This is a genomic window from Amycolatopsis sp. NPDC031561 (assembly GCF_055580625.1).
This window is the reverse complement of sequence record NZ_JBVILA010000017.1, coordinates 149,844-203,540: the sequence shown is the minus strand read 5'-3', so window position 1 is coordinate 203,540 and position 53,697 is coordinate 149,844. Positions and strand designations below refer to the sequence as shown.

Genomic DNA, 53,697 nt, shown 5'->3' with positions numbered 1-53,697 from the left:
GATGAGGTTGCCCAGGTCGAGGCTCCCTTCGGCGAGCACGGCCGGGATGTGGGCCAGCTTCTCGGCCTCCCGCAGGACCACGCCTTCGTCCAAAAAGGACCCTTGGCTCCAGTAGTGCGTGACCAGCCTGGCGAAGGCGAGCCGGAACTTCGGCGTCTCGAAGCTCTTGTACGGCGGGGAAGTCGGGATGATCGCGTCCTCCCAGGCACACCATGCGGCCGCCGCCTTCTCGTGCACCGCCGGGTCCGGGTCCATGAGCAACTCGAGGTACGCCGCCGCCAGATCGCCGTCGCGGTCGGCCTCGGGGACACCGTCACGGAACGTGGCCCACGCCTCGGGGAAGACGCCACCGAGACCGCGGGTGAGCAGGTCGGTCTCGCTGCGGCGCCCGGTGGCCAGGCCCATCAGGACCATCTCCGAGACATGGTCCGGATACCGCTCGGCGTAGACCAGCGCGAGCACGGAACCCCAGGACCCGCCGAAGATCAGCCACTTCTCGATGCCGAGATGCTCACGCAGTTTCTCCATGTCGGCGAGCAGGTGATCGGTGGTGTTGGCGGAAAGATCGGCCTCGGGCTCGCCCGCGTGCGGCGTGCTCCGGCCGCAACCCCGCTGGTCGAACAGCACGACGCGGTACCTGGCCGGGTCGAAGTAGCGGCGCAGGCCGGCGCTGCAGCCGGTTCCCGGACCGCCGTGCAGCGTGACGGCCGGTTTGCCGTCGGGATTCCCGCAGACCTCCCAGTACACGAGGTGCCCGTCGCCGACGTCGAGCATCCCGTGGTCGTACGGTTCGATCTCCGGATACAGCCGTGTCATGTCCTCGTCCTCCCAGACCCGCCAGAAATACAACAGCGCTGTCACAATAGCCCGGAACGAAGACTCGATGCGCACGGCTTTTCTTGGCCCAAGTACGTGAAGGCCCTCTTCACTGCGCTAGACGCAATGAAGAGGGCCTTCACGTACTTGTCTGTCGCTAGCCGCCCAGAGTGCCGGAAACGTGCCGAAGCGCGTCTGCCAGCTCCGGAGGTCCGGCGGGTCCGATGTGGACCACCGCGTCGTTGCCGTGCCCGGTCGTGTAGCTGAGGTACCGGCCCCAGTCGGTGTCGGCGAAGTGGAGCGGATCCTCGACCGCCACATGCCTGCCGACTTCGTCCCGCTTGCCGACGTAGAGCTCACCGCTCCCCTCGACCGGCCGCTGCACGAGGCTGACGATGTCCGCGATCACCGGCGGCAGGGAATGCGTGTCCGGGCCACGCCGCGCCGCCTCTTCGAGCTCGTACGCCCGGACCGTGCGAAGCCTGCCGCCGCCCGCGGGAACGGGCGGCAACTGTTCGATCAGCGTTTCGGGCAGCCGTCGCCGGTCGATCTCCTGCAGCCCGACCCAGTCACCGGACGCCACCGCCAGCACCGCCTGCATGCCCAGCGACGCGGCGAGGACGCCGTAGGTCTGGCCGCCGGCGTTCACCCAGCCGTAGTACTCGATGGCCGGTTTCGTGAGCACCGGAAGCCAGTCCAGGAAGTCGACCGACGCGCGGCCGCTCGAGTCCAGCAGCCCGGCCTGAGCCAAAGCGGCTTCCACTCGCTTGTCCGCCTCCGCGCGGGCCGTCCTGGACAGCCAGCGCGGTTCGGGACGCAGCGTGATGTGCAGGTCGCCGACGCGTTCGCGTTCGGCGAGCACCGCCAAGGCTTCGACCGGGACGTCCACCCGGCCTGTTCTGACGGTCATCCGCTACTCGCCAATGACCGGCGGGCTGGTCCGCTGGTCGGTGCCGAAGATGGCGTCGGGGTCGGCCTCGATCAGGTAGTCGGGACGCTGGTGCTCGTCGTCCTCATCGCCTTCCGCACGCCTGCCGCCCGCGCCCATCGGTCCCATCTGACCGCCGCCGCGGCCCGCTCCTCCACGGCCACCCGCCAGGTCGGCGCCGCCCATTCCGCCGCCGAGGCCGCCCATACCGGAGCCCCTGCCCGAGCCGAGGCCACCGGAACCGGGTCCACCCGGCCCACCGGGACCGCCCGCGCGGCCACCGGTGCCGCCTTCGCCACCGAGAAGCCTGCCCGCGGCCGTGCTGGGCCCGGGAACGTTGCGTCCACCGCCGGTTCCGGGCTGGTTGGGCCCGCCACCACCGGGGCCGTAGTTCTGGTTGAGCCCGTTGGTGAGTCCGAGGACGTCTTCCGGGTCGCCGGTGCCGCGCCCGGGATTCCGGCCCGGGATCTCCGTGGTCCCGCCACCGGGCTTGCCCTTGCCACCGCCGGACGGGAGCGTCGTGTCCCCGGGACCGGGCTTCCGGGTCGGCGTGGTGATGTCCGGACCCGGCCGGTCCTTCGATCCTCCAGGACGGTCTTCGCCGGTGCCCGGCTTGTTCTGGTTCTGATTCTGGTTCTGGTCGTTGCCGCCGGTGCCGTTCCGGTCGGTGCCGGTGCTGTCCGTGCCGCTGGTGTCGGTGCCGTCGTTCTCGTCGCCACCGCCGCGCTTCGTGGGACGCTTCGGCGGGATGTAGGGCGGCGGATCGATCGGGCCGGGCCCGTCGCCGACCTTCACACTGACGTTCGCGCCGTCGTTCTTCAGCACGCCGTAGTCGGTCGGCAGGCTGGAGCTCGTGCTGCTGGTGACCGAGTCGTACTGGTCCATCACGCGGACGTTGTTCTGGTTCGCCGCCTCGTGCTTCGCGACGCCCTCTTGGTAGTTCTTGATGTCGTTGTTGACCATGAACGGCCCGGCGATCGGGATCGCGCCCTTGAGGCCGGTGGTCCAGGGGTTCGGCTTGTCCGGCTTCGGCGGAACGGGGACGACCGTCTGCCCGGAGTCGTCGAAGCTGTCGGCCTGCGTCATGACCGAGGCCTTGGTGGTGAACAGCGGGTCCGCGGTCTCCTTGAAGGCCTGCTCAAGAGGCCCGGCACCGGCGTTGGCCGCGTCGGCGGCCGAACCCGTCCAGGACGCCGACATCCGCGACTGCAGCGATTTGATGGCCATGCCGCGCTCGACGTAGGCGTCCGAGAGTTCCGCGACGCGGTCGGCCGCGCTGCGCAGATTGCGGGTGTCGCCCTGGGTGAAGTTCTCGTAGATCTGTTTGCCGTCCACCCTCATGCCCCCTTGAGTGTCTTGATCACGGCCGACGCGAGTTTCTGCGCCTTCCCACACGAATCCTGTTCGTTGTCGTAGCCCTTGGCGAGGGTGCTGATCGACAGATCGTCGGCGACTCCCACCGCGAGGTCGCAGTTTCCGCCCGCTCGCCGGTCCTGGATTCCGTAGTAGACGGTCGGATAGCCGTCGACGTCCGGACCCGGCTCCAGGAACCTCAACTGCCCGGCTTTCTTGGCCTTGTGCAAGCCTGCCAGACCACCCATGCCCTTTTCACGGTTCCCGCTGCCGAGGATGATCAGCAGGCTGTCGGCCTTGCCGCGAATCTGCCAGCTGCAACCGGGATTGCTGCCTTCGCCCTTCGATTCACCTGGCGCGGTGAACCCCAGTTCCGCGGCCGCGGCAGGCGGGAGCAGCTTGCAGACGTCACCGACGTACGCCGAAGCGTCCAGCGGAATCGCCACCTTCGGCACGTCCGGGTTCTCCGGCGCGGCAGACGACCCCGACGACGGAGAGGTTCCCGGAGTCGGCGTAGCCGTACCGGGAGTCTCACCGGTGCAGCCGGCGACCACGACGGAAACGAGCACGAGCGCCGCCACCGCGGCGCGATTCCTCAACACGTTCGGCATCCTCAGGTCGTGCGCAGGGTGTTGGCCTGGTCGGTGGCCATGATCTTCGTCCGGGCGATCTCGAGCTTCGCGATGTAACCCTCGATGTAGGCCCTCATCGACTCGTTCTGCTTCTGCAGGCCGAGTAAGGATTCGACACCGGAGTCGACGTAGCTGGAGCTGGCCTCGTCCTGCCCCGGCGGCATCAGGTCACCGACGATGAGGTCGATCTTGTCACCGTCGTCGACGACCTTCTTCAGCTCGTCTTCCCACAGCCCGATGACGGTCTTCAGCTCCTCGGGGCTCATCTCGAACCCACCGCCCCCGCCGCCCCCACCGCCGTAAACGGTCGGTTCCTTCGGCGTGGTCAGGTCACCCCAGACGGCCTTGATCGCGCTCGCGGCGTCGCCGATGATGTTCACGCCCGCACCTTCCCCTCAGCACTCACTCACCGTGATGGACAAAGAGTAGCCAAGTGGCCGACGGCGTGTCAGCCGATCCGGCCGAGTGATCGGACGTGTTTCGCGGCCGCAAGGTTCCCGGACGGACCAATCATCCCGCGAACTGGTCACAGTACGTACGTACGGATTGCATTAACCGGGTTCCCGGTGACAGGATTCCAGGATGCCACGGGTCAGCCAGGATCACCTCGACGCACGCCGGCGCCAGATCCTCGACGGCTCCCGCGTGTGCTTCGCACGTTACGGCTACGAGGGTGCCACTGTACGGCGGCTCGAGGAGGCCACCGGCCTTTCCCGCGGCGCGATCTTCCACCACTTCCGCGACAAAGAGTCCCTCTTCCTGGCCTTGGCCGAGGACGACGCGGTCCGCATGGCCGACGTCGTCGCCGAGCAGGGCCTCGTCCAGGTGATGCGCGACCTGCTGTCGAACCGCAGCGAGCACCCCGCCGACTGGCTCGGCACGCGCCTGGAGGTCTCCCGGCGGCTGCGCACCGATCCCGAGTTCCGGGCCCGCTGGGCCGAGCGCTCCCAGCAGCTGACCGCCGCGACCCGCCGCCGCCTGCTGCGCCAGCGCGACGCCGGGATCCTCCGAGACGACGTCGATGTCGACGTCCTGACCGCGTACCTCGAACTCGTCCTCGAAGGGCTCGTCTCGCACCTCGCGATGGGCCAGCCCGGCGACGATCTCGGCCCCGTCCTCGACCTGGTCGAGGAGAGCGTGCGGCGGCACCGCGCCCGCGCGGCCGGGGGAACGCGTTAAGATTGTCCTGTCGCCGCAGTACAGCGGCGGTGTCTGTTGATCCCGATTGAGGAGTGACTCTTTTCGTGCGCGACGCGCAGTCACCTGGTGACAGTATCGAGCCGGGTGGCACACCCGGCTGTTCCAAGGACCTTCCTGCCGACCCCGTCCCCGCCGGCAGGAAATGATGGAAATCCTGTTCGCCGTTCTCGGCATTCTCCTGTTCCTCCTGCTGACCGTCGGCACCGGCCTCGCCGTCGCCGCCGAGTTCTCCCTCACCGCGCTCGAGCGCAGCACGGTCGACGCGAACGTCCGCCAGGTCGGCGACAAACGCGCACACACCGTGCAGAAGGCGCACCGCACACTCTCGTTCCAGCTTTCCGGCGCGCAGGTGGCGATCACCATCACCACCCTGATCACCGGTTACCTCGCGGAACCGGTGATCGGTGACCTGCTGCACCCGCTGTTCACCGCCATCGGGTTCTCCGAGGGCGTCGCGAACGGCGTGTCGCTGGCGGTCGCGCTGATCCTGGCGACGTCGCTGTCGATGATCCTCGGCGAGATGATGCCGAAGAACCTCGCGATCGCCCGGCCACTGCAGACCGCGCGCGCCGTCGCGGGGTACCACTCGCGGTTCTCGTCGCTCTTCCGCTGGCTCATCACGCTGATGAACAACAGCGCCAACTTCCTGGTCCGCAAGTTCGGTGTCGAACCGCAGGAGGAACTGCGTTCGGCCCGGTCGCCGCAGGAACTCGGCTCGATCGTGCGTTCCAGCGCCGAAAGCGGCACGCTCGACACGTCGACGGCCGAACTGCTGGACAAGTCGCTGCGCTTCGGCGAGCGGACGGCCGACGAGCTGATGACGCCGCGCGTCCAGTTCGAATCGCTGACCGTGGACGACACGATCTCCGACCTCATCGAGATCTCGCGCCGCACCGGCTTTTCGCGTTTCCCGGTCTACACCGAGGATCTCGACGACGTGCAGGGCGCGGTGCACATCAAGCAGGCGTTCACCGTCCCGGCCGCGCAACGCGCCACGGTGCGGATCGGCTCGGTCATGCGGCCGATCCCGACCGTGCCCGAATCACTGCCGGGTGACTCACTGCTCAACCGGCTGCGCGATTCCCGGTTCCAGCTCGCGATCGTCGTCGACGAGTACGGCGGCACCGCGGGACTGGTGACGCTGGAGGACGTCGTCGAGGAGATCATCGGTGACGTCCGTGACGAGCACGACGACCTCGAAGCGCCCTCCTCCCAGCAGGTCGGTGCCGACAACTGGCTCGTGTCCGGGCAGCTGCGCGCCGACGAAGTCACCGACGAGACCGGCTTCCGGATGCCCGACGGCGACTACGAGACCATCGCCGGGCTGATCCTCGAGCGGCTCGGGCGGATCCCCTCCCCCGGCGACGCCACCGATCTCGACGCCTGGCGGCTCACGGTGACCAAAATGGACCGTCTCCGCATCGCCGAGGTCGAAGTCCGCCGGGTCAGCGAGACCGCCACTTCCGCCGAGCAGGAGCCCGCCCGATGAGCGACTGGTTCAACATCTTCCTCGTCGTGGTCCTGTTGCTGGCCAACGCGTTCTTCGTCGGCGCCGAGTTCGCGCTGATCTCGTCGCGGCGCGACAGGCTGGAAGCCTTGCTGGAGCAGGGAAAGACCCGCGCCAAGATCGTGATCAACGCGAGCAAGAACGTCTCACTGATGCTCGCGGGCGCGCAGCTCGGCATCACGATCTGTTCGCTGCTGCTGGGACGGCTGGGCGAGCCCGCCATCGCGCATCAGCTGGCCGGCTTCTTCGAGCTGCTCGGGATCCCCGAGGTCCTGCTGCACCCGATCTCGTTCGCGATCGCGCTGGCGTTCATCACCATCCTGCACGTCCTCATCGGCGAGATGGTGCCGAAGAACCTCGCGATCGCCGAGCCGGAGCGGCTGGCCCTGTGGCTGGTCCCGGTGCACGTGGCCTGGGTGAAGATCGCCAACCCGTTCATCTGGCTGCTGAACTTCGTGGCGAACTCCCTGCTGCGGTTGTTCAAGGTGGAGCCGAAGGACGAGCTCGAGACCGCCTACACCTCCGACGAGCTCGCCGAACTGCTCAGCGAGTCGCGGCGCGAGGGGCTGCTGGAGCACTCCGAGCACCAGCGGCTCAGCAAGACGCTGTCGTCGGTGGAGAAGACGGTGGCCGACGTCCTGGTCCCGACGGCGCAGCTCACCACACTGCCCTGCTCGCCCACGCTGGGCGACGTCGAGCGCGCGGTGTCCTCGACCGGGTTCTCGCGCTTCCCGGTGTGCACCGACGACGGGACGCTGACCGGTTACATCCACGTCAAGGACATCCTCGACCTCGTGGGCGAGGACCCGACGACCGTGGTCCCGTCGGACAAGACGCGTGCGCTGACCGAACTGCACGCCGACGCCCGGCTGGACGAAGCGTTGTCGGCGATGCGCAAGGAAGGCAGTCACCTGGCGCGGGCGCTGAGCCCGGCGGGAGCGGCCGTCGGCGTCGTCGCGCTGGAGGACCTCGTCGAGGAATACGTGGGAACTGTCCGCGACGGTACCCACGTCATGTCATGACCGGCCTGATCGTCCTTCCCGAGTCCGTCTGGCGGGCTCGGGAGGACGACCACGTCACCCGGATGCGGCGCTGGACGACACCGCACCAGCGCCGCCGCTCGCGGGGCGAGAAGCATCCGGTGCTCGACTTCCTCTTCAGCTACTACTCGCACCGTCCCGGGCACGTCGAACGCTGGCAGCCGGGGCCGGGCGTCGCGCTCGAAGGCCGGTCCGCGCACCGGTTCCTGGAGCGGAAGGGCTACGTCGAGACGCCGGACGGTGTCGTGCTCGATCCGGCGGGTTTCACCGAGGGCCGGGCCAAGACCGCCGAATTCGTCCTCGGCCTGCTTTCCGCGACCGCGTCCCGTGCGCCGAGGCTCAGTTGTTTCGGCCTTCATGAATGGGCAATGGTTTACCGGGAATCGGCGAATGAGGTTCGTCACTCACAACTTCCGCTCCGGCTCGGTTCGGCCGGAACGGACGGCGTCGTCGAGTCGCTGGAGATCCGGTGCGGGCATTTCGACGCTTTCCGGTTCTTCACCGAGCCCGCCCGGCCGCGCAACACGCTGCGGCCGGAGCGGGAGAACCAGATCGAGTTCGAGCAGCCAGGCTGCCTCCACGCCAACATGGACCTCTTCAAGTGGGCCTACAAACTCGACCCGTTCGTCCCCGCCGAGCTGGTCGGGGACTGCTTCGAGCTGGCGGCGGACATCCGGGAGCTGGACATGCGGGCGAGCCCCTACGACCTCGCGTCGTTCGGGTACTCGCCAGTGCCGATCGAGAGCCCGGAAGGCCGGGCCGAGTACGCTCGCGCCCAGGCCGGTTTCGCCCGCCGGGCCGCGCCGCTGCGTGAGCACCTGATAGCGCATTGCCAACGTCTCCTCACCGAGCTAAAGAAGGCGCCCGCGACACGCGGAAAACAACTGTGAGTCGTCGCATTCCCCGTAACATCCTCCCCTGTTAGAGTGATAACGGTTTGATTGCATACGCAGCGCGAGCGCGCACGTTTCGAAAGGACAACGATGGGGCGACACAGCGTGGCCGAGGAGCCGGTGCCGCACCCCCTCGACCCGCCGAAGCGGCTCGAGGGACGCGGCGAGGCGACCGGTTCGCACCGGATCGTCGGGAAAAAGGCCCCGCGACGCCGCATCGCCAAGTGGCCCATCGCCTGCCTGGTCCTCCTGGTCCTGGTCGCGATCGGCGTGTTCGGCTGGAACTGGGCGGACGGTGAGCTCAACACCCGTGCCGAAGCCCAGGCCAAGGCCTGCAGCGCCGGTGACACCCCGATGCGGGTCGTCGTCACCCCCAGCATCGAGAAGCCGCTCCGGGCGGCGGCCGAGCGATGGAACAACGCCGCGACCGTGGTCCGCGACCACTGCGTGATCATCCAGATCGACGCGCTGTCCTCCGCTTCCGTCCTCGACGGCCTCGTCGGACGGACGAACCTGGACTCCATCGGCGGTCTCCCCGCCGCCTGGATCCCCGAGTCCTCGTACTGGGTGACCGAGCTGAACACCGCCAAGCCCGAACTGGTCGGTTCACCCGCCCAGTCGGTCGCGACCGCTCGGTCCGCCGACTACCCGCTCGTCGGGCTCGCGGGCAAGAACATCGACGAGGTCCAGATGCGCGCCTCGCAGACCTTCCGGCAGTTCCTGCAGCAGCCTGCCCAGCAGGCCGACTTCGCCGCCGCGGGCATCAAGGCGACCTGAGTTCCGGGAGTACGGAAAAGGCCCCTTCACCGCTCGGGAAGGGGCCTTTTCCGTATCTCGGATGTCATGAAAGGGGCTTTCCTGGCGAATTTCGTCAGGAAAGCCCCTTTCATGACACTCGGAGGCGGCGGGTGCGCATAGGAGGCTCGTGAGCGGTATGGGCGGTTAGAACCGTCCTTACCGCTCACGAGCCCTCAGACCAGGTCGAAGGTGTCCGGGTCGGGACCGGTGCGGGTCCCGTCGTCGAACTCCGCGAGCGCGGCGAGATCGTCGTCGGCGAGTTCGAAGTCGAAGACGTCGAAGTTCTCGCGGATCCGGGACGGGGTCACGGATTTCGGGATGGCCACGGTGCCGAGCTGCAGGTGCCAGCGCAGCACCAGCTGCGCCGGGCTCTTGCCGTACTTGGCCGCGAGGGCGGTCAGGGTCGCGTCCGAGAGCAGCGATCCCTGCGCGAGCGGGCTCCACGCCTCGGTGACGATCCCGTGCTCGGCGTGGAACTCCCGCAGCACCTTCTGCTGGAGCCGCGGGTGCAGCTCGACCTGGTTGACCGCGGGCACGATCCCCGTCTCGCCGAACAGCCGCCGCAGATGCGGGACGTGGAAGTTCGACACCCCGATGGCGCGCACACGGCCGTCCGCGTAGAGCTTTTCCAGCGCCCGCCAGGTTTCGACGTACTTGCCGCGCGTCGGCATCGGCCAGTGGATCAGATAGAGGTCGACGTGCTCGAGGCCGAGTTCCGCGAGGCTCGCGTCGAACGCCCGGAGCGCTTCGTCGTACCCATGGCCCGGATTCGGCAGTTTCGTGGTGATGAACAGTTCGTCGCGAGGCACGCCCGCCGAGCGGATCGCCTCGCCGACACCGGCTTCGTTCCGGTACGACGCGGCGGTGTCGATGCTGCGGTACCCGGCTTCGATGGCGGTACGGACGACTTTGGCCGTGTCGCCCGCGGGCACCTGCCAGACGCCGAAACCGAGTTGGGGGATGGCTACCTCGTTGTTCAGGACGACGGAAGGCACGGCCATGGAAGGGAAATCCTCACTGGAGTCGGTGGCTGGGCTTCTTGCCCGGCATCATCCCACCCCGCGCCCGGCGTACGCGCGCAAGTACTCCGCCGTGGCCGTGTCGGCCGGGAAGAACGACTCGATCATCAGCTCGGCGACCGTGATGTCCAACGGCGTCCCGAAGGTGGACACCGTGCTGAAGAACGTGAGATCCACGCCCTCGTGCCGCAGTCGCAGCGGGACGAAGATGTCGCCAGGGCCGGGAACCTCCACCTCGGGGACGGGATCGTCGCACGGATAGGTGAGCAGTTCCTCCAGCAGCTCCGTCAGCGCCGGGTCCGCCGTCTGGGTGACCTGGCGCCGCAGCCTGCCGAGCAGGTGGGCACGCCACTCCCCCAGGTTGAGCACGTAAGGCGCCATGCCTTCCGGATGCAGTGTCAGCCGGAGGACGTTGGCGGGCGGGGCCATCAAGGTGGGCGAGACCAGGTCGGTCATGATCGACACACTCGCGTTGGCGTCGACCAGGTTCCAGCCGCGATCGACGACGGCGGCCGGATAGGGCTCGTGACTCGTCATCAACTGCCGGACAGCCTTGCGGACCGCCGCCATTTCCGGGTCGCCGAGCCCGCTCTCGGAGTACGCGGGCGCGTAGCCCGCCGCCAGCAGCAGCTGATTGCGTTCCCGCAAGGGCACCTCCAGATGCTCGCCGAGCCGCAGCACCATGTCGCGGCTGGGCTTGGACCGCCCGGTCTCCACGAAGCTCAGGTGCCTGGTCGAGATCTCCGCCGAGATGGCGAGGTCGAGCTGGCTGATCCGGCGGCGATCACGCCATTCCCGCAGCAGTTCGCCGACGGATCGGCCGGCGCGGCTCGCGATCACTGTGGTCGTCACGATCACGAACTTACGGCCACGTGCGCCGAGCCGCCATTACCTCCCGCGTAATCGACGTGACCCACCTTCAGCGGCCAGAGTTGCGGCATCGGTTACCCCACAACGAAAGAGGACACCATGTCGGACATCCAGCGCGTCGCCGAGCAGTACATCGCCGTGTGGAACGAGACCGACGCGGACCAGCGCCGTGCGCTCATCGCCGAAGTGTTCACCGAGGACGCCGCCTACACCGACCCGCTCGGCGCGGTCACCGGTCACGACGGTGTCGACGGCTTCATCGCCGGCGCGCAGGCCCAGTTCGCCGGTCTGAAGTTCAGCCTGCCCACGGTCCCCGACGCGCACCACGACATCGCGCGGTTCCAGTGGTACCTCGGCCCGGAGGGCGCGGTGGAGCCGCTGGCGATCGGCTTCGACGTCATCACCGTCGAGGACGGACGGATCAAGCAGGTGCTGGGCTTTCTGGACAAGATGCCCGGCTGACGATCAGGCGAAGGCCTCCGGCGGCGGGCAGGAGCAGACGAGGTTGCGGTCACCGGCAGCCCCGTCGATCCGCCGCACCGGAGGCCAGATCTTCGCCGCTGTGAAGCCGGCCGGGAAGATCGCGATCTCCCTGCTGTACGGGCGATCCCACTCACCCGCGAGGCAGCGCGCGGTGTGCGGGGCGTTGCGCAGCGGGCTCTCGGCCACCGGCCACTCCCCCGCCTCGACCTTCTCGATCTCGCCGCGGATCGCGATCATCGCGTCGCAGAACCGGTCGAGTTCGCCGAGGTCCTCGCTCTCGGTGGGCTCGACCATGAGCGTGCCCGCGACCGGGAAGGACATCGTCGGCGCATGGAGGCCGTAGTCGGCCAGCCGCTTGGCGACGTCGTCGACGGTGACGCCGGTCCGTTTGGTGAGCGCGCGGAGGTCGAGGATGCATTCGTGCGCGACCAGACCGTCGTGGCCGGAGTACAGCACCGGGTAGTGCTCCGCGAGGCGTTTGGCGACGTAGTTGGCGTTCGCGACCGCGGTCAGCGTCGCGCGCCTCAGGCCTTCCGCGCCCATCATCCGGACGTAGGCCCAGGAGATCGGCAGGATCGACGCGCTTCCCCACGGGGCGGCGCTGATCGGGCCCACTCCGGTGGCCGGGCCCGCGTCCGGCTGCAGCGGGTGGTTCGGCAGGTACGGCGCCAGATGCGCGCGGACGCCGATCGGGCCGATCCCGGGTCCGCCGCCGCCGTGCGGGATGCAGAAGGTCTTGTGCAGGTTGAGATGGGAGACGTCGGCGCCGAACCTGCCGTACTGCGCCACCCCGATCAGCGCGTTCAGGTTCGCGCCGTCGACGTACACCTGGCCGCCCGCGTCGTGCACCAGCGCGCAGACTTCGCGGACGGTGTCCTCGTACACGCCGTGCGTGGAGGGATAGGTGATCATGATCGCGGCCAGGTCGTCCGCGTGCTCGTCCACCGTGGACTTGAGGTGAGCGAGGTCGATGTTCCCCTCGTCGTCGCATTTCACGACGACCACCCGCATCCCGGCCATGATCGCGCTGGCCGCGTTCGTCCCGTGGGCGCTCGACGGGATCAGGCAGACGTCCCGCGCCGCGTTCCCGCGTTCGCGATGGTAGGCCCGGATCGCCAGCAGTCCGGCGAACTCGCCCTGGCTTCCGGCGTTCGGCTGCAGGGAAACCGCGTCGTAGCCGGTGATCCCGGCCAGCCACCGTTCCAGATCCTTCACGATGGTGAGCAGCCCTGCCGCGTCTTCCGCGGGCGCGAACGGGTGCAGGCCGGCGAACTCGGGCCAGGTGATCGGCTCCATTTCGGCCGTGGCGTTGAGTTTCATCGTGCAGGAACCGAGCGGGATCATGCTCCGGTCGAGTGCGACGTCCTTGTCGGACAACGCCCTCAGGTACCGCAGCAGTGCCGTTTCCGAGCGGTGCGTGTGGAAGACGGGATGCGTCAGGTAGTCGCTGGTGCGGCGCAGATCCGGCGGGAAGCCGTCGGCGGTGTCCGCGTCGAGTGAGTCCACATCGGACACCGCGACACCGAACGCCTTCCACACCAAGGAAAGATGCTCGCGGGTGGTCGTCTCGTCACACGCGACGGCGACGTGGTCCGCGTCCACCTGCCGGAGGTTGACGCCGAGTTCCCTCGCGGTGCCGACGACGCCGGTCGCGCGGCCGGGGACGGAGACCATGACGGTGTCGAAGAACTCGCAGTGCACGACGTCCACGCCGCTTTCGGCGAGCCCCGCCGCGAGCACGGTGGCCATCCGGTGCGCGCGGTTGGCGATGGCGCGCAGGCCTTCGGGACCGTGGTACACCGCGTACATCGAAGCGATGACGGCCAGGAGCACCTGTGCGGTGCAGATGTTGCTGGTCGCCTTTTCCCGGCGGATGTGCTGCTCGCGGGTTTGCAGGGCGAGCCGGTACGCGGGGGCGCCGTCGGCGTCCTTCGACACCCCGACGAGCCGGCCGGGCAACTGACGTTCGAGCCCCTGCCGGACGGCGAGGTACGCCGCGTGCGGGCCGCCGAAACCCATCGGGACACCGAATCGCTGCGTCGATCCGACCGCGACGTCGGCGCCGAGTTCACCCGGCGACCGCAGCAGGGTCAAGGCCAGCGGATCCGCGGCCATCACCACTGCCGCGCCCAGCGCCTTGGCCTCGGCGATGGTGTGGTCCCATTCCCGGACGACACCGGACGCGCCGGGATAGGACAGCAGCACTCCGTAGAAGTCGCCACCGAGGCCGAGTCCGGTGATGCCCTGGGACAGGTCGGCGGTCACCAGCTCGATGCCGAGCGGTTCAGCACGGGTGCGCAGGACCTCGATCGTCTGGGGCAGCGTGTCCTCGTCGACCACGAACCGGTTCGATTTCGCCTTGCCCGCCCGGCGGACCAGCGTCATCGCCTCCGCCGCGGCGGTCGCCTCGTCCAGCATGGACGCGTTCGCGATCGGCAGGCCGGTCAGGTCGGCCACCATGGTCTGGAAGTTGAGCAGCGCTTCGAGGCGGCCTTGCGAGATCTCCGGCTGATACGGCGTGTACGCGGTGTACCAGGCCGGGCTTTCCAGCACGTTCCGGCGGATCACCGGCGGGGTGACGGTGTCGTGGTAGCCGAGGCCGATCATCTGGACCATCGGCCGGTTGCGCGCGGCGAGCGCGCGGAGTTCGGCGAGCGCGGCCGTCTCGGTGGCGGGCGGAGGCAGCTCCAGCGGAGTCGCGGATTCCCGGAGCGACGCGGGGACGGCGCGCTCGGCCAGTTCGTCGAGGGAACCGACGCCGACGACGTCGAGGATGCGTGCGAGTTCCTCCGCGCCGGGACCGATGTGCCGGTCCGCGAAGGGGGTTCCGGATTCGAGCGCGGCCAGTGAAACGGGCTCCATCGGGGACCTCCCAAGACGCGGGGGTGGGGCCGGGACGGATTGTCCCTGGCCCTCCCCACTCTGTCCGTACCCCCGTGGGGGCGCCTGAGAGTTTCGCCCGTGGGTTGAGTCGGGCTTGCACCGTCGGCGGAGCCGCCAGGTGGTGACCTGACGATTCACTTTCCAGAGGCGTCTAGTCCGCGCGGTCCAGGGTGCCTGAGAGGTTCCGGGGAGGACTTGCTCCTTCGGCGCCGAGCCGTTATCGGCTCGGTCTCTCCCGCGCGGATTCGTCGACTGCGAAAGTGAGCCTACCCTGCCGCTCGCGCGGCTTCATGATCAGCCGGTGCGACGTGCGTTACGGCGCTGCGTGAGCTCGTCGGGCGTGACGGTTTCGATCACGCCGCCGTCGGCCCGCTCGGCCGGGAACTCGTGGATGGTCCCGCTGATCTCCTGCATCGCCCCGCTGACCGCGATGCCGAAAACGCCCTGCCCGCCCTGGAGTAAATCGACGATCTCTTCGGGCGAGGTGCACTCGTAGACGGTGGTGCCGTCGGAGAACAGGGTGACCTTGGCCAGATCGCGGACGCCGCGCAGGCGCAGGTGGTCGACGGCGACCCTGATGTTCTGCAAGGAGACACCTGTGTCCAGCAGCCGCTTGACGACCTTCAGGACGAGGATGTCCTTGAACGAGTAGAGCCGCTGCGAACCGGATCCGTGCGCCGTGCGGATGCTCGGCGCGACCAGCTTCGTGCGGGCCCAGTAGTCGAGCTGCCGGTACGTGATCCCGGCGATCTGACAGGCGGCGGGACCGCGGTAGCCGACGAGTTCGTCCGGGAGGGAAGAGTCGGGGAACAGCTCGCCCTGCTCGCCGTCAGCAACCGGAACGAGCGGCTCTTGAGGGCTACCAGCCTCGACCACGCCATGCCTCCCCTCGCCCGACCTGGCGGCCGGCGAACAAAGCCGCGCGGACCCACGTGAGTCCGCACCGGAGTTCATCGTCAAGACGGATGCCCCAGACATCCGAATCACACCTTGGCGATTTACCTCCATTGACGGTAAGCGCGTCCGGCAAGGCGGTCAACGCGACGCGCGGTCAACCTCAAGCTCTTCTTGAGGCTTGTCGGAAACAGTCCCCCGTTCGGCCGCGCGCTTGCCACTTTTACTCAGCCGTGTTATTTTTTACTCATGCAAGTAACTCCTTCCACCCAAAGCGCCATGCAAGAGGTGCAGGCGGAGCTCGGGCTGTCGGTCACCGAAGCCGCCCGGCGGGCCCAGATCGTCGGCGCCACGATCGCGACGATCTCCGATCTCGGCTACCACAAGACGTCGTTCGCGAAGATCAAGGAGCGGGCCGGGCTGTCCAGCACCCGGATCATCTCGTACCACTTCACCAACAAGGCCGGTCTGATGCAGGCCGTGGTCACCACCGCGACCGGGATGAAGGACAAGTTCCTCGAGGAGCGGATCCAGGGCACGACCGACCGGGCCGGGCTGCTGCGCGGGTACATCGAAGCGGAGATCGAGTTCCTCGGCTCGTACCCGGAGCTGGTGCGGGTCATGGTCGAGATGGCTTCGAGCGGATCGGACGCCGAAGGCTGGTTCATGTCGGCGCCGATCGTCGAAGAGTTCCGCACCGGCCGGCTGGAGCGCCAGCTGCGACAGGGACAGCAAGAAGGCGCTTTCGGCGACTTCTTGCCGGACGTGATGGCAATGTCGATCGCCCAGGCCGTCGACGGTGTCGCCGCGAAGTTCGCGGCGGATCCGAAGCTGGACCTGGAGCGGTACGGGCGGGAGCTGGCGGACCTGTTCACCCGGGCCACCGCCGTCTGACGCGCTTGGGCCTGCGAGTGTCATGAAAGGGGCTTTCAGGACGAATTTCGTCCTGAAAGCCCCTTTCATGACATCCGGCAGATCGCGACCGCGGTCCGCACGCACGAAGAAGGGGCGGCGCCACCGGCGCCGCCCCTTCTCGCAAGATCCCGGTTAGCGCGATTAAGTATCAGCGCCGCGGAAGTCCTCCGGCGAGACGGAGTCGAGGAACTCGCGGAACTTCTCGACCTCGTCCTCCTGCTCGTCGGGAATGATCAGGCCCGCTTCCTCCAGCACCGCGTCCACGGCGTGGATCGGAACCCCCACCCGCAGTGCCAGGGCGACCGAATCGCTCGGCCGCGCCGAAACCCGGATGTCCCCGTCGAAGACCAGCTCCGCGAAGAACGTGCCTTCCTTCAAGTCCGTGATGACAACCTGCTCCAGCTCACGGCCCAGCGCCCCGATGACCTCCTTGAGCAGGTCATGGGTGAGCGGACGGGCCGGGCGGACTCCCTGCTGCTCCAACGCGATGGCGGTGGCCTCGACCGAGCCGATCCAGATCGGCAGGTAACGCTCGCCTTCGGTTTCCCGTAGCAACAAGATCGGCTGATTCGCGGGTAGCTCCACCCGCACGCCGACGACGCGCATCTCGCTCATCGGGCTTCGCCTCCCTCTCGTGCGCACGGGCTGCAACGCTTGTCTTGACGATCAAGCGACGGCGATCCCGACGCTACCCGTCTTCCGAGCGCTGTGCTCGCTGTCCTGACATTCTCGGTTCGCCCGTGGCAAACCCAACTCTCACGGTACGGCATAGGGTGCCGAACATTCAGTCATTGACAAGTGGCCTCACAAGGGCTCCCGGTCCCCGGAGCCGCTCAGCCGCCCGTGACGGCGCGTATTCCGGCCTTCACCAAGAGCGTATGTAACGCCACGGTCAGTGCGGCGAGCTCGCGGACGACCTCGTCGCCCCTCGCCTGCGCGTCCTCGTCACGGTGCCGATACACCGGGGTCACGATCTGCTCCAGCAGCCCGACTTCGCGGTCGGCCGCGGCCCGGAAGGCACGCAGATGTCTCGGCTCGATACCGAATTCGGTCATCGCTTTCACGGTCTTCGCCACGAGGACCGCGTCGGGGTCGTAGAACCCCGCAGCGCCTGGGCGGACGAGACCATATTGCCGCAGCTCAGCCAAGGTACCGGCGTCGATGCCTGCCTGGCGGAGCAGATCTTCCACGGTCAGCCTGATCTCGCGATCGGTCTCGAAGTCCCCGGGGGACGGCAGTCCGCCGTTCTCCCCCGGGGCCTCGAGCGAAACGAGTTTCCGCGGTGGTTTGGGAGCCGCCGCCGAAGGCGCGGCACCCTGATCCGCCGCGTCGAGCTGTTCCTTGATGACCTTCAGCGGAAGATAGTGATCCCGCTGGGCGGACAGGACGAATCGCAACCGCTCCACGTCCGCCGGAGCGAACTGCCGGTACCCCGACGGGGTCCGGCCCGGCTGGACCAGACCTTCCGCTTCGAGGAACCGGATCTTGGAGATGGTGACGTCGGGGAAGTCGCCGCGCAGTTGTGCCAGCACGGCCCCGATGCTCAACCCATCGCGCTGCGACGCATCCCGATCAGGCCGCCCGGCCGCCGTCACCGTGCCCCCTGGCCCCCGGAACCCGGGCCGGTCAGGAAGACCAGGCGGAACTTGCCGATCTGCACCTCGTCGCCACCGGCGAGGACGGCCTGGTCGACCGGCTCGCGGTTGACGTAGGTGCCGTTGAGGCTGCCGACGTCGATGACGACGAACTCGCCACCCTCACGGCGGAACTCGGCGTGCCGCCGGGAAACCGTGACGTCGTCGAGGAAGATGTCGCTGTCCGGGTGTCGTCCCGCACTGGTGGTGTCGCGGTCCAGCAGGAAGCGCGAACCCGCGTTCGGGCCACGCTTGACGACCAGCAGCGCGGAACCCGCGGGCAGCGCGTCCACACCCTGGACGGGGGCCTCGGCAGCCGGAGGAGCCTCAGTGCCTTCGACGTCGGCCAGGAAGTCGGCCCGGAAGACAGAAGTCCGCTCCGGAGACTGCTCCGGGGGAACGCCGGGCCCGTCGTTCGTGCTCACCTGAGCTCTCCTAACGCATGTGTGTTGCCACTACTCAAGAACGTGCAGAGGTCAAACGTACCGTGCCTGATCGAATCTCCGGTCCGCGGCTCCCCCTACTCTCACGGGAGGGCCGCGGCCTGCGGCTATTCCTTGATCAGCGCCTGGTACGCCTCGGCCTCGAGCAGCGAATCGACCGAGCTCGCGTCGTCGAGACGGAGCTCGACCAGCCAGCCCTCACCATAGGGGTCGCTGTTGATCAGTTCGGGCGACTCGGCCACCGCGTCGTTGACCGCGACCACCTCGCCGTCGAGCGGGGCGAACAGCTCTGAAACGCTCTTGGTGGACTCGACCTCGCCGAAGGCGTCGCCCGAGCCGACCTGCTTGCCGACCTCGGGGAGGTCGACGAACACCACGTCACCGAGCTGGTCCTGGGCGTACTCCGTGATGCCCATGCGCACGAGCCCTCCGTCGCGTACGGAGACCCACTCGTGCTCCTCGGTGTAGCGCAGTTCTTCTGGAGTGGACAACGCCGCTCCCCTTTCTCATGCCCTCGCTCGAATCCGACGCGCGCAGTTTCGCATCCCGCCGGGGCACGCGCCCGGCGCCTCCCGCTAGCTAGCCGCGATCGGCGGATCGCAGGGCCCGCACTGTCTGGACGACGTACAACACGCCCGAATAGACGTACAGGACCGCGCCCCACGCCGTGAAGGCGTACCCGATCGGACGCGCGAACGCGGCGATGTCGGATCCGCCTTGGGTGAGCAGCAGGAACGGGAAGGCGTACATCAGTACGAAGGTGGCGCCCTTGCCGATGTAGGTGACCTCCGGCGGGGCGAACCCGCGATGCCGCAGCAGCAGCACGCAGACCCCCAGCACCGCCTCGCGGGCGACCAGCGGGACCACCACCCACCACGGGACGATGTCGCGGATCAGGAAGGCGATGAGGGTCGCGAGGATGTAGAGCCTGTCCGCGGCGGGGTCGAGCAGCTGACCGAGCCGCGACATCTGGTTGAGCCAGCGGGCGAGTTTGCCGTCGAGCCAGTCGGTGAGCGCGCTGAACACGAGCAGCGCGAACGCCCAGCCGTCCTCCTTCGGGCCGAGGAGCAGCCACAGGAAGACCGGCACCCCGGCGAGCCGGAGGATCGAAAGCATGTTGGGAACGTTCAGGGCCTGCCGCAGCAAAGACGGCTCTTCGCTGGTCACGCTCGGTTCGGGGGGCGTACTCACCCGCTCAGCCTATCCAGCGGCGGCAGGTCCTCCCGCGTCAGCTGGCCCGGGTGTGGCTCCAGCCGCGGCGTTGCAGGTCCGCGCTGGTCAGCGCCACGGGCCTGCCCCGATGGTCGGTACCCATCCAGCGGGTGTGCCCGGAGGAACTTTCCAGGACGTACGGGCGGCCGCCGCACCAGACGACGGTGCACGGTGCCGTGGGTGGCAGCTCCGTGCTCGCCGGCGCGGTGGCCTCGAATGACGCGGGGTCGTTCTGTTCGTCGGTCTTCATCGCTCTCACGGTTTCGGTGACGGGGACTGGGACACGCCGGAGCGCTACCTTTGTTTTCGGCAGAACAGGGCCCGGCGTTAACGCCCGGGCGCCGGATTCGTCCGATCGGTTCGCGACGACAGCAGGGTGTTGTCACGGCGTGAACGGCATGTTAATTGTCCACAATGGACAGTGATTGGGCGGTCCTCGCGTACCGTCGCGCCGTCGGCGCGATAACCTCCCGCGAATCGAACGTGGCTCAATGCCACGGCATCGGGCTCGCCCAGGTCAGAATGGGCAGGCCAGGAACGGCCGACGAAAGGATCGCCTTGCCCGTCTCGACGACCACGGGAACGTGGCGGCGCCTGTTCGCGATCTGTGCCGCCGCGGGAACGCTCGCCGCCTGTTCGGGCGAAGATCCGCCACCGCCTGTCACCTCCATGTCGGTCTCGCCGCCCGCGCCCCTTTCGAACATCTCCAGCGCGCCGGTACCGCCGATCCCGTCGCAGACCGCGCCGAGTCCGTCCACTGCCCCGAAACCCGCCCCCAAACCCAAACCCGCTGAACCGGTACAGGGTTCGTGCGGCACGGTCACCGCGGCGAGCGGATTGACCCTCCAGGTGCTCAACGGCCCCGGGGTCTCCTGCGCGGACGCGACCGGGATCGTCGGCTCGTTCCACAAGACGATCGCCGGCCGCCAGTCCGCGGGTTCGGACGAGCCCGTGAGCGAGACCGTCGACGGGTGGCTGTGCGTCTCCGGCGCACCCGCCGCCCAGGGCGGCACCAGTTGCAGCAAGGGCGATCAGAACGTGTTCGCCGCCGTCGTCCCCGTCGAATGAACCATCCCCGAGAAGAAGGGCCCATGAAGAGCCTCGCCGTACTTCCCGCCGCGCTCGCCGTCGTCCTGCTGAGCGGCTGCGGCGCCGATCCCGCCCCGTCGGCCGCACAGGCCCCGTCCTCCCCCGCCGTCACACCGGCACCAGCCGGAACACCGTGCGGCGAGGTCGCCGGACTCCAGGGCGCGAAGAACAAGGTCGTCGCCCACGGGAAGACCGACTGTGCCGAAGCGACACAGGTCTTCACGGACTACTTCACCAAGTTGACCCCCGCCGAAGCCGCTTCGCCGCAGGGCCCCGGGCCGGTGGTGATCGGCGCCTGGACGTGCGGGAGCGGGCCGAACGATCCGGTGACCAGTTGTTCGACCGAGGACGAGCGGCAGATCGAAGCGACGCGGGTCTGAGCGTCGGGCGGCGTCAGTCCTCCTGACGCCGCCGGACCGCGTCCAGCCGGTACAGGACGCCGAGGCCGATCGCCAGGCCCAGCAGCACCACGCCGAACAGGCCGACCATCGACATCCTCCAGATCAGCGCGGACTTCGACCGGTAGACGAATCCGTCCCCGGCGAAGATCCTGTCGCCCTCCGCGGCCTTGTCGCCCTCGATGCGCCCGCGACCGGTGCTCCCGTCGTCGAACCGCCATTCCCCCGAACAGTAGGGAATCTGACCGCTCATCGGCGCTCCCTCCTCGGTACACCCCGAGATCCCGGTGACCGCGACTTCCTCGCCGGTGTTCAGCTCACCAACGTGAGCACCGAAGTATCCCCAGGCGACACACAGCAGGAAGACGTACGGGACCACGGCCAACAGCGCCCGGAAGAGAATCCTGGAATTCTTTGGCTTCCCCGGCACGGAATTCCTTTCCTCTGGTCACTGAAGCGTCAGCAGGACTTCCCGCTCGAGTTTGCCGACGAGGAGGTACTCGGGCCGGTATCCGGGCGGGACCACGAAACAGACGAGACCCGCGGTGCCGTCGAAAGCACCGGGAGCGCCCGCGCAATCCTTGACGCGTTCCGGTTCACCGTGTTCGTCGGCCGACAGCTCCAGTGCCGTGTCGCCGAAGCGCGAAGCCTCGATCCGCAAGGTGAGTACGTGGAATCCGCTCAACCACGCTTCAGCTCCCTCGGGCGGTCCGGGCCTGCTGTCGAGCACACGCACGGACGCCTCCCCGGATACGGCGGTCTGTCCACGGGCGAACACCGGCGGCGGCCCCCATAAGTCGCGACGGAGTTCCCAGAAATTCGGGACCGGTTCGGCCACTTCACCGTAGGCCGTCCCGCCGAACCCGACCGGCGTCAGCACGACGAACGCGGCGAAGGCCAGCCCGGCGAGGAACGGCGGCGCCTTCCGCACGACCCCCGGTCTCGCCACTTTGACCAGCACGATGGCCGCGAGCGCCAGGAGCGCCCAACCGAGGGACATCGCCGTGATCTTCTCCCACGGATGGTGGGCTTCCACGACGTCGGTAGCCCCGCGCACGGACAACACCCGGTCCGTCACCGACGAAAGCCGGGCGACCACCGGATCAGCGAGGCCGAACGTGTCCCGTGTCGGCAATCCGATCGCGCGGCCGTCTTCGGCGATCGCCAGGACGTCGTAGCTGGTACGCGGACCGTGCTGTCCTTCGCTGGTCGTGGAGTTCCACTCGGAGATCACCGCGCGCACGTCGTACGTGCCGGCCAAACCCTCGACGGTCCACCGCCCGGCGAAGGCCGCGACGGTTCCCCAGACGATCCCGATCACGAACGCGATGATCATCGTGTTCGTACGCTGCCCGTCTTTCCGATCCGGTTCGAGGAAGACCACCAACACCCCCTGTTCGGCTCGCTCATTCCATTGTCCGAAGCCGCCGCGCGGCACGGGATTTGTACCCACCCCCTTGCGGACCGAAGTAAGAGTCGTCTAGACTCAAACCATGCTCACCAGGGACGACGCCGTGACGACGATCGAGAACACGGTCGACGCGGCCACTCTGTTCGCCCGCCACCGCTACCGCGAATTGGCGGCCGCGCTCCATCCCGACCGGAATCCCGGCGACCCTCGCGCCCATAAGGCGGCCGCCACCCTCAATCGCCTCTATGCCGACTGGAAGCAATCCCGGCACCAGACGGTCACCACCGCCACGGCGGCTTACACCCTCACCACTCCGCACGCCGTGGGCAGTGTCGCGACGACCTATCGCACCACCGGCCCCCACCTGGTCAAAATCGTGCGCGACCCGGCGCTCAACCCGCTGATCCACGCCGAGTGGGCGGCGCTGCGCACGCTCGACGGATTCACCGAACGGCACCGCTGGCTGCGCCCGTACTACCCCCGGCTGCTCGACACCTCGGGCCCGGTGGCGCGGGGCGACCGCGCGTTCAGCGTCCTCGACCCGCTCGTCGACGGGTTCACCACCCTCGCCGACATCGGGAAGGCCTTCCCGGACGGTCTCGACGGCCGCGACTACGCCTGGATGCACCGGCGCCTGCTGCGCGCCGTGGCCGGCGCGCACCGCGCGGGTGTCGTCCATGGCCATCTCACCGCGGACAACGTGCTGGTCCACCCAGGACAGCACGGCATCGTCCTGGCCGGCTGGTCCTTCGCCGTCGAGGACGGTGTGCTCCCGCTGGCGGCGGACAAGTCCGTCGACTACCCGCCCGAAGTCCACAAGGGACTGCCGATGACCGCGGCCACCGACGTCCACATGCTGCACAAGGTGATGCTTTCGCTGCTGGCACCACGGGAAACCCGTCAACGCGAGTTCGCCACGTGGTGCACCCAGGAAGCCCCGGGACAGCGGCCCGACGCCGCCGATCTGCTCGACGAGTACGACAACCTGCTCGGCGAGCTGTACGGCCCTCGCACCTTCCGACCGTTCATCATCCCCGAGACAGGAGCTTGATCATGGGACACGGACACTGGGACGACAACGCCTACGCCGCCGCGAAGACCTTCCGCGCGGCCAAGGGCGAGGACGATTTCGGCTACAGCGCCGGTCTCCGCAAGAAGCCCGCTTCCGCGTGGAAGGTCGCGGCCGCGCTCGACCCGAAGAACGCCGTCCGGGAGTGCCGGGATTCGGCCGACCACGCCGATTCGACGCCGATCGCCGTGCTGTTCGACGTCACCGGCTCGATGCGCCGGGTGCCGCGGATCATGCAGGGCAAGCTCGGCAAACTGCACGGCCTGCTGAAGCGCCGGGGCTATCTGACCGACCCGCAGGTCCTGTTCGGCGCGATCGGCGACGCCGACAGCGACCGGGTGCCCCTGCAGATCGGGCAGTTCGAATCGGACAACCGGATGGACGAGCAGCTGCGCACGATCTTCCTCGAAGGTGGCGGCGGCGGGCAGAAGAGCGAGTCCTACGAACTGGCCGCCTACTTCATGGCCAGGCACGTGGTCACCGACGCGTGGCAGAACCGCGGCCGCAAGGGATACCTGTTCCTCATCGGCGACGAGCTGAACAAGCCCGCGCTGGAGGCCCGCCACATCCGCCGGGTGATCGGCGACGACGTGCGGGAGGACATCGACCCCGCGTCGGTGTACCGGGAGCTGGCCCGTAAGTGGAACGTCTACTTCGTCCTGCCGAACCAGTCGTCGTACTACAACGACCCGGAGATCGGCGAGCACTGGAGCGGCCTGCTCGGCCAGAACTTCCTCAAACTCGACGACCCCGGCGCGGTGTGCGAACTGATCGCGGCCACGATCGGACTGGAGGAGCAGGTCGTCGACGTGGACAGGGCCCTCGCCGACCTCGCGGACGTCGGTTCGGCCGCCGAAAGCGCGGCGGTGGGTAAGGCGCTGGCGAGGCTGGGCACCAAAACGGTCGTCACCTCGGCGGTCCCCGAACCGGGTGGCCCGAGCGACGTGGTGCTGCGATGAGCCTCCTGGACGGGCATGTGGTGGTGGTCGGGCTCGGCTTCGGCGACGAAGGCAAGGGAGCCGTGGTCGACGCGCTCTGCGCTGACCGGCCGACCACCGCCGTCGTCCGCTTCAACGGGGGCGCGCAGGCCGCGCACAACGTCGTCGCGGACGGGCGGCACCACACGTTCAGCCAGTTCGGGGCGGGCACGTTCGCCGGCGTGCCCACCCACTTGTCGCGGTTCGTCCTGGTCGAGCCGTTCGCGCTGGCGGCGGAAGCCCGGCAGCTCGAAACCGACGGCGTCCGGAATCCGCTCTCGCTGCTGAGCGTGGACGGCCGGGCCCTGCTCACGACCCCGTTCCACATTTACGCCAACCGGGCGCGGGAACAGGCTCGCGGCGCCGGCCGGCACGGCTCGTGCGGAAAGGGCATCGGCGAGACCGTCTGGTACTCGCTGCTGTCCGGGGCAGGTCCGGGCGAGGTGGTGGAGAACCAGGAGGTGATCGGGACACCGGGTGACGCGCCGACGGTCGCCGACTGCGCCCGGCCGTCGGTGCTGCGGCGCAAGCTCGACGCGCTCGCCCGGTTCTACGCCCCGCTCGCCACCCCGTCACACGACGTGGACGCCCTGGTGACGCTGTACCGCGACTTCGCGGACGCGGTGCGGATCACCGACGGGGACGAGACCGGACGGCTCGCGGACTCCGGGCGGCTGGTTTTCGAGGGAGCGCAGGGGGTTCTCCTCGATCAGCACCACGGGTTCCACCCGCATACGACCTGGTCCACCACCACCCCGCACAACGCGCGTGAACTGCTGGGCGGCCGCCGTCACGCCGTTCTGGGTGTCACGCGGACCTACCTGACCAGGCACGGCGCGGGGCCGCTTCCCACCGAGTCCGCCTCGGTGCTCGCCCGCTTTCCCGAGGCGCACAACGACACCGGCGAATACCAGGGCGCGTGGCGGGCGGGCCATCTCGACGAGGCGCTGCTGGACTACGCGATCGCGGCCTGCGACGGCGTGGACGCGCTCGCGGTGACCCATCTCGACGCGACCGGATTGCGGGTCGTGCCCGCTGACGGCTCCCCCGCCGTCGGGCTGCCGGACCCCTTGGCGTGGTTCGGCGCCCGGCTGCCGGTGGCCGTCACGGGATACGGCCCCGACAGGGCCGGTTACCGGGTCGCGGCGGCAAGGTCGACAATCAACGCGTGATCGAGTCGACGCCGGTGTCCGTGGACGTGCTCGTGGTGAGGTTCGCTCCCGGCACGAGGACCGTGCTGCTGGGAATCGCGCCACGGGGCGCCGAACCGTTCGAAGGGGAGCTCGCGCTGCCCGGGGTCTTGCTCGGGTGCGGGGAGCGGTTGCGGGACGCGGCGAGCCGGGCGGTGGTCACCAAACTGGGGCTGCCCTCGGACGCGCTCTCGGCGACGGGGCAGCTCACCACCTTCGACGAGCCGAACCGTGACCCCCGGGGACCCACGCTCTCCGTCGCCTTGTGGGCCACCACGGATCCCGCACTCGATGTTCCGGGGAACGTGGTGTGGACGCCGCTGGACGCGGTCCCCCCGCTGGCGTTCGACCATGACCGGATCGTGGCGGACTGCCGTCCGCTGCTGGCCGAGCGGCTCTGGCGGGACGTCGCCTTCACCGCCGGGCTGCTGGGGCCGCTTTTCACCACGGCACAAGCGCTGGACGCGACCGAGGCGCTGACCGGGGACCGCCCCTATCCGGCCAATCTCGGCCGGACCATGGAGCGGGTCCCCGGGCTGCGGCGGACCACCGAACACGCGGCCGCCCTCCCCAAGGGAGGACGGCCGCCGTCGTTGTGGCGCTGGGAGTGACGGATCAGATCCCGCAGGAGGACGCCGACCAGAACCGGCTGGACCGGTGCGCCACGTGGGTGTGATCGCTGTGGCCCGGGTAGCCCGGGCCGAGGATCTCACTGAACCCGTGGTTGCGGGCCTGCTGCGCCAGCGCGCAGAAGCCCTGCGCGCCCGCGCCGAGGTCGACCGCGTCGCCGTAGAGATGACGGCTGGCGGCCGCCCCGCCGACCGCGTTGTTGCAGGGGACGCTGCGGAAGCCGCCGTTGACCGCGATCGGCCGGTCGCCCATGGCGTGCCGCATCGCCTGCAGCTTCCACATCGAGACCAGCGCGTTGGCCTTCGCCGTCGCGGCCGGGACGTTGCCGCCCGACCAGTCGGAGTTGCACCGGTTCAGCTCGGCGTAGGTGAAGTTGACCGGCGTGCAGTCGTCGTCCTGCAACGCGTAGATCTTCGTGAACGTGGCCGACCCGGCGACGCCGTCCGCGCCCAGCCCGTACGCCTGCTGGAACCGGGTGACCGCGGCCTTGGTCCCCGCGCCGAACTGGCCGTCGATGGCCAGTACGCCGCCGAAACCGGGATAACCGGCCACGCGGATCTGCAACTGACGGACGTCCTCACCGGACGCGCCCTCGGACAGCGTGCGTCCCCAGGAGTAACAGGCGTCGGCGACGGACACGTCTCCCGCCGTCACCGGGCCGGGATCGGCGGCGGCCGGAGCGGCCACCGCGGTACCGAGGCCGGCCACGAGGGCGAGCATCGGCAGTAAAAGACGAATGCGCATGACAGGAACACCTTTCAAGGCAGGGAAGGTGAGAGACCCGTGACCCCCACGGGTTGTCAACGATTCACTGCCTCGGATGCTAACGCGGTTCCGGGTACCGCACTGTGGGTCGTTCGACCCACACGGCCCGCGCGGACGGAGTGGCTGGTGTGTCCGGTGAGGCGTCGGTCCAGGTGGTCGCCTGAAGCGCGTGAAGGCCCCCTTCCCTCGGCTGAGCCGAGGGAAGGGGGCCTTCACGGGAAATCTCCAGCGCGCCGGAAAGCGTGGGGTGACTCAGCCTTTCAGCTGCGGAAAGTCTTCCTCGCGGAACTCCCCCGCCGGCCGTTCGGCCGCGTCGTTCTCGCGGCCCCGCAGCTCGACCCGCCGGATCTTGCCGGAGATCGTCTTCGGCAACTCCGCGAACTCCAGCCGCCGGATCCGCTTGTACGGTGCGAGATGCTCCCGGCAGAACGCCAGAATGGACTCCGCGGTCGAGGCGTCCGGCGAATGTCCATCGGCGAGGACGACGTACGCCTTCGGCACCGCGAGCCGGATCGGGTCGGGAGCCGGGACCACGGCCGCTTCGGCGACCGCGTCGTGTTCCAGCAGGACACTTTCCAGTTCGAACGGCGAGATCCGGTAGTCCGACGCCTTGAAGACGTCGTCCGTGCGGCCCACGTAGGTGATGTAGCCGCGTTCGTCGACCGAGCCGACGTCACCGGTGTGGTAGAAGCCGTTCGCGAAGGCCGCGGCGGAGCGCTCGTCGTCGTCCGCGTAGCCGGTCATCAGTCCGACAGGGCGCTTGTCGAGGTCGAGGCAGATCTCGCCCTCCTGCGCGCGTTCACCGGTGACGGGATCCACGAGCGCGACGGTGAAACCGGGCAGCGGGCGGCCCATCGATCCCGGCACGACGTCCTGCCCGGGGGTGTTGGCGATCTGGACACTGCTCTCGGTCTGCCCGAAACCGTCGCGAATCGTGACGCCCCAAGCCTTTTCGACCTGGTCGATCACTTCGGGATTGAGCGGTTCGCCCGCGCCGACGACCTTGGACGGCGGCGTCTTCAACACGGTCAGATCCGCCTGAATGAGCATTCGCCACACCGTCGGCGGGGCGCAGAAGCTGGTGATGCCGCACCGTTCCATCTGCGCCATCAGGGAAACCGCGTCGAACCGCGCGTAGTTGTAGAGGAACACCGTCGCCTCGGCGTTCCACGGCGCGAAAACATTGCTCCACGCGTGTTTCGCCCAGCCCGGCGAGGAGATGTTGAGATGGACATCGCCCGGTTCGAGGCCGATCCAGTACATTGTGGACAGATGGCCGACCGGATACGAGACCTGGGTGTGCTGCACCAGTTTCGGCTTCGCGGTGGTACCCGAGGTGAAGTACAGCAGGAGCGGGTCTTCCGCAGCCGTCGGGCCGTCGGGAGTGAAGGCGTCCGCTTCCTCATAGGCGTCCACGAAGGACTGCCAGCCCTCGACCGGTTCACCCACGGCGATCCGGGTGTAGTCGCCGCCGACGTTCTCGAACTTGTGCGCGTCGACGGAACGGATCACCACGTGTTTCGCCGCGCCCCGCTCGACCCGGTCGGTGAGGTCCACCGGGCCGAGCAAGGTCGAGGCCGGGATGATGACCGCGCCCAGTTTGATCGCGGCGAGGATGGTCTGCCACAGCTCGCCCTGGTTGCCCAGCATGAGGATCAGCCGGTCGCCCCTGGCCACGCCGAGCGAACGCAGCCAGTTCGCGACCTGGTTGGACCGGCGCGCCATCTCCGGGTAGGTCCAGCGGTTCTCGATGCCGCTCTCTTCGACGATCCACAGCGCGTACCGGTCCTGATTGGCCGGATCGGCCGCGACGACGTCGAACCAGTCCAGCGCCCAGTTGAATTCGGCGGGCCGGGGCCAGGTGAAGTCACGATAGGCGGTTTCGTAGTCCTCGCGATGGGTCTGCAGGTAGTCCCGTGCCTCGCGGAACGTGCGGTGTGCCTCCGAAGCGCTCACGATCGTCCTCCTGGTCCGCTGGTTGGCCGCCGGTTCTTTCTACTCTCCCTTGAACTCGGGCGCGCGGCGCTCGAGGAAGGCCTGCACGGCCTCGCCGAGGTCCTTGCTGGGCAGGAACGCCGCGTTCCAGGCCGAGACGTAGCGCAGGCCATCGGCGACCTGACGTTCGGTGTTGGCCGAGAGGACGTTCTTGGTGCCCTGCACGACCAGCGGCGGGTTCGTGGCGATCTCCCCGGCCAGCTTGCGAGCCTCGGCCAGCAGCGTGTCCTGATCCGCGTGGACGTCGTTGACCAGGCCGATCTTCTCCGCGCGGGCCGCGTCGATGTCCTTGCCGGTCAACGCCAGTTCGCGCAGGTGTCCTTCGCCGATGATCGGCGCGAGCCGCTGCAGGCTGCCGAGGTCGGCCACGATCGCGACCTTGACCTCGCGCACGCTGAACTTGGCGTCCGCGCTCGCCAGGCGGATGTCGGCCGCCGCGATCACGTCGACGCCACCGCCGATGCACCAGCCGGAAATAGCCGCGATGACCGGTTTGCGACATTCGGCGATCGACGACACGCTCGCCTGAAGGGTCTTGACCTCGTCGAGGAACTTCGTCCGCGGGCCCGCGAGCGCATCGCCGCCGAGCATTTCGCCCCAGCTCGGCATCATCGCCGGCAGGTCGAGCCCGTAGGAGAAATGCTTGCCGCTGCCGGTCAGCACGACCGCCCTGACCTGCGGGTCCGCGTCGAGGGCGCGGAAGACGATCGGCAGCTCACGCCAGAAATCGGGGCCCATCGCGTTGCCCTTGGACGGACCGAGCAGCGTCACTTCGGCGACGTGCCCGTCGATCTCCACCTTGAGCGAAACGAGATCGGGAAGACTGTCAGCTGTAGCGGTCATGAGGTCATCTTGACTCATCTGGTTGACAGGCTGCCAACGGCCACTGTGCCACGGTGGTCACGAGATGCTTTCCTGGTACTACCGGTGAGTACCGACGATCGACGAAGGACGGTGGGATATGAGCCCGGCCAGCAGCGCCACCGCGGTCGCCGACCTGCCCGCACTGATCCCTGGACGGCGGGAGCGGGAACGCTCCTCGCGGCCGATCGAACTCTCGGGATCCTTCACCCATGAAGGGCATCGGCTCGCGTACACCGAGTTCGGCTCCGGCGACCGGGTGGTCGTCCTCACCCACGGGATCATGCTGACCAGGCGGATGCACGCCCCGCTCGCGCGCAAGCTGGCGCGTGCCGGTTTCCGGGCCGTGACGCTCGACCTGCTCGGCCACGGTGACTCGGACCGGCCCACCGACTCGTGGCTGTACTCCATGCCCGCGTTCGCCGAGCAGACCGTCGCGCTGCTCGACCACCTGGACATCGACGCCGCCGTCATCGGCGGGACGTCGCTGGGCGCCAATGTCGCGCTCGAAGTCGGTGTCGCCGCTCCCGAGCGCGCGCTCGGGCTGATCGTCGAGATGCCCGTGCTGGACAACGCGATCGTCTCCGGGCTGATCACGTTCGCGCCACTGCTCATGGCCGCCCGGTTCCTGCCGGTGACCGTGCAGGGCGTGGCGCTGGCGGCGCGGCTCGTCCCGCACGGCAACCAATGGATCGACGTGGTCACCGACACGCTTTCCCAGCAGCCCGCGCCGATGGCCGCGCTCCTGCACGGCGTGCTCTTCGGCCGGATCGCGCCGCCCAAGTCGATCCGGCGGAAGATCGCGACGCCGGCCCTGGTCATCGGGCACGAACGCGACCCGATCCACCCCTTCGGCGACGCCGACACGCTGGCAGCGGACATGCCGGAGGCCGAGTTCGTCCAGGCCCGCAGCCCGGTCGAACTGCGTTTCGACCCGAGCCGCCTGACCGAGGCCATCACCGACTTCTCGGCGCGCTGTCATGACCGTTGAACCGGCGCCGACCCGGGACACGGGCGCGGAGGAGATGCGGACCGGACGGCTGGTCCTGCGCCGTCCCGCGCCGGAAGACCTCGACGCGATCTTCGCCCTTCACACCGATCCGGAGGCCTGCGCGCACAACCCCTCGGACCTGCTGGAGACGCGCAAGGAGGCGGAACTGCTGCTGCTCCGCTGGTCGCACCAGTGGGACCGGTACGGGTTCGGGTACTGGACGATCCGGCGGCAGGACTCACCGGAACCGCTGGGGTTCTGCGGGGTGAAGATCGTCGGTTACCGGCGACGGGCGGTCCTGAATCTCTTCTACCGACTCTTCCCGTCCGCTTGGGGTGCCGGGTACGCCAGTGAGGCCGCCGCCGCGGCGGTGGACTGGGCGCGCGCCCACCGGCCGGACGACCTCGTGATCGCCCGCGTCCGGCCGGAGAACATCGCGTCGCAGCGGGTGGCCCAGCGGGCGGGCCTCGTCCGGGCGGAGGAATTCGACATCCCCGGCGACGACGGGGCCGACTGGTTCTACACCTCGGACGGCTACGAGAAAGGCTGAGCCAGCCCCGCCACCGGACCGAAGACGATCACCGCGGGCGGCCGCACCCCGGCCGCCGCGGCGTCCTCGACCACACTGTCCAAAGTAGAGCGAAGAACCCGCTGCGTGCGCATCGTGCCGTCCTCGACGATCGCCACCGGTGTGTCCCCGGGCCGCCCCTCCAGCAGCGCCTTCGTGAACAGCGGCAGGCGTTCGACGCCCATCATCAGCACGATCGTGCCGCGCATCTTCGCCAGCAGATCCCAGTCCACCAGCGACTTCTCGTCGCCCGGCGCGACATGGCCGGACACCACCACGACCTCGTGGGCGACGCCGCGGTGGGTCACCGGGACGTCCGCGGCGGCGGGCACGGAGAAGGCGCTCGTGATACCGGGGACCATCGTCACCGGGATGCCCGCTTCGGCGCAGGCGAGGACTTCCTCGAACCCGCGGCCGAACAGGTACGGGTCGCCGCCCTTGAGCCGCACGACGAACTTGCCCGCCTTGGCCCGGTCGATCAGGGTCGAGTTGATCACGTCCTGGCTGGCCGCGCGGCCGTACGGGATCTTCGCGGCGTCGACGATCTCGACGTGGGGCGAGAGTTCGTCGAGCAGCTCTCGCGGGGCCAGCCGGTCGGCGACGACGACATCGGCCCTGGCGAGGAGGCGTCGGCCGCGGACGGTGATCAGTTCCGGATCACCCGGGCCACCGCCCACCAGCGCGACACCGGGAAGCTCGTCACGAGCGTCCGGCACGCGGCCGTCGGCGACGGTGCCGGCGCGGAGGCCGTCGAGGATGCTGTCCCGGACCGTGGCCGACCGCAGCGGCTCGCCGCCGGAAAGGACGCCGACCAGCAGCCCGCCGTGCCTGCCCGAAGCCGGGGTGACCGCGCTACCGCGCTCTCCGTCGTCGGCGCGGACGCAGAACACCCGCGCCCGTTCGGCCTCGGCACAGATGGCGGCGTTGACCTCGGGGTCGTTCGTACACGCCAGCGCGTACCAGGCGTCGGTGAGGTCGCCGTCGGTGTAGCGACGCTCGTGCCAGACGATCTCCCCGGCGTCGGCCATCGCGCTTACCGAAGGCGTGGTGTGCGGCGAGACCAGTTCGACCCGCGCGCCGGCGCCGATCAACCGCGGCAGACGGCGCTGGGCGACCGTCCCGCCGCCGATCATCACGACACGACGGCCTGCCAGGTCGAGGCCGGAGAGGTAGTGCGGGTCATCCATGCGGGGCAGTGTAAAGAGACAGCCGCCCCCACCGCGATCCGAGTGAGAACCGCCTCAGCTCTCGAGCAAGGCCAGCAGTTCGGTGTTGCCGAACATCCTGGCCGCGTCGATCGCCGACGGCTCCCCCGCCCTCGGGTCCGCGCCGCCCTTGAGAAGCGCCTTCACGACCTCGGGCACGTTCTTGAACACCGCGCCGGCGAGCGGGCTCTGCCCCTTGTCGTTCTCGCGGTTCGGATCGGCGCCGCGCTCGATCAGCGCGGCGACGGTCTCCGCGTGACCGTGGTACGCGGCGAGCATGACCAGCGTGTCGCCCCGGTCGTTGGTCAGGTTCGCCGAGATGCCCGCGTCGACGTACGCGGTGAGCTCGGCCGTCGCGCCGGAACGGGCGAAGCCGAACACCTTCGCCCACAGCTCCAGCAGTTCGGGATCGAATTCCTCGGCCTGTCCGGGGTTCTCCGTCATGCGGCCGATTCTTCCACAGGAGCCGCGGTCCGGGCGGCTTGTCGCACCGCCCGGACCGGTGGCGTCAGCGGCCCGCGTTGGGGTAGGGCAGCAACGCCATCTCACGGGCGTTCTTGATCGCCGTGGCGACCTGCTTCTGCTGCTGGGGCGTCAGCCCGGTGACCCGGCGGGCGCGGATCTTGCCGCGGTCGGAGATGAACTTCCGCAGCAGGTCGGCGTCCTTCCAGTCGACCTCGGTGATCTTGTTGGCGTGCAACAGGTTCGTCTTCCGCTTGACGGGGCGGTCCCGGTTCGGCTTCACCAGCTCGACTTCGTGACGCCGGGCAGTTCGCCGTTGTGCGCCATCTGCCGCATCCGGACCCGCGAGAGCCCGAACTTCCGCAGGTAGCCGCGCGGGCGGCCGTCGGCGGTGTCGCGGTTGCGGATCCGGGTCGCGCTGGCGTCACGCGGCATCGCCTGCAGGGCCGACACCGCGGCCGCCTTCTCCTCGGACGACGCGGACGGCGAAGCGATGGTGGCCTTCAGCTCACGGCGGCGTTCGACGTAGCGCGCCGCGATCACCTTGCGCTGCTCGTTCTTGGCGATCTTGGACTTCTTGGCCATCAGCGCTCCTCCTTGAACTCGACGTGCTTGCGCGCGACCGGGTCGTACTTGCGCAGCACCATGCGGTCCGGGTCGTTCCGGCGGTTCTTCTTCGTGACGTACGTGTAGCCGGTGCCCGCGGTCGAGCGGAGCTTGATGATCGGCCGGATGTCGGTGCTCTTGGCCATCAGAGCTTCACCCCTTTCGCGCGGAGCTCGGCCACGACGGCCTCGATCCCCCGCTTGTCGATGGTCTTCATGCCCTTCACCGAGACCCGCAGCCGGACCCAGCGCCCCTCGCTCGGCACGAAGTACCGCTTGGCCTGCAGGTTCGGCTCCCAGCGCCGGGACGTGCGCCGATGCGAATGCGACACCTGCTTCCCGTAGCCCGGTTTACGGCCGGTGACCTGGCACACGGTGGACATACACCCTCCCAAGTTGATATCGGTTGTCGTTTTCATTTACTCTACACAGCCGAACCACAACGCCCTCGACGCCCCGGAGCTTCAGTGACCGACAACCCCCGCGTGCCCCTCGTCCTGATCAGTGGCCTCGCACCGGGACCGAACGCCGACCTCGCCGAGCGGCTGCGCCTCGCCGAGCCCGGCACCGCCGTCGTGCACCACGACCTGAGGCAGATCCACTCCGGCGTGGTCCGACGGCGGATCCGGCTCGGCGACCGCGACCAGCTGACGGTCCTCGAACTCGCGCACGGCTGCGTCTCCTGCACGCTGCGCGAAGACCTCCTGCCGTTGCTGCGCAAGCTTTCGCAGATGCCGCAGGTGCGGCGCATCGTGGTCCGGCTCGACGAGGCCATGGAGCCCGAACCGGTCAGCTGGGCGCTGCGCAACGTCCTCGTCGGCGAGCGGCCGGTGATCGAGGACGTCGACCTCCAGGCCGTAGTGGCCGTCGTCGACTGCGCCGGCTGGCTGGCCGACAGCACCGGAGACGACACGCTGGCCGAGCGGAACCTGCTGGCGAGCCCCGAGGACGAGCGCACCGTCGCCCAGGTCGCGCTGGCACAGGTCGAGTTCGCCGACCTGCTCGTGCTGGCCGGTGCGGCGACCGACGCCTGGTCCGCGGCGAAGGCGTCGGCCGTGCTCGACCGGGTCGCCCCGTCGATCCCCCGCGTCGAACTGTCCGCCGTGGACGGCGAGACCCTGCTCGACGCCGTCCCGGCCGGAGCCCGGCGCGGCGAGGTCACCGACATGCACGGCCCGCTGCTGCGCGGCGAACCGCCGGTGCACACCGACTGCGGGATCGGGCTGCTCACCTTCACCTCGCAGCGCCCGTTCCACCCGGAGCGCCTCCACGACGCGATCGACGTCCTGCTCGACGGCGTCGTCCGGAGCCGGGGCCGGCTCTGGGTGGCGAGCCAGCCGGACATGGCGCTCTGGATCGAGTCGGCGGGCGGCGGGCTCGGGATCGGGCACGCCGGGGCATGGCTCGCCGCACCCGACGGGCCGGACTGGGCCGACGTCTCCCCGGAACGCCGCACGCTCGCCTCCCTGCGCTGGGACCCGCTGTTCGGCGACCGCGCGCAGGAACTGGTCGTCGTCACCGATCAGGCCACGCCCGACGAGGTCGAGGCCGCCCTCAACGGCGCGCTGCTGACCGACGAAGAACTCGCCGCCGGGGAACAGGAGTGGCTCCGCTACCCGGATCCGTTCGGCGAGTGGCACGAAGAACCGTGTGAGGACACGGAAACCGACCCTGAGAAGCACGACGTGAATGTGTCGAACCGAAAGGACGAAACGCAGTGAAACCGGGAATCCACCCCGACTACCACCCCGTGGTGTTCAAGGACCTCTCCACCGGGGACGCCTTCCTGACGCGGTCCACCGCGACGTCGGAGCAGACCATCGAGTGGAGCGACGGCAACACCTATCCGGTGGTGAACGTCGAGATCAGCTCGTGGTCGCATCCGTTCTGGACCGGCACCCAGCGGATCATGGACAGCGCGGGCCAGGTCGAGAAGTTCCACCGCCGCTACGGCCGCCGAGGAGGTGCGAAGTAATGGCCGTCCCGAAGCGGAAGATGTCGCGCAGCAACACCCGGTCCAGGCGCTCGCAGTGGAAGGCGGCCGTGCCGGATCTGGTGCCGATCAAGGTGAACGGCGAGACGAAACTCGTGCCGCGCAAGCTGATGAAACACTTCCACGAAGGTGGGAAGTGACGACGCCGGTCACGGTGCTTTCCGGGTTCCTCGGCGCGGGCAAGACGACCGTGCTCAACCACGTCCTCGCCAACCGCGAAGGACTGCGAGTGGCGGTGATCGTCAACGACATGAGCGAGGTCAACATCGACGCCGCGCTGGTGCGGGACGGGAACAGCCTGTCCCGCACCGAGGAGCGGCTCGTCGAGATGACCAACGGGTGCATCTGCTGCACCCTGCGCGACGACCTGCTGGAAGAGGTCTCGCGGCTCTGCGCGGACGGCAGGTTCGACTACCTGCTCATCGAATCGAGCGGGATCTCCGAGCCGATGCCCGTGGCGGCGACGTTCTCCTTTCTGGACTCCGCGCGGCTGGACACGATGGTGACCGTGGTCGACGCGGTGAACTTCGAGCGGGAACTGGCGGCCGGGGACGCGCTGACCGAACGCGGGCTGGACCAGTACGAGGACGATGGGCGGACGGTCAGCGATCTGCTGATGGACCAGATCGAGTTCGCGGACGTCCTCTTGCTGAACAAGGCGGATCTCGTACCGGCCGACTCCCTTGAACAGTTGACGGCGGTGCTGCGGCGGCTCAATCCGGCGGCCGAGGTCGTCGTCTCGACACACGGCCGGGTCCCCCTCGGCAGAGTGCTCGGCACCGGGCGTTACGACATCGAACGGGCGCAGGAAGCACCTGGCTGGGTGGCAGAGCTCAACGGCGATCACGTTCCGGAGACCGAGGAGTACGGGATCTCCAGCGTGGTCTTCCGCGCCGGGCGGGCGTTCGATCCGGAACGGCTGTGGGACTTCGTCGGCAGGCTCGGCTCCGGGGAGTTCGGGACGGTCCTGCGGTCGAAGGGGTTCTTCTCGCTGGCGTCGCGGCCCGGGGTGACCGGGTTGTGGTCGCAGGCCGGATCGGTCGCCCGGTTCGAACCGCAGGGAGTCGAGGAGGTGCCGCGGCAGGAACTCGTGTTCATCGGGGTGGGGCTGGAGAAGGACGACCTGCTGGACTCTCTCCGGGGTTGCTTGTCCGATGTGGACGCTTTGGCGGGTGCGGATCCGTTTCCGGAGTGGGAAGCGGTGCACGTTCACTGAAGTGTCATGACTGGTGGCGATGGGGTGAAGAGCCATCCGCCCCCGGCTTGCCACTCGACGTAGCTGGTGAGCGCGAGATGTCGCCCAGAGTGAGGCGGACTGTGTGGATTTCTGGTCATCCAACGCACCAAAATCCACACAGTCGGCGTCCTGCTGCCGGTCGGTCGCGTGTCATGCCGGCCAGTCAACCGAGCCGAACGTCCGGCTACGTCACCCCGAGCAGCAGCCGCCCGCGGGCGCGGCCCCCTCGTAGGCGTCGTGCCAGTTCCACCACTCGTAAGGCGGAGTCTGCGGATACCCCTCCGGCGAGTCCTCCCACTCCTCCTGCCGCCCCAGCGCGGTGATGTCGAGGTAACTCCACGTGCCTCCCATCACCTCGTCACCGCGATCGTTGACGAAGTACGTGCGGAACACCTGGTCACCTTCGCGGATGAAAGCGTTGGTTCCGTGCCATTCGCCGACGCCGTGATCGACGTCGAAGTCGCCGGTGATCGTGTACCACGGCATCGTCCAGCCCATCCGCGCCTTCAGCCGCGCGATGTCCGGTTGCGTGCCCCGCGAAGCGAAGGCCAGCGTGGTGTCGCGAGCGTTCAGGTGCGCGACGTGCGCGACCTGATCGGCCACCAGTGAGCAGCCTTTGCAGGCGTGGTCGGGGAAACCCTCCACGCCGGGGTCGAAGAAGGCCCGGTAGACGATCAGCTGCCGCCGCCCTTCGAACAGGTCGAGCAGCGCCACCTTGCCGGACGGGCCATCGAACTCGTACGGCTTTTCGACCGCGACCCAGGGCATCCGCCGCCGCTCGGCCGCCAGGGCGTCACGGGCGCGGGTCAGCTCCTTTTCCTTGACCAGCAGCCGAAGTCGCGCTTCTTCCCACTCGGCCGGGGTGACCGTCTTGCCCTTCATGAACCCTCCAGGTGCTCTTTCAGAGCCGCGAGCGGCCCGTCCCAATCTCGGGCGAGCGCGGCGAGGAACTGCTGGGCGACCCTCATCGGGGCCGAGCGTAGCCGGTATCGAACGCGGCGCCGCTCCCCTTGCTCCGGGGTCACCAGCCCGGCTTCGGTGAGGAGCGCGAGATGCTTGGCGATGGCCTGCCGCGTGATGGGCAGCCGATCGGCCAGATCGGTCGCCGTCGCGGCACCGCCCGAGGCGAGGGTGGCGAGGATGCTCCGCCTGCTCGGGTCGGCCAGTGCGACGAAGACCTGTTCGGCGATCGCTTCGGTGTCAGGCGGCATCGAGGTATTCGATCAGTTCGCCCAACTCGGCCGCCCACCCCTTCGTGTTCCCTTCGAACGCGACACTGTGGGCATCGTCCGGAAGCTGGGAGAAGCCAGACTCGACGACGGTGAGCCGCGTGCCCGCATCGACCGGTTCGAGGGTGAACTCGACATAGGTGCGACGAGGATCGTCGTCGGGCAGGCCGTAGATGTTCCAGGTGAAGCCGAAGATCTCCGGCTCTTCGACGCGCTCCACGCGCATATGCGCCTGGTGCCCCTCATCCCATTTCATCTCGGCGTCACCACCGGGCCTCAGGTCGATGCTCGCCTGGTTCCCGAACCAGGTGCCCAGCCCTTCGGCCGTGGTCAGCGCGGCCCAGACCTTCGCGGGCGGATGGGCGATCTCGACGGTGCGTTCGATGCGGTCGGGAAATCCCATGACGGCCTCCTCAAATAGCAATCAGTCGGTTGCTATAACTTTGTATAGCAACCGACTGATTGCGTCAAGGCCGGATCAGGAAGCCGTGTACAGCGCGCCGAGGAACTCCAGCAGGAGCCGTTCCCGCAGCGGACCGGGTGCCGTGGCCAGCAAGGCGTTGATCTCCGCCATCCGGGTGGGCAGTCCCGCGTCGCCGCCGAGCCCCGCAGCCGCCAGCAACCCGGCGAACTGCTCCGGCGTCAAGGTCGCGGGGTCCAGCGCGGCGACGAACTCCGCCACCTGCGAGTCGACGACGACCGGTCCGGACTCCTTGGCGGCCACGACCGAAGCGGCGAGGCTGTCGAGGAACTCGTCTTCGATGCCCCGGTTCGCCGCGGTCACGGTCAGGTGCAGGTTCGCGGGCGACGACTCGTGGGCGAACTGGGGCTGGACGTACCAGCCGCGCTCCCGCATCTCGTCCGCGACGGTGAACAGGTCGAACCCCGCGCCGGGCTCCACGGTGAACGCGAGCAGGGTCGACACCGGATCGCCGAGGACACGCAATCCCTCCAGCGCCTCGATTCCGGCGCGGATCTCGACGGCCGCCGCACGCGCGGCCGAAGCCAGCTTCCCGTAGCCCTCGTCGCCGACATGGCGCACGACCGCCCACGCCGCGGCGAGCGGACCACCCGAACGGGTGCTTTGCAGCGTGGTGTTCAGCATTGTGTAGCCGGGCCAGTCCGCGCTGGCGAAGTACTGCGGCCGGCGCAACCCCGCGTCGGCGTGCAGGAGAACCGACACGCCTTTCGGGCAGTAGGCGTACTTGTGCAGATCCACCGACACACTGGTGACACCGGGAACGTCGAAGCCGAACGGGCCGGGTTCCAGGTACGGCAGCACCCAGCCGCCGATGCAGGCGTCGACGTGGAACCGGACGCCGTCCAGCAGCGCGGCGATCTCCGGGATCGGGTCGAGGACGCCGTGGGCGTACGACGGCGCGCTCGCCACGACGAGCACCGTGGTGTCGTCGACCGCCGCGGCCATCGCCTCGGGCACGGCGCGGAAGGTCACCGGATCGACCGGTACCGCGACCACGCGGACCCCGAAGAAGTGCGCCGCCTTGTGGAACGCGGCGTGCGCGGTCGTGGGCAGCACGATGCTCGGCGACGCCACGCCCGGACGCGCGTCGCGGGCGGCCAGGACGGCGAGCATGCACGACTCCGTGCCGCCCGAGGTCACCGAACCGACCGTCTCCGCCGTCCCGCCGAGCAGGCGCGCGGCGGTACCGACGAGGTCGTTCTCCATCCGCAGCAGGCTGGGGAAGGCTGTCGGGTCGAGGCCGTTGGCCGACGACGCCAGCGCGTGCGCCGCCGCGCCCAGTTCGTCCACTTCGGACAGACCACTGTCGTAGACATACGCGAGTGTCCGGCCACCGTGTGTCGGCAGGTCCCCCGCGCGCAGTTCCCGCAACTCCCGGAGAATGTCCTCGGCGGTCACGACCGGCGCTCCAGCACCGACTTGCGCAGCAGCGGGATACCGAGCGCGATCAGCACGGCAGGCAGGATCGACGCGCCGAACAGGATCGCCGTGAGCGCGCTGTCCGGCTGCGCGGCGTCCGCGCCGAGCCCGGACTGATAGCCACCGAACTGCAGCACCAGGCCCCAGATCCCCGGCCCGAGCGCGAGGCCGAGCGTCTCCGACGCCGTCCAGACACCGGCGGCGACCCCGGCCCTGGTCTCACCGGTCCGCTCCTCCTCGTCGCTGATCAGGTCCGGCAGGATCGCCAGCGGGAACACCGAGATCCCCGCGTACCCGACACCGCAGAAGGCGACGAACACCATCGTGACGGGGATCGGGAACACCTTGGCGCCGAGCAGGCCGAGGAGCCCGATGGCGAACGCGGTGGTGGCGAGCCGGAACCCGGCCAGCTTCCCCACGGTCGCGCCGAGTTTGGGCCACAGCGGCATGGTCAGGAGTGCCGGGCCGACGAAACCGACGAACAGGAGCGTCGAGTAGCCGGAGCTGCCGAGGATCCGCTCGGCGAAGAACGGGATCGCGGCCAGCACGGTGCCGATGCCGAGCGCCTGGATGAAGTAGACGCTCAGCAGCCAGCGGAACGGCCGCCACTGCGCGAGGGTCCGGAACAGTTCACGCGGGCTCACCGTGTTCGGCCGCAGCGCGCCGACCGGCGCGTCCTTCAGCCCGAAGTACACGCCGAGGGTCGCCAGCAGGATGATCGCGGCGATGAACACGCCCATCACCCGGTAGCCCGCGATCCCGCCGACGAGTTCGGTGATCGCCGGGGCCCCGCCGCCACAGATCAGGATGGCGACCGCGAGGAACCCGATCCGGATGCTGGTCAGTTTCGTCCGCTCGTCCGCCGAGTCCGTCAGCTCGGCGGGCAGCGCGTTGAACGGCACCTGGAAGAACGCGTACGCGGTGGCGCACAACAGGAACACGACGACGACGTAGATCGCGTCGGGCACCGGGCCGCCGAAGCCCGGATGCGCGAAGAGGGCCGCGAAGAGGATCGAGACGCCGATGCCGCCGAAGAGCAGGAACCGGCGGCGACTGCCGGTGCGGACCATGTCCGCGTCCGACAGCCTGCCCGCGATCGGGTTGAAGAGCACGTCCCATGCTTTGGGAACGAACACGATCAGGCCGGCCACACCCGCCGCGACGCCCATCGTGTCGGTGAGGTACTTCAGGAGGAGCAAGCCGGGAACCGTCCCGAACGGGCCGGTGACGAACGAGCCGAGCGAGTAGCGATACCTCGTCCGTGCTGGCAGGGCTGCCAATGATCCTCCTCGAGGCGATTCTCCCGATGAAGGCCTCAGTATTGGATCTTGGCCACCACCGGGTAGTGGTCGGAGGGAATCGTGCCACCGTCGTAATGCACGAGCTGTACCGGGCCGACAGCGGCGAGTGGGCGGCCACCCGCCTGCACGGCTCCGACGTAGTCGAGCGAGTCCCGGTAAGTCGCCGGAACGGACTTCGCGGCGTTCGGGTTCGTCGCGGCGTCGAAGGTGTACGCGCCTGCGCCGGCCGTGCGGAGGACACCGCCGAGGAAGGCTTCACCCTGCTGGACCTGGGTCCGGCCTTGCGCGTCCTTGCGCCCCTGTCCCGCCCAGTACTCGATGTTCAGGTCGCCCGCGATCACGACCGGCTCGCCGACCGGCGCGTATTTCGTGACCAGGTCCCGGATCTCGCCCAGTTGGGCCATCCGGATGTCGTGCGCCTTCGGCAGCGTCTCCGGCCCCTCGTCGGCCTGCATGTGGGTGCCCGCGATCCAAAGCGGCTTCCCGTTCACGACCAGCCGGGCGAGTGCGGCGCCCTTGTTGGAGAGGTAATCCGCCGTGCCCGAGTAGGAATTGCGGAAGACCAGCTGGTGCTGTTCGGTCACCGGCGCCTTGCTCAGCACGGTGACCCCGCCGTTGACCACGATGGGTGAATTCGAGCAGTTCCCGTTGACCGTGGTCCAGCCCGGCGACGTCTTGCAGTACTGGCCGACGAGCGGGGTCTGGTGCGGCCAGACGTCCTTCAGCCGGTTCCGCATCTCCTCCGCCTGCGCGCTGAACGCCTCGTCCAGGACGACGACGTCGGCGTCGTTCGCGCGGATGACGGCCTCGGCCGCGCTGGCCCTCGCCTGCTTGTCCGAGGTGTTCGGGCTGGCGATCCACGGCAGCTGCCAGATGTTGAAGGCCATGACCTTCACCGAGACCGCGGCTTGGGCGGGGACGGCGGTTCCGGCGAACATGGCGGCGGCGATGGCGAGTACGGCGAGCTTCCGCACGAATGACCCTTCCGATGTCAGGAGACGACGAACGTCCGGGAAGTCCCGCTGAACGCGGAGATCGCCCCGTTCCAGCCGTTCTTCCAGTTGCCGAAGTGGACCACGCGGTATTTGCCGATCGGGGCGTTCGCGGGGATCTTCCAGTGGACGACGGCTTTCGATTCGGCGACGAACGTCCTCGCCCAGTGGTACTTGGTGTCCCAGTCGCCGTCGTCGGCGTGCCGGATCCACTTGCCGTCCACCAGCCGCTGGATCTCGAGGAACGTGCCGCCGCGCCGGAGGTCGTTCTTCGGATGGCCGGTGACGAACTCGACGGCCACCTGCTCGCCGCGCGCGTAGGTGCTCTTCGCGTCGACCAGGACGTCGCCGAAGGACTTGAACGCGGGCGCGCTGTCGAAGACGACCCCGGGCTGGAAGTTGATCAGCTTGCCGCGCAGGTCGCGCGGCGTCGGCCCGTGCGGCACCGTCCGGCCCGCCTTCATCGCGGCCGCGAGCTTGGCGAATTCCTGCTGGTACGCGGGAAGCGTGTACCGGCCGTAGAGGGTCGACGCGCCTTCGTACTGCTGCGAGTCGTACTCCTCGGGCGTGGTGACGTACTGGCTGTAGGCATTGGAGTAGCCCTGGACGAGCACGTTCTCCAGCGGGACGCCGAGTTCGGCTGCGACGGTCCGGCGCAGGCGCAGCCCGGAGACGATCGTCAGTTCGGCGGGCACGGCCACGAGGTGCAGCTGTCCGATCCGGACGATCTGCAGCGGCAGGACCTCCGGCGTCCACGGGTACGGCTTCATCGCGCCGAACGGGACGGCGACCACCTTCGGCGCCTGCGCGTCGGCGAGTGCCTGCGGGATCGGCGCGTCGATGCCGCCGAGCCAGTCGATGAACGGGTTCTTCACGCCTTCGGGGAGCGGCAGGCCGGGGCCGTCTTCACGGCTTCCCGCCAGCATCGACACCCCGATCGCGGCCGTGCAGGTGTGCTGCGGCCGCCCGTTCGGCGTGTACTTCGCCTCGACCGCGACGTCGGACATGTCGACGTAGCACATCCGGTGGTCGACACCGCCGGTCACGGCTTCGGCGGCCGCGTCGAAGGCACTCTTCGCCGCGCGGAACTGGAGGTCGCCGATGGTGCGGGTGTTCTCGAACTCCGTCTCCGGCGTCCCCGGCGAGAGATTCAGGTTCGGGCTCATGTCGCCGGTGTTGGTCTGCGGGAACGCGGCGACGAACCGCGGATTCCCGTCGAGGTAACGCACGCCGGCGTGGTCGTGCTCCCACTCGTAGGCGGCGTACCCCTTGTTGTCGCCGCTGATCAGGTGGTTGCCGTTGCTCATCGACGTGCCGTGCGTGGCGAACCAGCTGATCGCGCCGACGTCGGCGCCGTTCTGGCTGAACCGCAGCACCGTGACGGCCGGGTCGATCGCCTGCGGGAAGTGGTCCTTGTCCGCCTTCGGGTTCAGGTCGAAGGCCTTGCGGGAGCGGTTGACGCTCGCCTTGGTCAGTTCCGCGCGGCCGAGCCGGATCGACCCGGGTGCGAGGTTCGCGTGCGCCCGGCTGATGGCCTCGAAGATCCCGTCGACGACGGCGTCGTAGACCTCCTGCTGGAACCCGAGGATCGCCAGATCGTAGGCGGCGTAGTGGGAATCGCCGCCGCACGCGGAGTGGGTGTGCGTCGCGTTGAGGAGCACGTTCTGCTCGGTGTAGAGCTCGCCGTAGGCGGCTTGGAGCTTGCGCATCACGCCCTGGTGGACGGACTGGAACAGGGCACCGAGGTCGGCCGTGACGAACGCGATCCGCTTGGCGCCGTCGTCGACCACGAAGGCCCGGGCGCGGGTGCGGAGGTGGATGCCGGCGGTCTGCTGCTGCGGCATCGAGTAGCCCATCATGCCGTTCTCGGCGGCGGGGCCGGTGACGTCGGAGATGCCGACGCCGACACGGAAACCCTGCTGCCGTGGCGTTTCCGCCCGCGCGCTCTGGGCGCCGAGCACGCCCGCCGCGACCGGCAAGGCCGCCGCACCCGCAAGAACCCGCCTCCGGCTCACCGCCATGAGATGTACCTCCCGGCCACGAACATGAACCGACTTCACGTTCGTGGCGGGGACGCTACGTGATGGGCCTCACGGTCGCAACCCACGAACGGCCGGGGCTGAAGGGGACTTTCCCCGCATGCGACGCGACGAAGGGCGCTTTCCCCGCATGGGATGCGGGAAAGCGCCCTTCAGCTCCAGCTACGAGAGGGTGTCGGCGACCTTCGCGAGCGTGGCGGCATCGCCCCTCAGCAGCAAGGTGGTCACCACGGTCTCCTCCCAAGCGGCCAGTTCGTCACGGATCTTCTCCGCCGGCCCGATCAGCGAGGTGTCCTCGACCAGCGACGTCGGGATCGCGGCGATCGCTTCGTCCTTGCGCCCGGCCAGGTACAGCTCCTGGACCTTGTCGGCGACGTCCTCGTATCCCATCCGGGCGAAGACGTCGTGGTGGAAGTTGACCGCTTTCGCCCCCATGCCACCGATGTAGAGCGCCAGCGACGGCTTGATCCAGCTCGCGGCCTCCTCGACGTCGTCGTGGACGAGCACCGGGACGGACGCCGCGACCTCGAAGTCGTCGAAACCGTGCCTGGCTTCTGGGCGCGAGAAGCCCTCTTGCAGCGCCGTCCGATAAAAGGCGTCGCTCTTGGGCGAGAAGAACAGCGGGAGCCAGCCGTCGCAGATCTCCGCCGACAGCGCCACGTTCTTCGGCCCCTCGGCGGCGAGGAAGATCGGGATCTCCTTGCGGAACGGGTGCACTGTGGACTTCAACGCCTTGCCGAGCCCGGTTCCGCCCTGCAGCGGCAACTGGAAGTGCTGCCCGTCGTGGGTCACCGGCGCTTCACGCGCGACGACCTTCCGCACGATGTCGACGTACTCGCGGGTGCGGGCCAACGGCTTCGGATAGGGCTGCCCGTACCAGCCCTCGACCACCTGCGGCCCGGACGCGCCGAGCCCGAGGACGAACCGGCCGCCGGACAGATGGTCCAGGGTCAGCGCGTGCATGGCCGTCGCGGTCGGGGTGCGCGCCGACATCTGGACGATGTTGGTGCCGAGCTTGATCCGGCTGGTCGACGCGCCCCACCAGGCGAGCGGGGTGAAGGCGTCCGAACCGTAGCCCTCGGCGGTCCACACGGAATCGAAGCCGAGTTCTTCGGCCTTCAGCACCGCGTCCAGCGCGCCCTCGGGCGGACCGGAGGACCAGTAACCGAGGTGGTAACCCAGCTTCATCGAGGCTCCTAATCAGACGTTCGGCGAGTAGTGCTCGGGTTTGCCCCGCTCCGATAGCGGCGGAAGGTTCCTCGCGGGAGTCTCGACCAACGGCGCGTCCGTGGCCAGTTCGCCACGCTCCCGGCGCCAGCCCGCCCTCGCACGGGGGTGGTAGCGACGATCCCGCGGGACCAGCCTGAACGCCGCGTTGATCAGTTTCCCGGTCCGCCGGTGCCGTCGTTCGTCGCGTTCGGTCCAGGTGTACCCGAGCCGTTCGCGGATCGGCGGGTCGTACAACCCGACGGTCAGCCAGACGAAGTTCCGCGCGACCTGCCCGCGCACGAGCTTCCACGCGAAATCCGGCAGCCACGGCAGGAAGTGCGGCTTCGGGAGGTCTTTGATGTCGAGGACGTCGCGCGTGGCCTTGTTGTCCTCCAGGACGTCCTCGCACATGCGCTTCCAGTACAGCTGGAAGTCCTCCCACGACTCCGGCACCGGCCGCATGCTCATGCCGTACATCTCGTACCACTGCACGTGCTCGTCGAACAGCTTCCGCTTCTCGGCCTCGCCGATACCGCCGACGAAGTTGTCGGCGATGAGGATCGCGCTCATGAAGAACGTCGAATGCGCCCAGTAGAAGGTGTCCGGGTTGAGCGCGTGATAGCGGCGCCCCTGTTTGTCGATGCCCTTGATCCGATCGTGGTAACCGCGCACTTCCAGCGCGGTCTGCCGGGCACGCGGTCCGTCGTAGATCACTCCCCCGATCGGGTACAGCGAGCGGAACAGCCGTTGCCAGCGCTCCTCGAAGAACCGGGAATGCTCCTCGACGCCCGCGCCCAGCTCGGGGTGCATGTTCTGCATGGATCCGGCCCAGAGCGCGATGAGCAGCCCACGCCAGTCGCCGAAGTACTTCCACGTCAGCGAATCCGGTCCCAGCGGCCGCGGCTGTGTCATCCCCGGTCTCCTCAATGAGCTGGTTAAATTGACCACAACTGTTGTCAGGTTAAAGTTGACAACAGCCGTAGTCAACATCGCATTCAGGACGAGGAGCCGATCATGGCCGGCCGCAGCTGGGCAGGCACGACCCTGGACGACCGCAAGGCCGCGCGGCGGGAACAGCTCGTCGACGCGGGCCTCGACCTGCTCGGCACCCAGGGCAGCGCCGGGGTGAGCGTCCGCGCGGTGTGCCGTCACGCCAAGCTGACGGAGCGGTACTTCTACGAGAGCTTCACCGACCGCGAGGAACTGGTCGTCGCGGTCTACGAGCACATCGGCGAGCAGGCTCGACAGGCCCTCGTCGACGCCGTCAGCGACACGGCAGAACCCGCGGAACGGGCGAAGGCCGCCGTCCGCGCGTTCGTCGGATTGATGCTCGACGACCCGCGCAAGGGCCGCGTGCTCCTCCTCGCGCCGATCACCGATCCCGCGCTGACCACGCGCGGGATCGCGCTCCTCCCCTCGTTCGCGGAACTGGTCAGCGGGCAGTTGTCCCACGGCGACGCGGCCGAACGGCAGATGATCTCGATCGGGCTGGTCGGCGCGTTGAGCAACGTGTTCATCGCCTATCTCGACGGCTCGCTCAAGGTGAGCCGCGAGCGCCTGATCGACCATTGCGTCCGCCTCGTGCTCGGCGCCGACGCTCAGTCCTGATCCCGCTCGGCGGCCAGTTGCAGGGCGATGTCGATGATCATGTCCTCCTGCCCGCCCACGTACTTCGCGGCACCGACGCGGTAAAGGATTTCGTGCGCCGGGACTCCGTAGCGCTCGGCGGCGCGCTCCGCATGCAGCAGGAAACTCGAGTACACCCCCGCGAAGCCCTGCACGATCGACGACCGGTCCATCACCGGCAGCCGCGTGATGTAGGGCTTCACGACGTTCTCGGCCGCGTCCATCAGCACGTCCTTGTCGACGCCGGTGCGGATCCCGAGCCGTTCGAACGTCGCCGCGAGGACCTCGGTCGGCGAGTTCCCCGCGCCCGCGCCGAGCGCCACGAGCGAACCGTCGATCTGCCGGGCGCCCGCGCGATGGGCGAGCACCGAGTTCGCGACGCCGAAGCTCAAGTTCTGGTGACCGTGGTAGCCGACCTGCGCCTGGTCGCCGAATTCCGCCACCAGCGCGGCGACGCGGTCGCCCGCGTCCTCCAGGATCAGCGCGCCCGCGGAGTCGACGACGTACACGCACTGGCAACCGGCGTCGACCATGATCCGGCCCTGTTTCGCCAGCGCCTCCGGCGTGGACATATGGGACAGCATCAGAAAACCGACCGTCTCCAGTCCGAGGTCCCGCGCCGCGCCGAAGTGCTGGACGGAGACGTCGGCCTCGGTGCAGTGGGTCGCGATCCGGACCGCGCCCGCGCCGAGATCGGCCGCCGCCCGCAGGTCCCCGACCGTGCCGAGTCCCGGCAGGAGCAGCACCGCGATCTTCGCGTGGCGTGCCTCGTCGACCGCGGCGGCGATCAGCTTCCGTTCGTCGACCAGGGAGAAGCCGTAGTTGAACGTCGAGCCGCCGAGCCCATCGCCGTGGCTGACCTCGATCAGCGAGATCCCGGCGTCGTCCAGTGCCCGGACGGTGTCGCGCACGTTCTTTTCGGTGAACTGGTGCGCCATCGCGTGGCTGCCGTCGCGCAGGCTCGTGTCGACCAGCCGGACCGCGCGATCGATCTCGTCCCACTTCACGCCGCCACCCCCTGAGTGGCCAGCAGGTCGCCGACCCGGGCGGCCGCGGCGGTCATGATGTCGAGGTTCCCGGCGTACTTCGGCAGGAAGTCCCCGTTCCCGGCGACCTCCAGGAAGACCGCGACCCGCGCCTGCCCGCTCCAGCCCTGCCGGGGTGGGTCGTACTGTGGATCCGCCTTGAGCGTGTAGCCCGGCACGTATCCCTGGACGGTCTCGACCATCCGGTGGACGGATTCGGTCACCGCGTCGAAGTCCGCGTCGGGGTCGATCGCGCAGAAGACCGTGTCGCGCATGATCATCGGCGGTTCGACGGGGTTGATGATGATGATCGCCTTGCCCCGGCTCGCTCCCCCGACGAGCTCGATCCCGCGCGCGGTCGTCGCGGTGAACTCGTCGATGTTCGCCCGGGTGCCGGGCCCGGCCGAGCGGGACGAGACGGACGCGACGATCTCGGCGTAGGGCACCGGCGTCACCCGGGACACCGCGTGCACGATCGGGATGGTGGCCTGGCCGCCGCAGGTGATGAGGTTGACGTTCGGCACGTCCAGCCGTTCGGGCAGGCCGACGGCGGGGCAGGTGAACGGGCCGACCGCGGCCGGGGTCAGGTCGATCGCGCGGATCCCGGCGGTGGCGTAGCGCGGCGCGTTCGCCAGGTGGGCCTTCGCCGAGGTCGCTTCGAAGACCAGGTCCGGCAGTTCGTCGCGGGACAGCAGCCAGTCGACGCCCCCGGCGGAGGTCTCCAGTCCCAGTTCGGCGGCCTTCGCCAGCCCGTCCGAGTCCGGGTCGACGCCGACCATGTACCGCACCTCGACGTGGTCGCTGCGCCTCAGCTTCGCGAGCAGGTCGGTTCCGATGTTCCCGGGACCGACGATCGCGGCCACCGCTTTCCGTTGCGCCATGTCAGGTGACGCTTCCCGAGCGGATAGGGCACACTCAACCCATGCGTGCCGCTGGGCGGAACGACGACCCGGAACGAACCGGAGCGGACGGCCTCGTCGCCGCCCGTGTCACCGCGCTGCTCTCGGCCTTCCGTCCCGGCGACGACGCCCTCGGCGTTTCCGAGCTGGCGCGGCGGACCGGCCTGGCGAAGTCGACCGTCCACCGGCTCACCGGTCACCTGGTCGCGACCGGGCTGCTCGAACGCGAGGACTCGGCGCTGCGGCTCGGGCTGAAGCTGTTCGAGATAGGCCAACTGGCGGTACGGCGCCGTGGACTGGTCGAGGCGGCGCGCCCGTACCTCGCCGATCTTCGCGAGGCGACCCGGAACACCGTGCATCTCGCGGTCCTGGAAGGCACCGAGGTCGTCTATCTCGACATCCTGCGCGGACCGGACGCACCGTCGCTGCCGTCCCGGATCGGCGGCCGCTTTCCCGCGCACGCCACCGGTGTCGGGAAAGCGATCCTCGCGTTCTCTCCGGAATCCTTTGTGGCACAGGTGATCGACGCCGGTTTGCCCCGCGTCAGCGCCCGGACGATCACCGCCGCCGGGCTGCTGCGCCGTCAGCTCGCCAAGGTCCGCGGCGACGGGATCGCGTTCGAACGGGAAGAGTCCGGCGTCGGCGTCGTCTGTGCCGCGAGCCCGTTGCTCGACGCGAAAGGCGTTGCGGTGGCGGCGTTGTCGATCTCCGGCTGGGCGAATCGCATGCACACCAACCGCGTCGCGCCCGCTGTCCGCACGGCCGCGTTGGCACTCTCTCGTAGTCTGTAAGAAATTCTCCACTCCCGCGCGGTTTCGCGCCCGGATGGAGCAGTCGCTAACCCTTACCGGAGCGAAAATTCGGGACTACGCTTTCGCGGGTGGCCCAGCACCGGGGGGACGCGCCACCGGGCCGAGCCCCCGCCAGTACCGACGGCCGTCGCCGGGTGGAGACGGCCGCCAGGCGCTTGCTGTCCATCGACGTCGTCCTCACCCTTCTCGTGGTCACCGGTGGCGTGCGCGTCCTCGATCTGGCGTCGACGGCACCTGCTCCCGCCACCGAACCGGCGACCGTCGCCCACGTCTTCGCCCTGAGCCACCTCACTTCCTTCACCGGCACCGGCGGCACCGGGACCTCACCGTTCGGCTGGGCGCAGCTCGCCGGGTACGCGCTGGTGTCGCGAGCGTTCGAGCGAAACCTCGTCCCGGTCACGGCGGTCCGCGAGACGATGGTCGTCGCGGCCGTGCTGTGCGCGGTCCTGCTGTGGATCCTCGCGCGGCGACTGGGTCTGCCGTTCTGGGCGGCGACCACGGCCGTCGTGCTGATGGCGGTGTCGCCGCTCGCGATCGGGCTGCAGCGGGTGGCGATCGTCGAGCATCTCGCCGTCACCTGGGTGCTGGCCGCACTCGTCCTCGCCGCGACACCCCGCGAGCGAGCACGGCCATGGCACGACGTCCTGGCCGCGTTGTGCCTGCTCGCGGCCGTGCTCACGGCACCGCTGGCCCTGCTGGCGCTTCCCGCGGCGGGCTGGCTTCTCGTCCGGCGGCGTGAGGATTCGCGGGTCGCGTTCACCGCGGTGGTGTTCACACTCGGTCTCGGCATCGCTTTCGGCCCGGCGGGCCCGGCGCTGCGCCCGGAACTACCCGAACCGGGGCCGCCGGGTATCGCCACCTGGGTCGCGCTGGATCCGGTGTTCGTCGTGCTGTCGATGGTCGCGATCGTCGCCGGGATGGTCCTGCCCCGCACCCGTCCGCTCGCCGTGTCGGCACTGCTGATCGCCGCTGTCCTCGCCTTGCCCTCGATCCCCGTCGAACTCCCTCTCGCACTCCTGATCCCGCTGACGCCGCTGCTCATCGCCGAGGTCGCGGCCACGGTCGCGGCGGGCAGGCCGCCCGCCGGGCACCGCCTGGTCCCGATGCGCCATCCCGTGTCCGCCCTCGTGCTGGCCGCGGTGCTGACCCTCGTTTCGGTCGCCGGATGGGTGCACGGTTTCGGCAGGCTGAGCTCGGAGCCGTCCGGCGGGGTCGCGCTCACACAGGCGCGGGAATGGTTGCGGGACAACGCTTCCGGCGCTGTCGTCCTGGTCGACGACGCGAGCTGGACCGAACTCGCCGCACACGGCTGGCCGACCGGTTCCCTGATCACGATCGGCTCTTGCGCGGCGACCTGCGCGACCCCGGAGTGGGCCGTGCTGACCGCCTCCGGACAACGCGACGGGCCGCGCTTCCCGGCCGCGTCGGCGTTTCTCGCCGGTGCCGCCAAAGTCGCCGTCTTCGGCTCGGGACCGGACGCGGTCACCGTCTCCCGTGTCGGCGAATCAGCGGATCCGCTCGGCGAGACCGAGGAGTCCGGAGCCCGCACCCGCGCCGGTGCGGCCTTGGCGTCGTCGAAGCAGGTTCAGTGCGAGGGACGCACTCGCGACGCGCTGAACGCGGGCAAGGTCGATCCTCGGCTCATCGCCACCGTGGCCGCCCTCGCCACCTTCCGGCCCATCCGCCTGGTCGACTTTCCTTCCGCCACCGGCGAAGTCGCCGCAGGTCAGCCACTACGTCGTCTGGTCGTCTCCGGTAACGACGAAGCCGCCATCGCCGACTTCTACACAGGCCAGCGCGCCACCTTCGAACCCGCGTCCGTCACCCGGGTGCCGGGCGGGGTGCTCGTGACGTACCCGCTGTTCCCGCCGCCCGGGCTGCTCACGCCGTTCTCCGCGCCCTGATCCCGGCAACGAAAGGTCCCCGCCATGCGTCCCCTCACGACTCTGCTGAGACCCGCCGGCGTGTTCGCCGCCGCTCTGCTGTTGCTCGGCGGTCTCCCGCTCACCGCGAACGCCGCCCCCGGTCCCGGTGTCGGCTGGATCCGCGTCGGCCACCTCTCCCCCAAGGTCCCGCCGGTCGACGTCTACTTCGCCGCCTTCGGCAAGGCCGAGAAGGTCGTCGTCCGCAAGGCGGGCTACGGCGCGGTGACGCCGTACTCCTCGGTGACTCCCGGCGCGTACACCGTTTCGATGCGGCCCGCCGACGCGGCCGCGTCCTCTCCGCCCGCGCTGAGCGCGACGATCGAGATCAAGGAAGCGAGCGCGTACTCCCTGCTGGTGTTCGCGAACGGACCCGGCGGCGGCCTGAAGGGCGATCTGGTCCAGGACGACCTGACCGCACCCGCGGCGGGCAGCGGGCGGGTGCGCGTCGTCCAGGGTTCGGCCGCGCTGACCCCGGTCAGCGTTGCCGGGCCGGACGGGAAATCCGTGGCGAACGACGCCGCGTACGGCGTCACGACGCCCTACATCGACCTCCCCGAGGGACGCTGGCCGCTGAAGCTGACCTCCGGTGGCGCCTCGTCGGAGTCCACAGTGGACGTCAAGGCCGGGTCGACGACCAGCCTGCTGGTGACGGAGAACGGAACCGGGTTGAAGACCGAGCCGATCGCCGACGGCGCCACCCTGCCGGACCCGCCGAAGCTCGGCGTCGAGACCGGTGGCGGCGGGACGTCCTCGGATTCCTTGCCATGGTGGACTTTCGCGGCGCTCCCGGTGCTGGCCGCGCTGGCCCTCCTGGCGATCCGGCGGCGCCCGGCGCATGATCGCTGACCGTGCCGTATTCGTCCTCTTAGGACTCGCCGCGCTCACCGCTTGCGCGCCCGCCGCGACCCCTCCACCTCCGGCGGCGACGGTCGCGCCCGCGGTGTCCGGCCCGCTTCCGTTGCCCGCGAGGGCCGAGGTGTCACCGGTCCGGCTGACCATCCCGGCGATCGGGTTCGATCAGACCGGACTGATCCCGCTCGCGCTCGGCGCCGCGGGCGAACTCCAGGCGCCCGAACGGTTCTCCGACGTCGGCTGGTACGAGGACGGTCCGGTGCCGGGCGACCCCGGCCCCGCTGTCCTCGCCGCGCACGTCGACTCGCGCACGGGACCGGCGCCGTTCTTCCGGCTGCGCGAACTGCGCTCCGGCGACGAAGTGCGGGTCTCGCGGTCCGACGGCGGCGACGTCGTGTTCCGGGTCGACTCGGTCCAGCGCTACCCGAAGAACGAGTTCCCGACACAGGCCGTCTACGGACCCGCGCCGGGGAGCGCGCTCCGGTTGATCACCTGCGGTGGAAGCTTCGACGCGGCGAAACGGTCCTATCGGGACAACGTCGTCGTGTACGCCTCACAGCGCTGGGACTAGCGAGGGGAAGGGCAAACATGTCATGTCTGCGGGGCGCCAGTCATTCCCCGAGTGTCCACAGGGGACACTCTCTGGCAGCTGGATGTCCGATTGATGGCTAGATGTTCTATTTTCGAGAAGGTCGTGAGTGACAAAGAGGGTTATTGCCAGGTAAGTCAAAGGTGGCGTGTTCGTGGGCGAATCCGGTGACGGGATGAAGGTGTTCTTCGTCGCGTCCGATGCCGAGCAGCTGTGTCGCGAAAGCCACTTTCGGGACATCAGACGTCGCGAAAGTGGCTTTCTCAACACCCCGAGGAGGAAAACGTGGCGCCCCCCGTTGGTCCGGAAACTCCACCCCCAGCAGAAAACCCC

Annotated in this window: 62 protein-coding genes and 1 riboswitch (1 of these 63 cut by a window edge); of the genes, 24 read left to right on the top strand and 38 right to left on the bottom strand. The window is 68.9% G+C overall.

The features are described from left to right. The 5 genes from pip to ACZ5IK_RS29285 form a co-directional block, all read right to left on the bottom strand. Positions 1-816, bottom strand: the 5' portion of a protein-coding gene (gene pip, locus ACZ5IK_RS29305) for a prolyl aminopeptidase (protein WP_465490640.1). The gene continues 132 nt to the left of window position 1, outside the view; only the first 816 of its 948 coding nucleotides appear in the window; its start codon is at positions 814-816; its stop codon lies beyond the left edge, outside the window. Between the two features lie 157 nt (positions 817-973). After that, positions 974-1,705 (bottom strand): ESX secretion-associated protein EspG, encoded by a 732-nt coding sequence (locus ACZ5IK_RS29300; protein WP_465490653.1) that lies wholly within the window; start codon positions 1,703-1,705, stop codon positions 974-976. 24 nt (positions 1,706-1,729) lie between these two features. Continuing rightward, positions 1,730-3,085 (bottom strand): hypothetical protein, encoded by a 1,356-nt coding sequence (locus ACZ5IK_RS29295; protein ID WP_465490639.1) that lies wholly within the window; start codon positions 3,083-3,085, stop codon positions 1,730-1,732. Further along, positions 3,082-3,708, bottom strand: a complete 627-nt coding sequence (locus tag ACZ5IK_RS29290) for a DUF3558 domain-containing protein (RefSeq protein ID WP_465490638.1) — start codon at positions 3,706-3,708, stop codon at positions 3,082-3,084. The genes ACZ5IK_RS29295 and ACZ5IK_RS29290 overlap by 4 nt, the downstream gene beginning before the upstream one ends. A 2-nt stretch (positions 3,709-3,710) precedes the next feature. After that, positions 3,711-4,109, bottom strand: coding sequence for a hypothetical protein (locus ACZ5IK_RS29285; protein WP_410598834.1), 399 nt, complete (start codon positions 4,107-4,109; stop codon positions 3,711-3,713). A 202-nt stretch (positions 4,110-4,311) separates the two neighbouring features. Here ACZ5IK_RS29285 and ACZ5IK_RS29280 point away from each other — a divergent pair, with 202 nt between their 5' ends. The 5 genes from ACZ5IK_RS29280 to ACZ5IK_RS29260 all read left to right on the top strand — a co-directional run bounded on the left by ACZ5IK_RS29280 (position 4,312) and on the right by ACZ5IK_RS29260 (position 9,146). Continuing rightward, on the top strand, positions 4,312-4,908 hold the full coding sequence (locus tag ACZ5IK_RS29280) for a TetR/AcrR family transcriptional regulator (RefSeq protein ID WP_101607606.1): 597 nt from the start codon (positions 4,312-4,314) through the stop codon (positions 4,906-4,908). A gap of 163 nt (positions 4,909-5,071) precedes the next feature. Next, positions 5,072-6,418, top strand: a complete 1,347-nt coding sequence (locus tag ACZ5IK_RS29275) for a hemolysin family protein (protein WP_465490637.1) — start codon at positions 5,072-5,074, stop codon at positions 6,416-6,418. Then, complete coding sequence (locus ACZ5IK_RS29270) at positions 6,415-7,458, top strand: hemolysin family protein (protein WP_101607604.1); 1,044 nt, start codon at positions 6,415-6,417, stop codon at positions 7,456-7,458. The genes ACZ5IK_RS29275 and ACZ5IK_RS29270 overlap by 4 nt, the downstream gene beginning before the upstream one ends. Beyond that, positions 7,455-8,366: a 3-methyladenine DNA glycosylase gene (locus tag ACZ5IK_RS29265; RefSeq protein WP_465490636.1), complete on the top strand. Its 912-nt coding sequence runs from the start codon at positions 7,455-7,457 to the stop codon at positions 8,364-8,366. Before ACZ5IK_RS29270 ends, ACZ5IK_RS29265 begins: the two co-directional genes overlap by 4 nt. 93 nt (positions 8,367-8,459) lie before the next feature. Next, on the top strand, positions 8,460-9,146 hold the full coding sequence (locus ACZ5IK_RS29260) for a hypothetical protein (RefSeq protein ID WP_465490635.1): 687 nt from the start codon (positions 8,460-8,462) through the stop codon (positions 9,144-9,146). A 194-nt stretch (positions 9,147-9,340) separates the two neighbouring features. Here ACZ5IK_RS29260 and ACZ5IK_RS29255 read toward each other — a convergent pair whose 3' ends face one another. Beyond that, positions 9,341-10,168, bottom strand: a complete 828-nt coding sequence (locus ACZ5IK_RS29255) for an aldo/keto reductase (RefSeq protein ID WP_465490634.1) — start codon at positions 10,166-10,168, stop codon at positions 9,341-9,343. Positions 10,169-10,216: 48 nt separating this feature from the next. Further along, on the bottom strand, positions 10,217-11,044 hold the full coding sequence (locus ACZ5IK_RS29250; RefSeq protein ID WP_168214314.1) for a helix-turn-helix domain-containing protein: 828 nt from the start codon (positions 11,042-11,044) through the stop codon (positions 10,217-10,219). A gap of 111 nt (positions 11,045-11,155) precedes the next feature. Between ACZ5IK_RS29250 and ACZ5IK_RS29245 the strand changes: the two genes are divergently transcribed. Next, positions 11,156-11,518 (top strand): nuclear transport factor 2 family protein, encoded by a 363-nt coding sequence (locus ACZ5IK_RS29245; protein ID WP_465490633.1) that lies wholly within the window; start codon positions 11,156-11,158, stop codon positions 11,516-11,518. 3 nt (positions 11,519-11,521) lie between these two features. Here the strand turns inward: ACZ5IK_RS29245 and gcvP are convergent, their stop codons facing one another. Together gcvP and ACZ5IK_RS29235 are read right to left on the bottom strand one after the other, a co-directional pair. Continuing rightward, positions 11,522-14,401: an aminomethyl-transferring glycine dehydrogenase gene (gene gcvP, locus ACZ5IK_RS29240; protein WP_465490632.1), complete on the bottom strand. Its 2,880-nt coding sequence runs from the start codon at positions 14,399-14,401 to the stop codon at positions 11,522-11,524. A gap of 172 nt (positions 14,402-14,573) precedes the next feature. Next, positions 14,574-14,670, bottom strand: a riboswitch (glycine riboswitch). A gap of 46 nt (positions 14,671-14,716) precedes the next feature. Continuing rightward, positions 14,717-15,298: a MerR family transcriptional regulator gene (locus ACZ5IK_RS29235; RefSeq protein WP_005150040.1), complete on the bottom strand. Its 582-nt coding sequence runs from the start codon at positions 15,296-15,298 to the stop codon at positions 14,717-14,719. Between the two features lie 297 nt (positions 15,299-15,595). Here ACZ5IK_RS29235 and ACZ5IK_RS29230 point away from each other — a divergent pair, with 297 nt between their 5' ends. Further along, a complete protein-coding gene (locus ACZ5IK_RS29230) occupies positions 15,596-16,210 on the top strand; it encodes a TetR/AcrR family transcriptional regulator (protein ID WP_465490631.1) in 615 nt (204 codons plus the stop codon). A gap of 162 nt (positions 16,211-16,372) precedes the next feature. Here the strand turns inward: ACZ5IK_RS29230 and ACZ5IK_RS29225 are convergent, their stop codons facing one another. The 7 genes from ACZ5IK_RS29225 to ACZ5IK_RS29195 all read right to left on the bottom strand — a co-directional run bounded on the left by ACZ5IK_RS29225 (position 16,373) and on the right by ACZ5IK_RS29195 (position 20,377). Then, positions 16,373-16,846 carry a bifunctional nuclease family protein gene (locus ACZ5IK_RS29225; RefSeq protein ID WP_005150031.1) on the bottom strand — a complete coding sequence of 158 codons (474 nt, stop codon included), beginning with the start codon at positions 16,844-16,846 and terminating at the stop codon, positions 16,373-16,375. A 218-nt stretch (positions 16,847-17,064) separates the two neighbouring features. Continuing rightward, positions 17,065-17,826 (bottom strand): transcriptional regulator FtsR, encoded by a 762-nt coding sequence (ftsR, locus tag ACZ5IK_RS29220; RefSeq protein WP_465490630.1) that lies wholly within the window; start codon positions 17,824-17,826, stop codon positions 17,065-17,067. Beyond that, positions 17,823-18,290: a glycogen accumulation regulator GarA gene (garA, locus tag ACZ5IK_RS29215; protein WP_016334077.1), complete on the bottom strand. Its 468-nt coding sequence runs from the start codon at positions 18,288-18,290 to the stop codon at positions 17,823-17,825. Before garA ends, ftsR begins: the two co-directional genes overlap by 4 nt. Positions 18,291-18,415: 125 nt before the next feature. Continuing rightward, entirely contained in the window at positions 18,416-18,799 is a 384-nt protein-coding gene (gene gcvH, locus ACZ5IK_RS29210) for a glycine cleavage system protein GcvH (protein ID WP_465490629.1), read from the bottom strand. Between the two features lie 88 nt (positions 18,800-18,887). After that, positions 18,888-19,499: a CDP-alcohol phosphatidyltransferase family protein gene (locus ACZ5IK_RS29205; protein WP_101607595.1), complete on the bottom strand. Its 612-nt coding sequence runs from the start codon at positions 19,497-19,499 to the stop codon at positions 18,888-18,890. 37 nt (positions 19,500-19,536) lie between these two features. Further along, on the bottom strand, positions 19,537-19,770 hold the full coding sequence (locus ACZ5IK_RS29200) for a hypothetical protein (RefSeq protein WP_465490628.1): 234 nt from the start codon (positions 19,768-19,770) through the stop codon (positions 19,537-19,539). Positions 19,771-20,008: 238 nt separating this feature from the next. After that, the gene (locus tag ACZ5IK_RS29195; protein WP_465490627.1) at positions 20,009-20,377 is read right to left on the bottom strand and encodes a hypothetical protein; all 369 of its coding nucleotides are present in this window, start codon (positions 20,375-20,377) and stop codon (positions 20,009-20,011) included. Here ACZ5IK_RS29195 and ACZ5IK_RS29190 point away from each other — a divergent pair. Continuing rightward, positions 20,370-20,588 carry a hypothetical protein gene (locus ACZ5IK_RS29190; RefSeq protein WP_465490626.1) on the top strand — a complete coding sequence of 73 codons (219 nt, stop codon included), beginning with the start codon at positions 20,370-20,372 and terminating at the stop codon, positions 20,586-20,588. The two genes, ACZ5IK_RS29195 and ACZ5IK_RS29190, sit on opposite strands and share 8 nt — an antisense overlap. A gap of 23 nt (positions 20,589-20,611) precedes the next feature. Beyond that, positions 20,612-20,989 carry a hypothetical protein gene (locus ACZ5IK_RS29185; RefSeq protein WP_465490625.1) on the top strand — a complete coding sequence of 126 codons (378 nt, stop codon included), beginning with the start codon at positions 20,612-20,614 and terminating at the stop codon, positions 20,987-20,989. Between the two features lie 13 nt (positions 20,990-21,002). On the opposite strand, the gene ACZ5IK_RS29180 is transcribed toward ACZ5IK_RS29185, so the two are convergent. Both ACZ5IK_RS29180 and ACZ5IK_RS29175 read right to left on the bottom strand, forming a co-directional pair. Continuing rightward, a complete protein-coding gene (locus ACZ5IK_RS29180) occupies positions 21,003-21,437 on the bottom strand; it encodes a hypothetical protein (protein WP_465490624.1) in 435 nt (144 codons plus the stop codon). 18 nt (positions 21,438-21,455) lie between these two features. After that, positions 21,456-22,343 carry a hypothetical protein gene (locus ACZ5IK_RS29175; protein WP_465490623.1) on the bottom strand — a complete coding sequence of 296 codons (888 nt, stop codon included), beginning with the start codon at positions 22,341-22,343 and terminating at the stop codon, positions 21,456-21,458. Between the two features lie 157 nt (positions 22,344-22,500). Between ACZ5IK_RS29175 and ACZ5IK_RS29170 the strand changes: the two genes are divergently transcribed. The 4 genes from ACZ5IK_RS29170 to ACZ5IK_RS29155 are packed head-to-tail and all read left to right on the top strand — an operon-like array spanning position 22,501 to position 26,265. Then, the gene (locus ACZ5IK_RS29170; protein ID WP_465490622.1) at positions 22,501-23,469 is read left to right on the top strand and encodes an adenylate cyclase; all 969 of its coding nucleotides are present in this window, start codon (positions 22,501-22,503) and stop codon (positions 23,467-23,469) included. A 2-nt stretch (positions 23,470-23,471) separates the two neighbouring features. Further along, complete coding sequence (locus ACZ5IK_RS29165) at positions 23,472-24,446, top strand: hypothetical protein (RefSeq protein ID WP_465490621.1); 975 nt, start codon at positions 23,472-23,474, stop codon at positions 24,444-24,446. Further along, complete coding sequence (locus tag ACZ5IK_RS29160) at positions 24,443-25,636, top strand: adenylosuccinate synthetase (RefSeq protein ID WP_465490620.1); 1,194 nt, start codon at positions 24,443-24,445, stop codon at positions 25,634-25,636. Before ACZ5IK_RS29165 ends, ACZ5IK_RS29160 begins: the two co-directional genes overlap by 4 nt. Next, the gene (locus ACZ5IK_RS29155; RefSeq protein WP_465490619.1) at positions 25,633-26,265 is read left to right on the top strand and encodes an NUDIX hydrolase; all 633 of its coding nucleotides are present in this window, start codon (positions 25,633-25,635) and stop codon (positions 26,263-26,265) included. Before ACZ5IK_RS29160 ends, ACZ5IK_RS29155 begins: the two co-directional genes overlap by 4 nt. Positions 26,266-26,269: 4 nt before the next feature. On the opposite strand, the gene ACZ5IK_RS29150 is transcribed toward ACZ5IK_RS29155, so the two are convergent. From ACZ5IK_RS29150 to ACZ5IK_RS29140, 3 genes are all read right to left on the bottom strand, one after another. Then, positions 26,270-27,028, bottom strand: coding sequence for a D-Ala-D-Ala carboxypeptidase family metallohydrolase (locus ACZ5IK_RS29150; protein WP_465490618.1), 759 nt, complete (start codon positions 27,026-27,028; stop codon positions 26,270-26,272). 273 nt (positions 27,029-27,301) lie between these two features. After that, positions 27,302-29,005, bottom strand: coding sequence for an AMP-binding protein (locus ACZ5IK_RS29145; RefSeq protein WP_465490617.1), 1,704 nt, complete (start codon positions 29,003-29,005; stop codon positions 27,302-27,304). Between the two features lie 39 nt (positions 29,006-29,044). After that, on the bottom strand, positions 29,045-29,887 hold the full coding sequence (locus ACZ5IK_RS29140; RefSeq protein WP_465490616.1) for a crotonase/enoyl-CoA hydratase family protein: 843 nt from the start codon (positions 29,885-29,887) through the stop codon (positions 29,045-29,047). A gap of 118 nt (positions 29,888-30,005) precedes the next feature. On the opposite strand from ACZ5IK_RS29140, the gene ACZ5IK_RS29135 reads away from it, so the two are divergent. Next, complete coding sequence (locus tag ACZ5IK_RS29135; RefSeq protein ID WP_465490615.1) at positions 30,006-30,896, top strand: alpha/beta fold hydrolase; 891 nt, start codon at positions 30,006-30,008, stop codon at positions 30,894-30,896. Then, positions 30,886-31,446 carry a GNAT family N-acetyltransferase gene (locus ACZ5IK_RS29130; RefSeq protein WP_465490614.1) on the top strand — a complete coding sequence of 187 codons (561 nt, stop codon included), beginning with the start codon at positions 30,886-30,888 and terminating at the stop codon, positions 31,444-31,446. Before ACZ5IK_RS29135 ends, ACZ5IK_RS29130 begins: the two co-directional genes overlap by 11 nt. On the opposite strand, the gene cobA is transcribed toward ACZ5IK_RS29130, so the two are convergent. From cobA to rpmB, 6 genes are all read right to left on the bottom strand, one after another. Continuing rightward, positions 31,431-32,651, bottom strand: coding sequence for a uroporphyrinogen-III C-methyltransferase (gene cobA, locus ACZ5IK_RS29125; RefSeq protein ID WP_465490613.1), 1,221 nt, complete (start codon positions 32,649-32,651; stop codon positions 31,431-31,433). The two genes, ACZ5IK_RS29130 and cobA, sit on opposite strands and share 16 nt — an antisense overlap. Before the next feature lie 54 nt (positions 32,652-32,705). After that, positions 32,706-33,113: an ankyrin repeat domain-containing protein gene (locus tag ACZ5IK_RS29120; protein ID WP_465490612.1), complete on the bottom strand. Its 408-nt coding sequence runs from the start codon at positions 33,111-33,113 to the stop codon at positions 32,706-32,708. 64 nt (positions 33,114-33,177) lie between these two features. Next, positions 33,178-33,417, bottom strand: coding sequence for a 30S ribosomal protein S18 (rpsR, locus tag ACZ5IK_RS29115; RefSeq protein WP_101607580.1), 240 nt, complete (start codon positions 33,415-33,417; stop codon positions 33,178-33,180). Continuing rightward, positions 33,411-33,716 carry a 30S ribosomal protein S14 gene (gene rpsN / locus ACZ5IK_RS29110; protein ID WP_101607579.1) on the bottom strand — a complete coding sequence of 102 codons (306 nt, stop codon included), beginning with the start codon at positions 33,714-33,716 and terminating at the stop codon, positions 33,411-33,413. Before rpsN ends, rpsR begins: the two co-directional genes overlap by 7 nt. Further along, positions 33,716-33,883 carry a 50S ribosomal protein L33 gene (gene rpmG, locus ACZ5IK_RS29105; RefSeq protein WP_005149953.1) on the bottom strand — a complete coding sequence of 56 codons (168 nt, stop codon included), beginning with the start codon at positions 33,881-33,883 and terminating at the stop codon, positions 33,716-33,718. The genes rpsN and rpmG overlap by 1 nt, the downstream gene beginning before the upstream one ends. Next, complete coding sequence (gene rpmB / locus ACZ5IK_RS29100) at positions 33,883-34,119, bottom strand: 50S ribosomal protein L28 (protein WP_465490611.1); 237 nt, start codon at positions 34,117-34,119, stop codon at positions 33,883-33,885. The genes rpmG and rpmB overlap by 1 nt, the downstream gene beginning before the upstream one ends. A gap of 84 nt (positions 34,120-34,203) precedes the next feature. On the opposite strand from rpmB, the gene mrf reads away from it, so the two are divergent. The 4 genes from mrf to ACZ5IK_RS29080 are packed head-to-tail and all read left to right on the top strand — an operon-like array spanning position 34,204 to position 36,945. Further along, positions 34,204-35,457 (top strand): ribosome hibernation factor-recruiting GTPase MRF, encoded by a 1,254-nt coding sequence (gene mrf, locus ACZ5IK_RS29095; protein WP_465490610.1) that lies wholly within the window; start codon positions 34,204-34,206, stop codon positions 35,455-35,457. After that, positions 35,454-35,711 (top strand): type B 50S ribosomal protein L31, encoded by a 258-nt coding sequence (locus ACZ5IK_RS29090; protein ID WP_410657886.1) that lies wholly within the window; start codon positions 35,454-35,456, stop codon positions 35,709-35,711. The genes mrf and ACZ5IK_RS29090 overlap by 4 nt, the downstream gene beginning before the upstream one ends. Next, a complete protein-coding gene (rpmF, locus tag ACZ5IK_RS29085; RefSeq protein ID WP_016334054.1) occupies positions 35,711-35,869 on the top strand; it encodes a 50S ribosomal protein L32 in 159 nt (52 codons plus the stop codon). Before ACZ5IK_RS29090 ends, rpmF begins: the two co-directional genes overlap by 1 nt. Beyond that, positions 35,866-36,945 carry a GTP-binding protein gene (locus ACZ5IK_RS29080; RefSeq protein ID WP_465490609.1) on the top strand — a complete coding sequence of 360 codons (1,080 nt, stop codon included), beginning with the start codon at positions 35,866-35,868 and terminating at the stop codon, positions 36,943-36,945. The genes rpmF and ACZ5IK_RS29080 overlap by 4 nt, the downstream gene beginning before the upstream one ends. Before the next feature lie 210 nt (positions 36,946-37,155). Here ACZ5IK_RS29080 and ACZ5IK_RS29075 read toward each other — a convergent pair whose 3' ends face one another. The 9 genes from ACZ5IK_RS29075 to ACZ5IK_RS29035 form a co-directional block, all read right to left on the bottom strand. Next, the gene (locus ACZ5IK_RS29075) at positions 37,156-37,848 is read right to left on the bottom strand and encodes a DUF899 domain-containing protein (protein ID WP_465490608.1); all 693 of its coding nucleotides are present in this window, start codon (positions 37,846-37,848) and stop codon (positions 37,156-37,158) included. Continuing rightward, on the bottom strand, positions 37,845-38,177 hold the full coding sequence (locus ACZ5IK_RS29070; RefSeq protein ID WP_465490607.1) for an ArsR/SmtB family transcription factor: 333 nt from the start codon (positions 38,175-38,177) through the stop codon (positions 37,845-37,847). Before ACZ5IK_RS29070 ends, ACZ5IK_RS29075 begins: the two co-directional genes overlap by 4 nt. Next, a complete protein-coding gene (locus ACZ5IK_RS29065) occupies positions 38,167-38,598 on the bottom strand; it encodes an SRPBCC domain-containing protein (RefSeq protein WP_465490606.1) in 432 nt (143 codons plus the stop codon). Before ACZ5IK_RS29065 ends, ACZ5IK_RS29070 begins: the two co-directional genes overlap by 11 nt. A gap of 75 nt (positions 38,599-38,673) precedes the next feature. Then, on the bottom strand, positions 38,674-40,074 hold the full coding sequence (locus ACZ5IK_RS29060; RefSeq protein WP_465490605.1) for a pyridoxal phosphate-dependent decarboxylase family protein: 1,401 nt from the start codon (positions 40,072-40,074) through the stop codon (positions 38,674-38,676). Next, complete coding sequence (locus ACZ5IK_RS29055; RefSeq protein ID WP_465490604.1) at positions 40,071-41,375, bottom strand: MFS transporter; 1,305 nt, start codon at positions 41,373-41,375, stop codon at positions 40,071-40,073. Before ACZ5IK_RS29055 ends, ACZ5IK_RS29060 begins: the two co-directional genes overlap by 4 nt. A 35-nt stretch (positions 41,376-41,410) precedes the next feature. Beyond that, on the bottom strand, positions 41,411-42,370 hold the full coding sequence (locus ACZ5IK_RS29050; RefSeq protein ID WP_465490603.1) for a sphingomyelin phosphodiesterase: 960 nt from the start codon (positions 42,368-42,370) through the stop codon (positions 41,411-41,413). A gap of 17 nt (positions 42,371-42,387) precedes the next feature. Beyond that, positions 42,388-44,409 carry a neutral/alkaline ceramidase gene (locus ACZ5IK_RS29045; protein WP_465490602.1) on the bottom strand — a complete coding sequence of 674 codons (2,022 nt, stop codon included), beginning with the start codon at positions 44,407-44,409 and terminating at the stop codon, positions 42,388-42,390. 180 nt (positions 44,410-44,589) lie between these two features. Continuing rightward, positions 44,590-45,615: an LLM class F420-dependent oxidoreductase gene (locus ACZ5IK_RS29040; RefSeq protein WP_465490601.1), complete on the bottom strand. Its 1,026-nt coding sequence runs from the start codon at positions 45,613-45,615 to the stop codon at positions 44,590-44,592. Between the two features lie 12 nt (positions 45,616-45,627). Beyond that, entirely contained in the window at positions 45,628-46,548 is a 921-nt protein-coding gene (locus tag ACZ5IK_RS29035) for an oxygenase MpaB family protein (protein ID WP_465490600.1), read from the bottom strand. A gap of 102 nt (positions 46,549-46,650) precedes the next feature. Here ACZ5IK_RS29035 and ACZ5IK_RS29030 point away from each other — a divergent pair, with 102 nt between their 5' ends. Then, on the top strand, positions 46,651-47,244 hold the full coding sequence (locus tag ACZ5IK_RS29030; protein WP_465490599.1) for a TetR/AcrR family transcriptional regulator: 594 nt from the start codon (positions 46,651-46,653) through the stop codon (positions 47,242-47,244). On the opposite strand, the gene dmpG is transcribed toward ACZ5IK_RS29030, so the two are convergent. Together dmpG and ACZ5IK_RS29020 are read right to left on the bottom strand one after the other, a co-directional pair. After that, complete coding sequence (dmpG, locus tag ACZ5IK_RS29025) at positions 47,235-48,269, bottom strand: 4-hydroxy-2-oxovalerate aldolase (RefSeq protein ID WP_465490598.1); 1,035 nt, start codon at positions 48,267-48,269, stop codon at positions 47,235-47,237. The genes ACZ5IK_RS29030 and dmpG overlap by 10 nt on opposite strands. Next, positions 48,266-49,168 carry an acetaldehyde dehydrogenase (acetylating) gene (locus ACZ5IK_RS29020; RefSeq protein WP_465490597.1) on the bottom strand — a complete coding sequence of 301 codons (903 nt, stop codon included), beginning with the start codon at positions 49,166-49,168 and terminating at the stop codon, positions 48,266-48,268. Before ACZ5IK_RS29020 ends, dmpG begins: the two co-directional genes overlap by 4 nt. 41 nt (positions 49,169-49,209) lie before the next feature. Between ACZ5IK_RS29020 and ACZ5IK_RS29015 the strand changes: the two genes are divergently transcribed. From ACZ5IK_RS29015 to ACZ5IK_RS29000, 4 genes are all read left to right on the top strand, one after another. Further along, positions 49,210-49,977: an IclR family transcriptional regulator gene (locus tag ACZ5IK_RS29015; RefSeq protein ID WP_465490596.1), complete on the top strand. Its 768-nt coding sequence runs from the start codon at positions 49,210-49,212 to the stop codon at positions 49,975-49,977. An 89-nt stretch (positions 49,978-50,066) separates the two neighbouring features. Further along, positions 50,067-51,902, top strand: a complete 1,836-nt coding sequence (locus ACZ5IK_RS29010) for a glycosyl transferase (RefSeq protein ID WP_465490595.1) — start codon at positions 50,067-50,069, stop codon at positions 51,900-51,902. A 24-nt stretch (positions 51,903-51,926) separates the two neighbouring features. Continuing rightward, the gene (locus ACZ5IK_RS29005; RefSeq protein ID WP_465490594.1) at positions 51,927-52,769 is read left to right on the top strand and encodes a DUF4397 domain-containing protein; all 843 of its coding nucleotides are present in this window, start codon (positions 51,927-51,929) and stop codon (positions 52,767-52,769) included. Beyond that, entirely contained in the window at positions 52,759-53,346 is a 588-nt protein-coding gene (locus ACZ5IK_RS29000; RefSeq protein ID WP_465490593.1) for a class F sortase, read from the top strand. The genes ACZ5IK_RS29005 and ACZ5IK_RS29000 overlap by 11 nt, the downstream gene beginning before the upstream one ends. Positions 53,347-53,697: the final 351 nt, after the last annotated feature.

Bases quoted from the DNA above. Each gene is read 5' to 3' on its own strand.
- ACZ5IK_RS29135 (WP_465490615.1), top strand. From the start codon at position 30,006: ATGAGCCCGGCCAGCAGCGCCACCGCGGTCGCCGACCTGCCCGCACTG.
- ACZ5IK_RS29065 (WP_465490606.1), bottom strand. From the start codon at position 38,598: ATGGGATTTCCCGACCGCATCGAACGCACCGTCGAGATCGCCCATCCG.
- ACZ5IK_RS29175 (WP_465490623.1), bottom strand. From the start codon at position 22,343: ATGATCATCGCGTTCGTGATCGGGATCGTCTGGGGAACCGTCGCGGCC.
- ACZ5IK_RS29015 (WP_465490596.1), top strand. From the start codon at position 49,210: ATGCGTGCCGCTGGGCGGAACGACGACCCGGAACGAACCGGAGCGGAC.
- ACZ5IK_RS29040 (WP_465490601.1), bottom strand. From the start codon at position 45,615: ATGAAGCTGGGTTACCACCTCGGTTACTGGTCCTCCGGTCCGCCCGAG.
- ACZ5IK_RS29185 (WP_465490625.1), top strand. From the start codon at position 20,612: ATGAAGAGCCTCGCCGTACTTCCCGCCGCGCTCGCCGTCGTCCTGCTG.
- ACZ5IK_RS29020 (WP_465490597.1), bottom strand. From the start codon at position 49,168: ATGGCGCAACGGAAAGCGGTGGCCGCGATCGTCGGTCCCGGGAACATC.
- ACZ5IK_RS29265 (WP_465490636.1), top strand. From the start codon at position 7,455: ATGACCGGCCTGATCGTCCTTCCCGAGTCCGTCTGGCGGGCTCGGGAG.
- ACZ5IK_RS29245 (WP_465490633.1), top strand. From the start codon at position 11,156: ATGTCGGACATCCAGCGCGTCGCCGAGCAGTACATCGCCGTGTGGAAC.
- ACZ5IK_RS29030 (WP_465490599.1), top strand. From the start codon at position 46,651: ATGGCCGGCCGCAGCTGGGCAGGCACGACCCTGGACGACCGCAAGGCC.
- ACZ5IK_RS29260 (WP_465490635.1), top strand. From the start codon at position 8,460: ATGGGGCGACACAGCGTGGCCGAGGAGCCGGTGCCGCACCCCCTCGAC.
- rpmF (WP_016334054.1), top strand. From the start codon at position 35,711: ATGGCCGTCCCGAAGCGGAAGATGTCGCGCAGCAACACCCGGTCCAGG.
- ACZ5IK_RS29140 (WP_465490616.1), bottom strand. From the start codon at position 29,887: ATGACCGCTACAGCTGACAGTCTTCCCGATCTCGTTTCGCTCAAGGTG.
- ACZ5IK_RS29120 (WP_465490612.1), bottom strand. From the start codon at position 33,113: ATGACGGAGAACCCCGGACAGGCCGAGGAATTCGATCCCGAACTGCTG.
- ACZ5IK_RS29170 (WP_465490622.1), top strand. From the start codon at position 22,501: ATGCTCACCAGGGACGACGCCGTGACGACGATCGAGAACACGGTCGAC.
- ACZ5IK_RS29295 (WP_465490639.1), bottom strand. From the start codon at position 3,085: ATGAGGGTGGACGGCAAACAGATCTACGAGAACTTCACCCAGGGCGAC.
- ACZ5IK_RS29255 (WP_465490634.1), bottom strand. From the start codon at position 10,168: ATGGCCGTGCCTTCCGTCGTCCTGAACAACGAGGTAGCCATCCCCCAA.
- cobA (WP_465490613.1), bottom strand. From the start codon at position 32,651: ATGGATGACCCGCACTACCTCTCCGGCCTCGACCTGGCAGGCCGTCGT.
- ACZ5IK_RS29275 (WP_465490637.1), top strand. From the start codon at position 5,072: ATGATGGAAATCCTGTTCGCCGTTCTCGGCATTCTCCTGTTCCTCCTG.
- ACZ5IK_RS29270 (WP_101607604.1), top strand. From the start codon at position 6,415: ATGAGCGACTGGTTCAACATCTTCCTCGTCGTGGTCCTGTTGCTGGCC.
- ACZ5IK_RS29045 (WP_465490602.1), bottom strand. From the start codon at position 44,409: ATGGCGGTGAGCCGGAGGCGGGTTCTTGCGGGTGCGGCGGCCTTGCCG.
- ACZ5IK_RS29225 (WP_005150031.1), bottom strand. From the start codon at position 16,846: ATGAGCGAGATGCGCGTCGTCGGCGTGCGGGTGGAGCTACCCGCGAAT.
- ACZ5IK_RS29075 (WP_465490608.1), bottom strand. From the start codon at position 37,848: ATGAAGGGCAAGACGGTCACCCCGGCCGAGTGGGAAGAAGCGCGACTT.
- ACZ5IK_RS29150 (WP_465490618.1), bottom strand. From the start codon at position 27,028: ATGCGCATTCGTCTTTTACTGCCGATGCTCGCCCTCGTGGCCGGCCTC.
- ACZ5IK_RS29160 (WP_465490620.1), top strand. From the start codon at position 24,443: ATGAGCCTCCTGGACGGGCATGTGGTGGTGGTCGGGCTCGGCTTCGGC.
- ACZ5IK_RS29290 (WP_465490638.1), bottom strand. From the start codon at position 3,708: ATGCCGAACGTGTTGAGGAATCGCGCCGCGGTGGCGGCGCTCGTGCTC.
- ACZ5IK_RS29130 (WP_465490614.1), top strand. From the start codon at position 30,886: ATGACCGTTGAACCGGCGCCGACCCGGGACACGGGCGCGGAGGAGATG.
- ACZ5IK_RS29200 (WP_465490628.1), bottom strand. From the start codon at position 19,770: ATGAAGACCGACGAACAGAACGACCCCGCGTCATTCGAGGCCACCGCG.
- rpmB (WP_465490611.1), bottom strand. From the start codon at position 34,119: ATGTCCACCGTGTGCCAGGTCACCGGCCGTAAACCGGGCTACGGGAAG.
- ACZ5IK_RS29000 (WP_465490593.1), top strand. From the start codon at position 52,759: ATGATCGCTGACCGTGCCGTATTCGTCCTCTTAGGACTCGCCGCGCTC.
- ACZ5IK_RS29005 (WP_465490594.1), top strand. From the start codon at position 51,927: ATGCGTCCCCTCACGACTCTGCTGAGACCCGCCGGCGTGTTCGCCGCC.
- gcvP (WP_465490632.1), bottom strand. From the start codon at position 14,401: ATGGAGCCCGTTTCACTGGCCGCGCTCGAATCCGGAACCCCCTTCGCG.
- rpmG (WP_005149953.1), bottom strand. From the start codon at position 33,883: ATGGCCAAGAGCACCGACATCCGGCCGATCATCAAGCTCCGCTCGACC.
- ACZ5IK_RS29165 (WP_465490621.1), top strand. From the start codon at position 23,472: ATGGGACACGGACACTGGGACGACAACGCCTACGCCGCCGCGAAGACC.
- ACZ5IK_RS29230 (WP_465490631.1), top strand. From the start codon at position 15,596: ATGCAAGAGGTGCAGGCGGAGCTCGGGCTGTCGGTCACCGAAGCCGCC.
- rpsN (WP_101607579.1), bottom strand. From the start codon at position 33,716: ATGGCCAAGAAGTCCAAGATCGCCAAGAACGAGCAGCGCAAGGTGATC.
- ACZ5IK_RS29035 (WP_465490600.1), bottom strand. From the start codon at position 46,548: ATGACACAGCCGCGGCCGCTGGGACCGGATTCGCTGACGTGGAAGTAC.
- ACZ5IK_RS29280 (WP_101607606.1), top strand. From the start codon at position 4,312: ATGCCACGGGTCAGCCAGGATCACCTCGACGCACGCCGGCGCCAGATC.
- ACZ5IK_RS29070 (WP_465490607.1), bottom strand. From the start codon at position 38,177: ATGCCGCCTGACACCGAAGCGATCGCCGAACAGGTCTTCGTCGCACTG.